Below are 56,546 nucleotides of genomic sequence, written 5' to 3'. Positions count from 1 at the left end.
GGTCGAGCCGGCCCAGCACCTTTGGATCATGGGTGTATTCGGTGCCGCGCAGCTCGATCTGCGGGTTCAGGTGCGCCAGCCGGCGCAGGGCGGGGCCGCCCATCAGCACGCCGCCCACGGTGACGCCGGGGTCTATCGGCTTGCGGCTGTTGGTGATCACGCCCGCCTGCTGCAGGGCGGCCACGCCGTCGCCCAGGCTGCCGCTGTGGATGCCCAGGTCGCGGCGGTCGCCCAGTTGCGCCAGCGCCGCGTCGGGGATCGCGCCGATGCCGGTTTGCAGGGTGGCGCCGTCCTCGACCAGCGTGGCGACATGGCGGCCGATGGCGGTCTCGACCGGGCCGATGCGGGCGGGGGCGTCGGGCAGGGGCGCGTCGCTGTCCACCAGCAGCGCGAAATCGTCGCGGGTCAGGTAGGGGCCGCCGAAGGTCCAGGGCACGTCCGGGTTGACCTCGGCGATGATGGCGCGGGCGCGGGACAGGGGCGCGGTCAGGTATTCCCGCGCCATGCCCAGGCTGTAGCGGCCGCGCGCGTCGGGGGGCGAGACCTGCAGCATCGCCACGTCGGCCCGCAGCAGCTGCGGCAGGCGCGAGTAATGCACCGGCAGGATGTCCAGCACCCCGGCCTGCATCAGCGCGCGGTTGGTGCCGCTGGCGCAATAGGCCAGGAAGTCGATATGGTCGGCATGTTCGGGCCCGAGCAGGCCGGACAGGCCGATGCCCAGAAAGACCCGCACCCCGCCCAGCCGGCCGCGCTGCTCGGCCAGCATGCGGATCAGGCGGCGCGGCTCGGCATGGGACTGGCCCCAGATCAGGCAATCGCCCGGACGGATGATGCGGGACAGGTCGGGATCGGTGGGCATGGCTTTCTCCATGACGGCGCCCCGGCATGCCGGGGCGCCCGCGGTTTCGGTTTCGGGCCCTCGTCACATGTGGTTCGGCAGCCACATGACCATGGCGGGGAAGGCCAGCATGATGGCGATGGCGATGAGATGGGCCCAGACATGCGGCAGCACGCCCCAGAACACGTCGCCGGTCGGGATGCGGGCGTATTTCGACACCACGAAGCAGTTGAGCCCCAAGGGCGGCGTGACCAGCCCGACCTCGGCGGTGACGATCAGCACCACGCCGAACCACACCAGGTCGAAGCCCATCGAGGTCAGCAGCGGCGCCAGCACCGGCACGGTCAGCACCAGGATCGCCATCTGGTCCATGAAGCAGCCCAGGATCAGGATGACCACGATCAGCAGCACCATGATGACCCAGCGGTTGACCTCGAGCGCGCCGACCCAGTCGATGATCATGGCGGTGGTCTGGGTCAGCGCGAAGAAGGTGGTGAAGACATGCGCGCCCAGGATGATGATCGCCAGCATGCAGGAGGTGCGGGTGGCGCGGGCGATGATGGCGTAGATCTCGGCGAGCGAGGTGTCCTTGTGGCGGCGGCTGAGATAGAGCAGGCCCGCGGCGAAGGCGCCGACGGCCGAGGCCTCGGTCGGCGTGGTGATGCCGGTGTAGATGGCGCCGGTGACGACCAGCATCAGCAGCACCATGGGCAGGATCAGCCGCAGCAGCGCCAGCTTTTCGCGCAGCGGGAAGGCCTGGCTCAGCGGCGCGTGCTCGGGGTTGCGCGCGGCCAGGACATAGACGGTCAGCGCGATGGTGAGGGTGACGAGGATGCCGGGCACGACGCCGGCGATGAGCATCTTGGCGACGCTGACATCGGCCAGCAGCGCATAGACCACCATGGCGATCGAGGGCGGGATCAGCATGGCGAGCGTGCCCGAGATGGCGACGACGCCCGATGCCATGCGCTTGTCGTAGCCGTATTTCAGCATGGCCGGCAGCGAGGTCGAGGCGAGCGTGGCGGCGGATGCGGTCGAGGATCCGCAGATGGCGCCGAAGCCTGCGCCGGCGAGCGCGGTTGCGATGCCGAGCCCGCCGCGGACGCGGCCGAACCACGCGGCCGCGGCCTGGAACAGGTCGTCGGCGACGCCCGAGCGCAGCACGAATTCGGCCATCAAGAGGAACATCGGGATGGCGAGGAATTCATAGGACGAGGCGCTGTCCTTGGGCATGCTGGAGAGGATGCCGAGCAGCGCCGATCCGCCGCCGATCCAGTAGATGCCAAGCGCGCCCGAGGCGATCAGGGTAAAGCCCACCGGCATGCCCGCCGCCAGCAGCACGAACATGAGAAGGACGATGATGGTGGCGATCATTCGTGATGTTCCTTGATTTCGACGCCGGTGGTGTGATCGACGACATCGGGATCGGATCCGCGCAGCAGCAGGGTCAGGGCATGGGCGCAAAGGCGCACCACCAGCAGGGCGAAGCCCAGCACGATGGGCAGCTGCGACACCCAGGCCGGCCAGGTGATGTAGCCGGGCAGGAATTCGTTGCGGGTATAGGCATGGGCCATCTCGCCCCAGGCGCCATGGGCGACGACGGCGAAGATCGCAGCGCCCAGCAGCGACCACAGGATGTCCAGCAGGCGGCGAAGCCGCGGTGCCATGATGCTGCGGAACAGGTCGATATTGATGTGGTCGCCCTGTTGGAACGTGGCCGAGATCGCGAAATAGGTCGCGGCGATCATCAGGTAATAGCTGATCAGTTCGAAGGCCCAGGGCAGCGGCGCGTGAAAGGCATAGCGCGAGAACGCGTCATAGGACACGATGAACATGATCAGCGTGACGCATATGACGGCAAGCGCAAGCCCCAGCCGTTCCAGTGATATGATAACCTTTCCCATTTCTCCTCCCATGTGCCGCCAGCCGGGACGGCGCCGATTTTTCAGATGACCCGGCCTTGCGGCCCGCGCGCGCAAGCGAAGCCCGATCGGCCCCTTTTCTCCTGGTCCGATGATTTCCGGCTTGTGTCCGATAGGGTTGCCCGCGATCGGCGGGCATCGGATCCGGGGTAGATGCGGCCGATTTTACATCCGCAGCCGCGTTTCCCGCAAACCTTCCCAAAGGCATCATCGCCGAAGCGGGACGTCCCATAGGGAAAGGCTATGGTTTTGGCAGACGCATAGCCAATCCCATGGCCGGCCCCTCAGGCATAGGGGTTCGCTGCCTGTCCGGTGGTGCTGATGACGGTGGTGCGGGTTTCCAGGTAGGGGTCGAGCGCGTCGATGCCGTTCTCGCGCCCCCAGCCGCTTTGCTTGAAGCCGCCATAGGGCAGCGACCAGCGCACGTAGCGATAGGTATTGACCCAGACGCTGCCGGCCTCGATCCGGTTCGAGACCCGATGCGCCCGGCCCAGGTCGTTGGTCCAGAGCCCCGCGGTCAGGCCGAAGGGCGTGTCGTTGGCGATCTCGATCGCCTCTTCCTCGCCGTCGAAGGGGATCAGCGCGGCGACCGGGCCGAAGATTTCCTCGCGGGCGATGCGCATCTGGTTGGTCACGCCGGCATAGACCGTGGGCTCCACGAAATAGCCGCCGGCCAGGTCCGGCCGGTCGATCCGGCGGCCCCCGGCCAGGAGTTCGGCGCCCTCCGCGCGGCCGATCTCGAAATAGGACAGGGTCTTGTCCAGCTGCTGCTGGCTGTTCTGCGGCCCCATCCGGGTCGCCTCGTCCATCGGCATGCCGACGCGCACGGTGGCGGCACGCTGGCGGAACATCTCGGCCACGCGGTCGTAGACCGGGCGCTCGACCAGAACGCGCGACCCCAGCGCGCAGCTTTGCCCGCAATTCGTCCAGGCCGAGGAGGTGGCCGAGTTCAGCGCCTGCTCCAGGTCGGCATCGGCAAAGATGATATGCGGTGCCTTGCCGCCCAGCTCGAAGGTAAAGCGCTTCAGGCTGTCGGCGCCGGTCTTCAGCATGCGCTTTGCGGTCGCCCCCGAACCGGTGAAGGACACCTTGTCCACGCCCGGATGGCCGACCAGGTGGTCGCCGATCTCGTGCCCGTGGCCGGGGACGATGTTCAGGACGCCCGGCGGCAGGCCCGCACGCTCGGCGATGCGGCCCAAGAGCAGGGTCGAGACCGGCGTGGTTTCGGCCGGCTTCACCACCAGGGTGCAGCCGGCGGCCAGCGCCGCGCCCAGCTTCAGGCAGATGGTCATCAGGGGCGCGTTCCAGGGCGTGATCGCGGCGACCACGCCGACCGGGACGCGGGTGGTGAAGCAATGCACGCTGTCGTCCATCGGCACCGTGGTGCCCAGCGTCTTGTCGGCCAGCGAGGCGAACCAGTGATACCAGGCCACCTCGGCGCCCAGGTCGGCGCGGGCATCGACGATCAGCCGGCCGCTGTCGCGGACCTCATGCTCGATGATCTCGGGGATCGCCTCGCGGAAGGCCTCGGCAAAGCGGCGCAGCATGGCCGCGCGCTCATGCGCCGGCATCCGCCGCCAGGGGCCGCGAAAGGCGGCGCGGGCGGCCTCGACGGCGCGGTCGACTTCCTGCTTGCCGGCAAAGGCGACCAGCGCCCAGGGCCTGCCGGTGGCGGGGTCGATGCTGTCCACCAGCGCGCCGTCGATCGGCTTCACCCATTCGCCGTTTATATAGAGATGCTCGAAACGCTCTGGTTCCGTCGCCTTGGCCATGTCTTTCCTCCCCGATGCCGGGCGCGAATCCTGCCGGACGAACCGCAGGTGAATCTGCGCGGGATTTTAGGGACGGGGTTTTGCCCTAGGCAAGCATCCTGCCGAAAGGCTGCGGAAGTCATAGGGATATTCATGACGAGATATAGAAAAACCCAATAACCAGGCAGCGCTGGGAAAGGAGCCTCAGAAAATTTCCCATGAATAACAGCTGGTTGGATTTTCGATGTTCCGCCGGCCAGCCAATTCGATTTTCTCGAATTGCCGTTTCAGGAAACGCAAGTTGGTTCCTGGGCCGCGTCTGCCTAGCTTGCCCTCAACGCGGCCTGGCGGATCGCCCGGTCGCCTTACTATGGATTTCAGGAGGACGGAATGGACAAGAATTTTCTGGACGAGGGGCAGGCGCTTTGGCTTGAGACGGTGAACCGTTTCATGGATGACGAGGTGACTGTCGAATATATCCGCAAATGCGACATGAACCGCGACTATCCCTATGAAGCCTATGACAAGATCGCCAGGCAGGGCTGGCTGGGGCTGCTGTTCAAGGAAGAGGACGGCGGCGCCGGCGGCGACATCTTCGACTACACGCTGATGGCCGAGGGCCTGGGCAAATACGGCTTCGACTTCGCCGCCGCCATCCTGGTGCCGACCTTCACCGCGATGAACATCCAGAAATACGGCAGCGAAGAACAGAAGGCGCAATACATCAAGCCCTTCATCGACGGCAAGATCCGCTTCTCGGTCTCGATCTCGGAACCGGGCGCGGGGTCGGACGCCTCGAACACCGCCACGCGGGCGCGGCGCGACGAGAACGGCGACTGGATCGTCACCGGCTCGAAGCTGTGGTGCTCGGGCGCGGCGGCGAACAACACCGTCATCGCCATGCTGGTGCGCACCGATGCCGACGACAAGCATGGCGGGCTGTCGATCCTGCTGATCCCGAACGACACGCCGGGCATGGTCATCAACAAGCTGCCGACGCTGTCGCGCCACGCCACCGGCACCACCGAGATCTTCCTCGACGAGGTCAAGGTGCCCGGCAACGCCCTCCTGGGCAAGGAAGGCCAGGGCTGGGAAATCATCCTGGCGCATCTGGAGCTGGAACGCTGCTCGGTCGCCGCCGCCTATGTCGGCAACGCCCAGACCGCGGTCAACAAGGCCACGCAATACGCCCATGAACGCATCCAGTTCGGCCGCCCGATCTGGGACTTCCAGGTGCTGCGCCACATGCTGGCCGAGCGCCAGACCGAAGTCGATGCCGCCCGCCTGCTGTGCTATCGCGCCGCCCGCATGGCGGCCGCCAAGATCCCCTGCTCGCGCGAGGTGTCGATGGCCAAGCTTTATGGCTCCGAGACGCTGAAGCAATGCGCGCTGACCGGGATGCAGGTGCTGGGCGGCCACGCCAACCTGCCCGAGGCCGACATGGAGCGCTACCTGCGCGAAAGCGTGCAGTCCACGATCGGCGGCGGCACCTCGCAGATCCAGAAGACGATCATCTCGAAGTCGATGCGGCTCTGACCCGCGTCGCGCGGCGCCGCCGGTCGCCTCCCCGCCGCGGCGCCGCCTCCCCCAAGGAGGATGCAACCCATTGAAAGGATGAAGCCATGATTGCGGACAATCGCGTCAACACCCCGCTGGACGAGCTGGAAATCGGCCATGTCTTCCGCTCGCCTGGCCGCACCGTGACCGAAACGGATGTGGTCAATTTCTGCATGCTGACCGGCAACTGGATCGAGATCCACTCGAACACCGAATATTCGTCCAAGACCCGCTGGGGCGAACGCATCGTGCAGGGCCAGCTGACCTTCTCGCTGATCTCGGGGCTCCTGCAGTTCGGCCCGGCGATCCAGGCCAATTACGGCGTCGACAAGCTGCGTTTCCTGCACCCGGTCAAGATCGGCGACACGGTCTATGCCACCGGCGAGGTCATCGCCAAGAAGGACAAGGACGACAAGTTCGGTGTCGGCACCTTCCTGATCAAGGCCTATAATCAGAACGGCGACGTGCTTCAGCGCAGCGAATGGTCGATCCTGATGCTGCGCAAGCGTGCCGACCTGGAAGAGCTGATGGCCCAGGCCACGCCGATCTTCAAGGACTGACGCCATGAGCCCCAGCCCCGCCACCGGCCCTGTCGCCGCCATCGTCGGCATGGGCGATGCCTATGCCAGCCGCGACAACCGCAAGGATCCGATGCGGCTGGCGGTCGAGGCCGCCCGCGCCGCGCTGAAGGACGCCGGCATCGGCCGGCAGCAGGTCGATGCGGTCTTCACCGGCCGCTCGCCCTGGGCCGACAAGCGCTCGCAATGGTCCAACATCTTCATCTCGCACATGCAGATGCCGGTGACGATCAACAGCGAGCTGACGATGCACGGCGCGGGCCTGACCGCCAGCCTGGGCATGGCCGCGCAGATGATCGCCGCCGGCAAGGCCGAATACGTGCTCTGCCTGCAAAGCGACGCCACCGAGCTTTTCGTCGACGCGGTGGCCATGGGCGCCGAGGCCGATGCCGACCCGCAGTTCGAGATCCCCTACGGCCCCACCATCCCCTCGCTCTATGCCCAGGCGGCCTGCCGCTACATGCACGAGTTCGGCGTGACCGAGGAGGATTTCGCCCAGGTCGCCATCGCCAACCAGGCATGGGGCGTGAAGCACCCCCATGCCGCCAAGGCCCGCTTCGGCGAGATCGACGCGCAGAAGGTGCTGGCCTCGCCCTATGTCTCGAGCCCGCTGCGGCGCTGGATGTGCTCGACCTGGGGCGGCGGCACCGGCGGGGCGCTGGTGGTGACCTCGGCCGGGAACGCCCGCAACTTCGCGGCGCCGGTCTACCTGCTGGGCTACGGCTCGGCCTCGACCCATGAATACCTGGGCGACCGGATGAACATGCGCCGGGCGCGCTTCGACACGCTGGGCCCGCTGCCCAACATCACCCATACCGCGACGGCCGAGGCGGCGCGCCAGGCCTTCGCCCAGGCCGGCATCGGCCGCGACGACATCGACATGGCGCAGATCTCGGTCAATTTCGCGCATATGGGGCCGATCCTCCTCGAGGACCTGGGCTTTGCCGAAAAGGGCAAGGGCGCGCGGCTCTACCGCGAGGGGCGCACCGGCATCGACGGCGACCTGCCGCTGGACACCAACGGCGGCTGGCTGTCCTTTGGCCAGCCGGGGATTTCGTGCAACATGGACAGCTATGTCGAGGCCATCCGCCAGCTGCGCGGCACCGCGCTGGGGGCGGCGCCGTCGAAGCGGCCGCAGACGGTGCTGGTGCAGGGCTCGGGCGGCATGCTGGCGGCCGGCGCCGTCGCCATCCTCGGCAACCGGACCTAAGGGGAGACGCCATGGAAATCGAATATGTCGACGGCTTTCCGCAGCCTTATGCGCAGATGGACGCCGCGCCCTACTGGCAGGCCTGCGCGCGGGGCGAGCTGACCTACCAGCATTGCACCGGCTGCGGCGCGGTGGTGTGGCCGGCGCGGTCCTTCTGCCCGGAATGCGACGGCGAGGCCCTGGAATGGCGGCGCTCCTCGGGCAAGGGGCGGATCTATTCCCACAGCACGGTGGGCCGCGGCCCGACCCCGGCCTGGCAGGCGATCGCGCCCTACACCGTCGGCTTCGTGGTGCTGGAGGAGGGCTATCACCTCTTCACCCAGATCGAGGGCAAGCCCGAGGACATGCGCATCGGCCGCCCCGTCGAGGTCGCCTTCATCAAGCGCGGCAGACACACCCTGCCCGTCTTCCGATGCGCAGAATGAAAATGAGCGTTTCCGGCAGGTTGGCCGGGGACGCAGGAATGGGAGGAGGAAGAAGATGCCGGGACCGCTTGCGGATGTGAAGGTCATCGACCTGACCTCGAATTTCATGGGGCCTTACGGCTCGCTGCTGCTGGCCGACCTGGGCGCCGACATCTGCAAGGTCGAGGCGCCCGGCGGCGACACCACCCGCGGCGTCGGCCCCGCCCGCAATCCGGGCATGAGCGTCATCTTTCTGCACCTGAACCGCAACAAGCGCAGCATCGTGCTGGACCTCAAGAACCCGGCGGGGCTTGCGGCGCTGAAGAAGATGCTGCAATCGGCGGACGTGCTGCTGCACAGTTTCCGGCCCAGGACGCTGGCCAGGCTGGGCCTGTCCTTCGACGAGGTTCACAAGCTCAACCCGCGGCTGGTCTATTGCGGCTGCTTCGGTTTCGGCCAGGACGGTCCCTATGCCGACCGTCCGGCCTATGACGACCTGATCCAGGCCGGCGTCGGCATGCCGGTGGTGCAGGGGCGGCGCAACAATGGCGAGCCGGTCTATGTCGCCTCGGCCATCGCGGACCGCATCGTCGGCATGGCCACGGCCAATGCGGTCACGGCGGCGCTTTACTATCGCGAGCGCAGCGGGCACGGCCAATGCGTCGAGGTGCCGATGTTCGAGACCTTCAGCCATTTCGTCATGGGCGACCACATGTATGGGCTGACCTTCGATCCGCCCATCGGCGACTGGGGCTATGTGCGCATGACCAGCCCCGACCGCCGGCCCTACAGGACCAAGGACGGCTATCTGGGCGTCAACGTCTACAACGACAAGCACTGGCACCGCTTCTTCCATCTGTCGGGCCATCCCGAGATGGCCGAGGATCCGCGCTATGCCACGATCTACGGCCGCACCCAGCATATCGACGAGCTTTACCGCTTCCTCGGCAAGGTTTTCGAGACCAGGACCAGCGACGAATGGGAAAGGCTGCTGACCGAGGCCGATATCCCGGTCATCAGGATGAACACGCCCGAAACCCTGCTCAGCGATCCGCATATGCAGGCGGTGGGCTTTTTCGGAATGCAGGACCATCCGAGCGAGGGGCGCCTGCGCACCATCGGCCTGCCGCAAAGCTGGAGCGAGAGCAAGCCCGAGCTGCGCCACCACAGCCCGCGGCTGGGCGAAAACACCCTGGAACTGCTCGGCGAATACGGGTTCTCGGAGGATGAGGCCGCCGGCCTCGTTGCCAGCGGCGGCGCCCGGACGGCCGATTGAGCGAGACGGAGGAGACGGAAATGAGCGACGAGCTACCCCTGAAAGGCATCGTGGTGGTGGAACTGGGCGACAGCGCCTCGGCGCCCTTCGGCGGGCAGGTGCTGGCGGCGCTTGGCGCCGAGGTCTGGAAGATCGAGCGTCCCGGCCCCGGCGATTCCTCGCGCAGCTGGGGGCCGAGCCAATGGAAGGGCAGCGGGGCCGCCTATCATTCGCTGAACCGCGGCAAGCGCTCGATCTGCCTGGACCTGAAGGATGCGGCGCAGCTCGATACGCTGCATGTGCTGATCCGCGACCATGCCGACGTGTTCCTGCACAACCTTCGGCCCGGCTCGGCCGGGCAATACCGGCTGGACCCGGAAAGCCTGCGCGCGCTGAAGCCCGATCTGGTCTGCTGCGAGGTCGGCGCCTTCGGCCATGTCGGGCCGATGAACCGCCTGCCGGGCTATGACCCGCTGATGCAGGCCTTCGCCGGCATCATGAGCCTGACCGGCGAGGAGGGGCAGGCCCCGGTCCGCGCCGGCGTCTCGATCGTGGATTTCGGCACCGGCATGTGGGCGGTGATCGGCATTCTGGCGGCGCTGTTCCGCCGGGCGCGGACCAGGCAGGGCGCGACGGTGAACAGCTCGCTTCTGGAAACCGCCATCGCCTGGATGACCGTGGGCATCGCCAATTACGCCGCGGATGGCGAGCCGGGCGGCCGCTTCGGCTCGGGCGTGGCGTTCATCGTGCCGCATCGCGCCTATCGGGCGGCGGATGGCTATCAGATCGTCAGCTGTGCCAACGACCGGCTGTTCGCCCGGCTTTGCGAGGCGCTGGACCGGCCGGAATGGGCCAGCGATCCGAAATTCGCCACCAATGCCGGCCGGCTGGCCCATCGCGACGAGATCGACCGCCTGATCGGCGAGCGGCTGGCGACGCAGAACCGTGCCCATTGGGACGACCACCTGGGCCGCTTCGGCATCGCCACCGCCCCGGTGCAGACCACCGCCGAGCTGTTCCACCACCAGCAGACCCGCGCGCTTGGCATGATCGCCAAGCCGCAGGAGGACGAGATCGAGACCGTCCAGCTGCCGCTGTCCTTCGACGGCCGGCGCCCGCCGCCGCTGCATGCCGCGCCCGAGATCGGCGACGACGACGATGCCCTGAAGCGGTTGCTGGCCGGAAAGCCGGCCTGAGCCACAGGAGGAGACCCATGCCGGACCTGCCGGAAGACGACGGCATCACCCGCGAAGAGATGCACCACCGCCGCCTGGATTTTCGCGGCTACCGGCGCAGCGACGGCCGGTTCGAGCTGCGGGCGCATCTGACCGACCGCAAGCCGGTGGACTTTACCCCGCCGGGCGATTCCCGGCCGGTGCCGGCCGGCGCGCCGGTGCATGACCTGGGCGTCACCGTGGTTTTCGACAAGGACATGGTGATCACCGAAATCGGCACCTTCATCGCCTCGCATCCCTATCGCCAATGTCCCGGCGGCGGCGATACGCTGCAGGCCATGGTCGGGGTCAGCATCGGGCGCGGCTGGAACCGGGCGATCCGCGAGCGCCTGCCCAATTGCGACACCTGCACGCATCTCAAGGAAATCCTGACGCCGCTGGCCAGTGCCGCCTATCAGACCATGACGGTCGAGCGGCTGCATCTGCTGGATGCGCGGGACCGGGACGGCAATCCTGTCAAGATCGACAGCTGCTATGCCTATGGCCGCAACCGCGACCTGGTGGCCAGCCTGTGGCCCGAACATGCGGACAAGGCCGGCAAGGAATGAGCCCGCCCGCGGGTCAGAGGTGTTTCCGATGGATGGCATCGTATTCTGCTGTGCAAAAGACGGATTCGGGCCATCCGCGGCCGGTTTCGCCCTAGAAATGGCAATCAGCCCGAACGCGCGGCGGGAAGGGAAACCGCCGCCATACCAACAGATCGGAGGAGTTGATGTTGGACCTTGCCAGAAAGGCCGCGCTTGCGGCCGCGATCCTTGCCTCGGGGGCGGTGCAGCCGGCCCTGGCGCAGGACCAGGTGACGCTGAAATTCACCCATATGTTCCCGCCGACGCATTTCGGCTGGAAAGAGGGCGGCCAGCCCTTTACCGAGATGATCACCGAGGCGACGGGCGGCGAGGTGCAGTTCCAGAACTTTCCCGCCGGCCAGCTGGGCAAGGACTATATCGGCCTGCTCGGCAGCGGATTGGCGGATATGGCGGTGCTGGTCGGCTCCTACATGCCCGACAAGCTGCCGCTGACCTCGGTTTCGGAACTGCCGGTCAAATACGGCAGCGCCTGCGAGGCGACCGGCAAGCTCTGGGCGATCGCGCAGCCCGGCGGCCCGCTCTACGAGGCGGAATACAAGCCCCAGGGCCTGCGCCCGCTGTTCGTGGCGGTTCTGCCCACCTACAAGGCCATGACCACCTCCAGGGAACTCAGGACGCTTGACGACCTCAAGGGGCTGAAGCTGCGCGCCTCGGGCGCGGCGATGGAGCAGACGGCGCGTGCGCTTGGCGCGGTGCCGGTGCAGATCCAGGCGCCCGAGGTCAATGATTCGCTGCGGCGCGGCACCATGGACGGGGCGTTCTGGCCCTATCACTCGGCCCCGCCCTATGAACTGGACACGCTGTTCAAATACGGGCTGGAAGGGCCGAGCCTCGGCTCGACCTCGGTGATCTTCGCCATCAGCGAGAAGAAATGGGAAGGGCTGTCCGACAAGGCCAAGGCCGCCTTCGAGGAGGCCGCCGCCCAGATGCAGCCGCGCTTCTGCAAATGGCTGGACCAGGACGAGGCCCGCGTCCGGCAGGAAATGATCGACCAGCACGGCTATGTCCCGGTCACGGTCACGGCCGAGGAAGAGCCGCGCTGGCAGGAAAAGCTGGCGCCGGTCATCGACGCCTGGGCGCAGCGCATGGACGGCCAGGGCCTGTCCGGCACCGCCATCCTTCAGGCATTCCACGACGCGCAGCCCCTGGGCGTGGACTGACCGCGCCCGGCCTGCCGCCCCGCACATGAAAACCCCGGCCGATGGGCCGGGGTTTTTCCGTTCGCGCTTGGCGGGCCGGTCAGTCCCAGAAGGTGCCCTGCGTCGGCAGCTGCGCGAAATCGGCCTGCTCGTGGCACAGGAACAGCGGCACCCCGCCCCGCTCGATGGCGGCGACGCGGCGGCGCGAGGCGGTGGTGTCGGACAGGCAATGGTCCCAGGGCATCGGGATGTGGTTCCGGTATTGGTCGCGCTGATGCGCCACGTCGCCGCCCAGCAGGATGCGGCCCCGGTGCGGCAGGTCCAGCAGCAGGCTCTGGTGCCCCGGCGCGTGGCCCGGCGTGCGCAGCAGCCTGACCGAGCCGTCGCCGAAAAGGTCGGCATCGCCCTCCAGCGGCAGCAGCTCGACCCGGCGCAGGCGGTCGATGTCCTTGTCGCAATAGACCGGCCGCGTCCAGGGATCGGGGCAGAAGGCATAGTTCAGCTCGGCCCGCTGCGCGACATGGACGGCATCGGGGAAATATTCCGCGCCGCCCGAGTGGTCCAGGTGCAGGTGCGAATAGACGACATGGCGCACGTCGCCCCGGCCGATGCCCAGCCGTTCTAGCTGGCGGTCGACGATATGGTCGCGGCTGATGCCCTGGGTGCCGAAAGCCTCGGCCAGTCCCGGCGCCCAATAGCCCGCCTCGGGGTCCAGCACCGCGCCGTTGATGCCGGTGTCCCACAGCAGGATGCCGTGGCGTTCATGCTCGATCACGGCTACCGTTGTCACCAGATCGACATGTCCGGGCTGGAATGTCGCGATCTTTGCCTTTTCCAGCGACAGGGGCGCCACGTCCAGCGCCGTCATCCTGATCCTTGCCATGTTCCTCCTCCCTCGCTTGATTTCAGGCGATGCCTTCGGCGCGTAGGGCGTCGATTTCCGCGGCGCCCAGCCCCAGCCCCTCCAGCAGCGCCTGTGTATCGGCCCCAAGGGCGGGTGCGAGGCTGCGCGGCGCGCGGCCGGCCTCGGTCAGGATCGCGCGCGTGACCAGCGGCAGCTCCGGCGCCTCGCCCGCGCGGATCGGGTCGGTATAATCGGCCAGGCCGGGCAGGCGCAGCGTCTCGGCCGGGGTCAGGCAGGGGCAGGAGGGCAGGGAATGCGCCGTGAGCTCCGCCTGGCACTCGGCGACGGTGCGGCCGGCGCACCATTCCTGCTGGATGGCGCTCAGCGCCTCGCCATTCTCGCCCCGCAGCGAATCCGAGGCGAAGCGCGGGTCGGAAAGCAGGTCTTCGCGCCCCATCATCCGCGCCCAGCGGGCGAACATCGGGTCGCCGATGACCTGGATCATCACCCAGCCGTCCTGGGCGCGGAACAGGTCGGAAGGCCCGGCGATCGGGCTGCGGTTGCCGATCGGGCGGCGCGAGCGATAGCCCGAGGCCTCTTCCATCAGCATCGGGTTCATCATGGTCAGCGCCGTGCCCATCAGCGAGCATTGCACATGCTGGCCCTTGCCCGTCCGCGCCCGCTCCAGCAGGGCCGAGGTGGTGGCGAAGGCGGCCGCCATGGCGGTGGCGTAATCGACATAGGACACCGCCTCGCGCGTGGGGGTGTCGCCGAAGCCGGTCAGATACATTGCCCCGCTCAGCGCCTGGCCGGTGCCGTCGAAGCCCACGCGGTCGCGGTCCTCGCCATCGGGCGCGAAGGCCGAGATCGTGGTCAGGATCAGGTCGGGCTTGATCGCGCTCAGCGTGGCATGGTCCAGCCGCAGTTTCAGCAGCGCCTTTTGCGGCAGGTTGACGATCACGACATCGGCCGTCGCGACCAGCCGCTCCAGCACGGCGCGGCCCGCGGGCCTGGCATAGTCCAGCGTCAGCGACTTCTTGTTGGCGTTGACCTGCATGTAAAGCCCGCCGGCACCGGGGATGCCGATGGGCATGACCTCGCGGTCGGTGGCGCCCTCGGGCGGCTCGATGCGGATGACCTCGGCGCCCTCGTTCGACAGAAGCTGGGCGCAGAAGGGTGCGGCGATATAGCGGCCAAGGTCGAGGACGCGGATGCCGGCAAGCGCGGGCTGGCGGGTCTGGGTCACGGGTTTCTCCTTTCAGCGCCGGGCCAGCGTCAGGGCCGAGGATGCCGCCATGCCAAGCGCAAGCGCCCAGGTCATCGCGCCCGATCCCAGCCCCGAGGCCAGAAAGCCCAGCAGCAACGGTGTGGCGGTTTGCAGGAAATTGGTGATGGCCATGCACAGGCCGATGGCCTCGTTCACCCGGCGTTCGGGGGCGGCGCCATAGATCAGCGCCAGCGCGATGGGCACGCCGATGCCGATGATGACGCCCAGCACCAGGCTCAGCACGGAAAGCGCGGCGAAGTCCCGTGCCAGCGGCAGCAGCGCATAGCCCAGGGCACCCCCGATCAGCGCCAGCCGCGAGATGGCATTGCCGCTGAAGCGGCGGGTGATCATGCCGACGCTGAGGCGCGAAATCGCGGTGCCGATGGCAAAGGCGCCCAGCATCAGCCCCGCCGCCGCCGGCGACAGCCCGACCTCCAGCGCGTGCAGCGAGATGATGAAGGGATAGATGGTCTGGGCCGAGCTGAACACGGCGCTGATGATCAGCCATTGCCGCAGGGCGGGAATGCGCAGCAGCTCGGTCGTGGGGCCGGGCCGGTCCGTGCGGCCGGCGCTGGGGCTGCGGTCGAAGTTGTGGGGCAGGACAAAGACCAGCAGCGCCGCCAGCAGCGCCGAGGCGCCGATGCTGAACAGCGCGGCGGCCGCGCCCCAGAACTGATAGGCCAGCCCGGCGACCATGGGGCCGAGGAACTGGAAGACGGAATAGGCGACGACCAGATAGCCCAGGTTGCGCGGCCGGTCGGCGATGGCGCCGATCTCGCCCACGGCGCGGGCGGCGGCGACATGGCTGAAGACCGCGCCCGCCCCGATCAGCCCGGCCACCGCGTAAAGCACGGGGGCGGCCGGAAAGACCTCGAAAAGCAGGCTGGCCAGCAGGATCAGCCCCGATGCGCTGAGTATCGGCACCAGCGTCCCCGTCCGGTCCACCCAGCGGCCGAAGCCGACGCTGAAGATCATCGGCACCAGCGTGAACAGCGCCGCCATGATGCCCACCTGGGCGGTGCCGACATGCAGCCCCAGCGCGATCATCGGCAGCACCAGCCGGGCCGAGGCCAGGGTCGCGTTGTTCAGCCCCGAGATCAGGATGGTATCGACCAGCAGCAGGCCGTCGCCGTGCCTTGCCTTGCCGTCCTGTTCGGGGGTCTGTGCTGTCACCTTGCTCTCGTCGCGGGGGTTGTTTCGGTGGATCGGCGGTGCCTTGGCGGTCGCGGCCGCCCTGGGAAAGCCCGGCGCTGTCGCCGGCAGCGCTGCCATACGACTATGCATCTAGCGCGGGCCTGCGTCTGCATCAGCACGAAACCACAAAGGTTTTCCCTATGGAGGTTGCAGGCTGCGGGAATGGCTCGGCGCCGGGCATCGACAGCCGTGCCGTGCTGGCCGATCCTTTGGCGATGGAGGGATCAAGATGACAAGCCAAAACCACGACCGGCCCGAACGGCCGGCCTTTGTGCAGGGTGCCAAGAAGCTGCTGATCGGCGGCCGCTGGGTCGATCCGGCGGGCGGAGAGCAGATCGCCGCCATCAACCCCGCGACCGGGCAGGAGATCTGCCGGATCGCCCGCGGCGACGCGCGCGACGTCGACCTGGCCGTCGCCGCCGCCCGCCGCGCCTTCGAGGGTGACTGGAGCCGTTGGACCCCGCACCAGCGCCGCAAGCTGCTGCTCAAGGTGCATGACCTGGTCCTTGATCATTTCGAGGAACTGGCGCTGATCGAGACGCTGGACATGGGCGCGCCGCTGTCGCGGACCCGCAACCTGCGGGAATGGACCTCGCAGGTGCTGCAATTCTATGCCTCGCAATGCGATGCCGGCACGGTGGCTGCGCCCAGGAACTCGCTGCCGGGGCATTTCCTGACGCTGAAGCAGATGATGCCGGTGGGGGTCGTCGGCGGCATCATCCCCTGGAACGGGCCGCTGATCGGGCTGTGGTGGATCTTTGGCCCGGCGCTGGCCACCGGCTGCACGGCGGTGCTGAAGCCGGCCGAGGACGCCTCGCTTTCCGTGCTGCGCGTGTCCGAGCTGATGCTCGAGGCCGGCGTGCCCGAGGGCGTCATCAACGTCGTCACCGGCTATGGTCACGAGGCCGGGCAGGCCCTGGCCGAGCATATGGGCGTCGACCGGCTGGCCTTCACCGGCTCGGTCGGCACCGCGCAGGCGATCACCCGCGCCTCGGCCGGCAATCTCAAGCGGCTGCAGATGGAGCTGGGCGGCAAGTCGCCCGACATCGTCTTTGCCGATGCCGACCTGGACAAGGCGGTGCCGGGCGCGGCGATGGGCGTGTTCACCAATACCGGGCAGGTCTGCGTGGCCGGCACGCGGATCTTCGTGCAGCGCAGGGTTCATGACGAATTCGTGGCGCGGCTGAAGGAGTTCACCGCGACGATCCGCGTCGGCGACGGTTGCGATCCGCAGACGCAGGTGGGGCCGCTGGTCTCGCAACGCCAGCTCGAGCGGGTGCAGCATTACATCGGCATCGGCGGCAGCGAGGCCGAGCTGGTCGCCGGCGGCCGTCGTCCGGGCGGCGAGCTGGCGGCGGGCTTCTATGTCGAGCCGACGGTCTTTGCCAATGTCCGCAACGACATGACCATCGCGCGCGAAGAGATCTTCGGCCCCGTGGCCTCGGTCATTCCCTTCGACGACATGGACGAGGCCTTGCGGCTGGCCAACGACACGCCCTACGGGCTTGCCGGCGGGGTCTGGACGCAGAACCTGGGCACGGCGCACAAGGTCGCTCAGGGCATCCGCGCCGGCACGGTCTGGGTCAATTGCTACGGCGTGCTGGACCCGGCCATCGGCTTTGGCGGCACCAAGATGAGCGGCTATGGCTGGAAGGGCGCCCGCGAGCATGTCGAGAGCTTCCTTTACCCGAAAGCCACCTACATCAACCTGGACTGACCGCGAGGGACAGGGCCATGCGAAAGGGGCGAGGCTGCGAGCCTCGCCCCTTTTCATTTCCTGCCCTTCGATCAGGCGCGTTCGAACACGGCCGCCATGCCCTGGCCGCCGCCGATGCACATGGTCTCCAGCCCATAGCGGGTGCCGCGGCGGGCCATTTCATGGACCAGCGTGGTCATGATCCGCACCCCGGTCGCGCCGATGGGATGGCCCAGCGAGATGCCCGAGCCGTTCACGTTCAGCTTGTCGCGCTCGTCCCAGTCCATGTCCTTCAGGCAGGCCAGGACTTGCGCGGCGAAGGCTTCGTTGATCTCGACCAGGCCCATGTCGGACATCTTCAGCCCGGTCTTTTGCAGCACCTTGGCGGTTGCCGGCACCGGGCCGATGCCCATGCGCGACGGGTCGCAGCCCACGGCCGACCAGCCGTTGAGAAAGGCGATGGGGGTCAGGCCCAGTTCCTCCAGCTTGTCCTCGGCCACGACCAGGCAGGCGGCGGCGGCATCGTTCTGCTGCGCGGCATTGCCGGCGGTGACGGTGCCGTCCTTCTGGATCACCCGCAGCCTGGCCAGCGATTGCGGGGTGGTGTCCGGCCGGATGCCCTCGTCGCGGTCGAAGACCAGCGGATCGCCCTTGCGCTGCGGCACCGCGACCGGCACGACCTCCTGGGCAAAGCGCCCGTCCGCCCAGGCGGCGGCGGCGCGGCGGTGGCTTTCGGCGGCAAAGGCGTCGGCCTCTTCTCGGGTGATGCCGTAGTCGCGGGCCAGGTTCTCGGCCGTCTCGATCATGCCCGAGATATAGCCGAAGCGATGCACGGGCTGCGAGCGTTCGCGGCCCCGGTCCAGCCGGTCGTAGAACTGCGTCGTGCCCGAGCGCCGGCCCCAGCGCATGTCGGTCGTGTAGAACTCGATGTTCGACATCGACTCGACGCCGCCGGCCAGCACCACGTCGCAGGCGCCAGTCTGCACCATCATCGCCGCCGTCACCAGCGCCTGCAAGCCGCCGCCGCAGCGCCGGTCGGTCTGAAGGCCCGGCACCTCGATCGGCAGGCCGGCGTCCAGCGCGATCCAGCGCCCGACGCAAGGGGTTTCCGAATTGGCATAGGACTGGGCAAAGACCACGTCCTCGATCAGCGCGGGATCGAGGCCGGTCTTTTCCAGCACCGCCTTGGTGACGGTGCCGCCCAGAACCTCGACGGGAACGGGGCGCAGCGCGCCTCCGAAACCGCCGACGGCGGTGCGAAGCGGGCTGACGATGGCGGCGCGGCGCATGGGGTTTCTCCTTGGTGGTCGGGGTTTCGGCGGACGGGCCGCGGCCCGTCCCGGCAGGGCCCTAGCAGGGATCCCAGGTAAAGACGTCCTGGCTGCGCTCCAGCGGGTAGAACGAGGAACGCAGGGCGGGGATGGCGTGGTCGCGGACGGTCTCGGCCGTCCAGTCCCCGTCGCGGTGGACCGAGCGGATCGGGCGGTTCTGGCTGAGCAGGAAGATCTCGTTCCGGCGCACCGAGAAGATCTGCCCGGTCACGTCCCCGGCATCATCCGAGCCCAGGAACACCGCGAGCGGCGCGTTCTTTTCCGGCGTCATCTTCTTGAGGTTCTCGACCCGCGCGATCTGGTCCGGGGTCTCGGTCGGGATATTGCTGGTCATCCGGCCCCAGGCGAAGGGCGCGATGCAGTTCGAGCGCACGTTGTAGCGCTTCATGTCCAGCGCGATGGTCTTCGACAGCCCGACCATGCCCAGCTTGGCGGCGGAATAGTTCGCCTGGCCCAGGTTGCCGATCAGGCCGGAGGTCGAGACCATGTGGATGAAGCTGCCGCTTTCCTGTTCGCGAAAGATCTCGGCCGCGGCGCGGCTGACGAAGAAGCTGCCGTTCAGATGCACGCCGATCACCGCCAGCCATTGCTCGGGCGTCATCTTGTGGAACATGGCGTCGCGCAGGATGCCGGCGTTGTTCACCACGATGTCGAGCCGGCCGAAACTGTCCCTGGCCTGCGCCACCATGCGCTGCGCCGCGTCCCATTCCGAGACGCTGTCGGTGTTGATGACGGCCTTGCCGCCGAAGGCCTCGATCTCTGCCTTGACCTCTTCGGCCGGGCTGGCCGAGCCGCCTTCGCCCGACAGCGACACGCCGATGTCGTTGATCACCACCGAGGCGCCGGCGCGGGCCATGGCGATGACGATGGCGCGGCCGATGCCGCCGCCGGCGCCTGTGACCAGCGCAACCTTGCCGTCCAGTATCTGGGTCATTTCCGTTGTCCTTTCGTGTCAGGGCAGGTCGAGCACGGCCTTGGCCAGGATGTTCTTCTGCACCTGGGTCGTGCCGCCATAGATCGTGGCCGCGCGGGCGTTCAGGAACTGCGTCGGCATGGCCAGGTCGTTCGACCCCATGAGCGGCGCCAGCAGCCCGCCATCCTCGGCCATCAGTTCCAGCCCGTATTCGGTGATGCGCTGGTAAAGCGCCGTCTGGTTCAGCTTGAGGAAGCTGACCTCGGGCCCCAGCCTCTCGCCCCGGCGCAGCTTGTCGGCGACGCGGCTGAAGATGGCCTGGTGGTCCTCCAGCTCCATCTGGAAGCCGGCGTAGCGGTCGACGAAGGCCGGATCGTCCAGAAGGCCGTAATGCTGGCCCAGCCGGCGCAGCTTGGCCAGCGCGCTGGCCGACTGCCGCGGGCCGCCCAGGAAGATCCGCTCGAAGCCCAGCAGGTTCTTGGCCATGGTCCAGCCCTGGTTGACCTCGCCCACGATATTGCCCTTGGGCACGCGGACGTTGTCGAAGAACACTTCCGAGAATTCGTCGTCCAGCTCCAGGTTGATGATCGGCCGGATGGTGATGCCGGGCGTGTCCAGCGGGATCAGCAGGAAGCTGATGCCCTCCTGCTTCTTGCCGGTCTTGTCGGTCCTGACCAGGCAAAAGATCCAGTCGGCATCGCCGGCCAGCGTGGTCCAGATCTTCTGCCCGTTCACCACCCATTCGTCGCCGTCCAGCACCGCCTCGGTGCGCAGGTTGGCCAGGTCAGAGCCGGCGTTGGGTTCGGAATAGCCCTGGCACCAGATATGCTCGCCCGACAGGATCCTGGGCAGGAAATGCGCCTTCTGCTCTTCCGAGCCGTAGTTGATCAGCAGGGGCCCCAGCAGCATCATGCCGTGGTCGGGGGTGCGGGCGGCGCCGAATTTCTCGAATTCCTCGACATAGATCAGCTGCTTGCCGGGGTTCAGCCCCATGCCGCCATGGTCGCGCGGCCAGTTCGGCGCCAGCCAGCCGGCGGCGGACAGGATCATGTACCAGGGCTCGGCATCGTCCCAATGCAGCCGCTTGGCCGGGTGGCGCAGATGGGGCGGGTGGTTCTGGGCCAGGAAGCGGCGGACCAGGGCGCGGAAATCCTCGTCCGGGAGTGCGTTGTAGTCGTCCAGCTTGAACGCATCATGGGCCATGGCTCATGCCTCCTGCGTGACGGGTTTCAGACGGGCGAAGCGGGCGCGGTGCTGGGACGGCCCGCCAAAGCGCGCCGCCTCGACCATGGCCTTGCGCAGATACAGGCCGATGTCGTGTTCGTCGGTAAAGCCGATGCCGCCATGCAGCTGGATGCAGTCGCGCGTCACCTTCATCGCCGAGGCCGAGGCCCGCGCCTTGGCGCGCGAGATCGCCGCCTGGGTGGCGGGCGTCGGCCCTTCGCGGTCCCATTGCAGCGCCGCCTGCTCGATGCTGGCGCGGCTGACCTCGATCTCCAGCCGGGCGTCCACGGCCATGTGCTGCAGGATCTGGAACTGGCCGATGGTCTTGCCGAACTGCACCCGCTGCTTGAGATAGGCCACGGTCATGTCCAGCGCGCCCTCCATCAGCCCCAGCAGATAGGCGGCGGTCGCCAGCGCCGCCTCGGCCAGCGCCGGGCGGGGGTCGGCGGCGATCACGGCGCAGGGCGCATCCTCGAGGCGGATGGCGGCGACATGGCCGCCGTCCTGCGTCTCGTCGGTGGTGACGGTCACGCCGGGCGCATCGGCGGCGACCAGCGCCGATTGCGTGGCGCCGACGACCAGGAAGGCATCCGCCCCCGCCGCCATCGGCACATGGATCCGGCTCGCCGTGACCTTGCCGTCGCGGATCGCGGGATCGCCCGCGGGCTCCAGCGTGCCGCGCGCCTCGGTCCAGGCCGGGATCACCAGCCGTGCGCCGTCCAGATGCGCCTCCAACGCCGCGCCGTCGAGCAGGGCCGAGGCCAGCACCGCCGGGATCAGCGGCTCGGGCAGCAGGGCGCGGCCGGTCTCTTCGGCCAGCGCGGCATAGGGCAGCAGGCCCAGGCCGACGCCGCCCCTGTCCTCGGGCAGGCGCAGGGTGGGCCAGCCGAGGGCGCAGATTTCCGACCAGACCGCGCGGTCGAAGCCGGGAGAACTGTAGCGCAGCTTGCGGATGCGGGTCAGGTCCTGGCCGGTGATGCCGCGCGCGCTGTCGCGGATCATTTCCATCGACGAAAGAACGTCCTCGGGGATCATGTTCGGCTCCGGGTTCATGGTTCGGGGGCGGGATCGAAGCGGGCAAGGCCGCCGTCGATCACCACGGCGTCGCGGGCGGGGACCAGGGCGCGGAAGCGGCCGTCGGCCCAGATCTCGCTGCGGATCGTCTCGCCCGGATAGACCGGCTTGGCAAAGCGCAGCCGCACCGCGCGCATGGTCTCGGCGCGATAGCCGCCAAGCGCCCGCAGCAGCGCGTGGCAGACCACGCCCATGGTGCAAAGCCCATGCAGGATCGGCCGCTCGAACCCCAGCTTGCGGGCCAGTTCTGGGTCGCTGTGCAGCGGGTTCAGGTCGCCGTTCAGCCGATAGATCAGCGCCTGCGCGTCGGCGGTTTCCAGGTCGACGACATGATCCGGCGCGGTCTGGGGCTCGGGCAGGCGCGGCACGGGGTTTCGCGGCTCAGAGGGCCCGCCGAAGCCGCCGCCGCCACGGATGAAGGTGGTGCGGTTCAGCCGGGCGAAGCGGCGGCCCTCGCCGTCGGAAAGCTCGGTCTCGGCCAGGATCAGCGCCGGCTTGCCCGCGCCCTTGTCGATGACCTCGGTGATGCGGGTGCGGCTTTCCACCGTGCCCTTGCCTGGGATCGGGCCGAGGATCTCGATGGCTTGGTCGGCATGCAGCACGCCCTTGGGGTCGACGCCCGAATCCGGGTGGCCGAGATAGAAGCCGGGATGCGCCATCACCAGCACCATGGCCGGCATCACCTGCGGCCCTTGCAGCGGATCGACGTAAGGCAGCTGCCGCGCGTCCAGCGCATCGCGCCCCATGCCGATCGACAGCGCATAAAGCGCGATGTCGCGCGGCGTCAGCTCCTGCCGCACCACGGGGATCTCCAGCCGCATCAGCTTGTCCAGGTCGATGCTCATGCCGTCACCCTGGCGCTCATGCCGGTATAGCCGCCGGGGCCCTCGGCCCAGAGATCGTGGCCCTCGGCCGTGACGCGGCCGCAGACCTGCATCCGGCCGCCGGCGAACAGCGGCGCCTGGCCGCGAAAGCTGAAGCTGCGGGGTGGCTTGCCGATGTGGCGGACAAAGCCCTCCATCAGCAGGGTGGCGGTCAGGGGGCCGTGGACCACCAGGCCGGGATAGCCTTCCTCGCCCGTGGCATAGGGCAGGTCGTAATGGATGCGATGCGCGTTGAAGGTCAGCGCCGAATAGCGAAACAGCAGCACCGGGTCGGGGTCCAGCGGGTCGCGCCAGTCGGCGGGCGCGACCTCCGCCACCGCCGCCGGCTGGGCGCTGGTCGAGGGTTCGCGATAGACGATGTCCTGTTCCTCCTCGATGGCAAGGCCGGCGCCGGTGGCCAGGCTGTGCCTGACCGTCAGGAAGACCAGCGCGCCCTGGCGGCCGGATTTCTCGGTCACGGACAGGATCTCGCTGGTGCGGCTCACCTCCTCGCCGACATGAAGCGGTGCGTGAAAGGTCAGCCGGCCCCCCGCCCACATCCGCCGCGGCAGCGGCACCGGCGGCAGGAAGCCGCCGCGCCGGGGGTGCCCGTCCGGGCCGATCTGCGATTGCGGCGCCTCGGGGGTGAAGAACGTCCAGTGCCAGAGCGGCGGCAGCGCCTCGCCCCTGGCCGGGGCGGGGCGGTCCAGCAGCGCCGCCATGCGCCGGACATGGGCGGGCGCGATCACGTCGCGGCTTTCCTCGGTCCGGCCGATCCAGGTTTGCAGATGGGCGATGTCGATGCCGGTCATGCCGTGCCCTCCGAAAGCGCGGCCATCTGCACATAGCGATGCGCCAGCCGCAGATGGGCGATGTCCACCATCTTGCCGTCCACCACGGCGACGCCGTTCGCGGCGCCTTCCAGCGCCGCGATCACCGCGCGGCCCCATTCCACCCGCTCGGGCGCCGGGCGCAGCGTGGCGTGGACGGTGGCGATCTGCGCCGGATGGATGCAGAGCTTGCCGGCGAAACCCAGCGCCAGCGCCTCGCGCGTCTCCAGCTCCAACCCCGAGGCCGCGCGCGGATCGGGAAAGGGCGTGTCGATGGCGCGTACGCCCGCGGCCGCCGCCGCGATGGCGACCTGCCGGCGGGCATGGGCCAGCAGCGGGTTCATCTGCCCGCTCGCCCGCGCCATCACCCCCAGGTCCGAGGCCAGATCCTCGCCCGCAAAGCACAGCGCGGCCAGCCGCGGCGTCGCCGCGCGGTAATCCATGTCGAGCAGCGCCAGCGCCGATTCCGTGACCAGCGGCAGGATGGTGATGCGGCCGGCGGGGCGGTCGAAACCGGCCTCCAGCGCGTCGATGCGGTCGGAAAGCTGCGCCAGATCCGGCCGGCCGCCGCATTTGGGCAGCATGATCGCATCGGCGCCGCCGCGCACCGCCATGGCCAGATCGGCCAGGTGCCAGGCGGTGTCGGCCGCGTTCACCCGCACCGCGACCGGCAGAGCGCGCGGCGCCGCCAGCGCCTCGGCCACCAGCGCCCGCGCCTCGGCCTTGGCCGCGGGATCGACCGAATCCTCGAGGTCCAGGATCACCGCATCCGCGCCCGAAGCCATCGCCTTGCCCATCCGGTCGGCGTTCGAGCCGGGGCAGAACAGCAGGCTGCGAAGCGGCAGGGTATGAATGTCAGCCATAAGATTTTCCGTTGGGTCGCTGGTCGGCAAGCAGGTTGTTTCCGTTGGCGCCGGCGGGACGGAGAGCAACCGCCAGGCCGGGCTTTTCCCATGTGTTCTCATGGAGAGCGGGGAAATTCCATAGAATCAAACAAGGCAAAACCTGTTGGTATATATAGGCAAAGCCTATATCTGCGCGGGTGGTGAACCTGCCCTTTCCCCGTGGCGGGGCAGGCCATCCGCGACCGCTCAGGCGAAGCGGAACAGCGCCTCGGGCTCGATCCGGGTCGAGCGGAAGCGGTTCGCCGCATCTTCGGGCAGCGCGTATCCGAACGAGATGCCGCAGACGAAATCGCGGTCCTCGGGCAGGTCGACGACCGCGCGGATCACCCGCGCGTGCTGGGCCAGCGCCGCCTGCGCCACGGTCGCCACCCCTTCGGCCTGCGCGGCAAGCAGGAAGGACGAGACGAAGGCGCCGATGTCCAGCACGCCATAGGGGCCAAGCGCGCGGGGCACCGAAAGCAGCGCCACATGCGGCGCGCCGAAGAAGCGGAAATTCTTCAGGTGATGCGCGTGGCGGGCGGCGCGATCCTCGCGCGCGATGCCGAGCGCGGCGTAAAGCCCGAAGCCGACCTCGCGGCGGCGGGCCATGTTCGGCGCGGGATAGCTTTCGGGATAGGGGATGTCCGAGGCGATCTCGGGATGCGCCTCGGCCTCGGCCAGCAGCGCCGCGGAAAGCCGCGCCGTCGTCTCGGGCCGGGTGACGATCAGCTCGTCCCAAGGCTGCACGTTCGACCACGAGGCCGCCCAGCGGGCGGTATCGACGATGCGCCGGATGGTTTCCTCGGGCACCGGATCGGGGCGAAAGGCGCGGCAGCTGTATCGCGCCCGCATCAGGCGTCGCAGCACATCGGCATCGCTTTCCTCGCCCGCGGGGATGTCTTCGATCTGTCTCATGCCAGGCCCTCCGGCGCCTTGGGGTCGAGGTAATCCGCCAGTCCCAGGGCGCGTTCTGCGAAATATTGCGTCTCGATCATCAGGCAGCCGGTGGCCGAGCGGATCGGCCCGTGCGGCGTGCCCGGCGGGCGGATGACATAGGCGGGCGCCTTCAGCGTCACGCCGGTTTCCTTTTGCGTCACCTCGCCCTCGACCAGCAGCGCTTCCTCCCAATAGGGGTGGGTGAAGGCGGCGAAGGTTTCGCCGCCGGGCAGGATGCGGACATAGCGGGTGCGAAAGCCCTGGCCTGCGGCCTCGTCCAGCGCGCCGCTGAGCGGTTTCACTGCGATGCCCGCGGTTTCGGGGACAGGTTGCCAGCCGGTGGTCAGGTCGACGGGGAACATCGCAGCCTCCGTTCAGCGGATCAGCAGCGCGACCAGCTTGGCCGCCGGCAGCGCCGGATCGCCGGCCTTGATCGTCGCCAGCAGCCGCGCCGACTGCTCGGCACCCAGGGCCAAGCGGGTCAGGTCGTCGAACTTGGCATCCAGGTCGGCCTGCGAGACCGGGTTTTCCGTCGTGCCCAGCGGGTCGAGGATGAACAGCCTTTCCTCGGCCCCGTCGGCCATGCGCGCGGTGATGTCGCCGACCCATTTGCCGGGATGGGCGCGGTCGAGTTCCGGCTTGACGGTGATCTTCACCCGCTGCGCCATCCGGGCGACCTCGCTGCCTTCGGAAAGGTCCAGCGCGCCCTGCATATAGGCGGAATGCGTCTCGTAGCCGTTGCCCTGGCCCAGAAGCGACAGGGCGAACTGGAAGGGCAGGGAGTATTGCAGATGCTCGATGGTCTTGGGCGCATAGGCATTGGCGTTGGCGTTGCCGACGATGATGTTGCCGCCGGTCTGGATGCCCAGCTCGATCGCCTCGATCCGGTCGGCGCGGTTGGCCAGCTGGCGGGCGCCGTCGATATAGGCGTGGTTGATGCCGCAGCAGCAATAGGGCTTGATCCAGACTTTCGCGATCTCGAAGCCCTGGTCCTTGCCGAAGAGGGCGGCCTGGTCGGCGGGGATGTCCTTTTGCACGAAGGTGCGGAAGAACCCCTTGGCGCCCGACAGGAAGGTGGTCGGCCCGGTCAGCCCGGCCTCGGCCATTTCCGCGGCGCGGATGCCGTTGCGGGTGCCGATGCCGGCATGGACGCGCTTGATCGACCCGCCCGAGGAGGTGTATTCCGTCGTCCCCGAGGCATGCGACAGCGCGATTGACAGCGCATGGGCGGTGCGCTCCAGGTCGAATCCGCGCATCCGGGCGACCACGGCGGCGGCGCCGAAATTCGACAGGATCGCATGCGGGTGCCAGCCCCGTTCCAGCAGCTGCGGCGCGGCAAGGTTGCCGATGCGGGTATAGACCTCGTAGCCGGCGACGATGCCCTCGATCACCTGCGCCATGGTCGCGCCGATTTCCTCGCCCACCGCCAGCGCGGCGGGGACCACGCAGCTGCCGGGATGGCTGGAGCTGGCGCGATGCGCGTCGTCATATTCGAAGCCGTGGCCATAGCTGCCATTGACGAAGGCGGCGTCGCCCGCGCTCATCCGCTCGCCCGAGGCGGCGACGCGGGCCTTGCCGGGCACGTGGCTGCGCTTGGCCAGCGCCAGCAGCGCCTGGCTCCATGGCAGGCTGGCGCTGCCGACCTGCAGGGCCAGCTGGTCCTGCATCAGCCGGCGCGCGCCTTCCAGCGCCTCGGGCGGCAGCGCATCGTGGCGCAGGTCGGTGACAAGGCGGGCGACGGCTTCTTCCAGCGGGGGCAGGGTCATGGCTTCCTCACTTGTTGCCGAAATCCGGCATGCGTTTTTCCAGATGCGAGGCCAGCCCTTCCCTGGCCTCCGGCCCGCCGAAGCCCAGCAGTTCCAGCGCCAGCGAGGCGTCGAAGGCGGGGCCGGCGGCGCGCATCCAGTTGTTGAGCGAATGCTTGGTCCAGCGGATTGCGGTCGGCGCGCCCTCGGCCAGCCGGATCGCGGCATTCATCGCCCGCTCGGCCAGTTCCTCGGGCTCGACGGCCAGCGAGACGAGGCCGATGCGCTCGGCCTCTTCGCCCGTCATCGGCTCGCACAGCATCAGGTAGTATTTCGCCTTGGCGATGCCGCAAAGCAGCGGCCAGATGATCGCGGCATGATCGCCCGCCGCCACGCCCAGCCGGGTGTGGCCGTCGACGATCTTGGCCTTTTTCGAGGCGATGGAAATGTCGGCCAGCAGCGCCGCCACCAGCCCGGCGCCCACCGCCGGGCCCTGGATGGCCGAGACGATGGGCTTTTCGCAATCCAGGATATTGTGGACCAGCTCCCGCGCCTCGTGCCACATGCGCACGCGGGCGCCGAAATCGTCGATCAACTCCTGCACCAGGCTGAAGTCGCCGCCGGCGGAAAACGCCCGCCCCTCGGCGCAAAGCAGGACCGAGCGGACGGCATCGTCCTTGTGGATCTGCTTCCAGACATCGGCGATCTCCTGGTGGCCGGCCTTGTCCAGCGTGTTCAGGCTGTCGGGCCGGTTCAGCGTCAGCCGCAGCACGCCGGGATGCGGCATGTCGGCGCGAAAGGCGGTGTAATGCGAATAGGCGTCCATCATTTCCTCACTTGCCAAGTGCCGCGATCTCGTCCAGCGCCGCCGGGTTGTCGAGCGAGGACAGGTCGCCCAGCTTTTCCCCCGCATAGGCCTGCCGGATCAGCCGGCGCATGATCTTGCCCGAGCGCGTCTTGGGCAGTTGCGTCACCAGGTGAACCTTGCCCGGCTTGAAGGGTTTGCCAAGCCGGTCGCCCACCGCATTCGCCACGCGCTTGGCCAGGTCGTCGCGATCCCCGGCAAAGCCCGGCATCGGCAGGACGAAGACCACCAGCTTCTGGCCCTTGACCGGGTCGCTGACGCCGACCGCCGCCGCCTCGCTGATCTCCTCCATCTCCAGCACGACCTCCTCGACCTCGGCCGGGCCCAGGCGCTTGCCCGCGACCTTCAGCGTGTCGTCCGAGCGGCCCATGACCACGAAGCTGCCGTCGGGCGATTTCACCGCCAGGTCGCCATGCACCCATGATCCGGGGATCGTGGACCAGTAGCTGTCGATATAGCGCGCGTCGTCCTGCCAGAAGCTGGCCGTCATGCCGATGAAGGGGGCGCGGATCACCACCTCGCCGACCTCGCCCAGGACAGGGTTGCCCTGCGGGTCGGTCACGGTCACGTCGATGCCCGGCGACGCGGTGTTGAAGCCGCCCGCCGCGATGGGCTTGACCTGCACCGAGGACAGCAGCGCGCCCGAAACCTCGGTGCCGCCGGTATAGTTGATGACCGGGCTGCCGTTCGCCCCGAAGCGGTTCTGGTACCAGGCGAAATGTTCGGCGTCGATGACCTCGCCCGCGGTGATCAGCAGTTGCAGGCTGGAGCGGTCGTGCTTCAGCGCCAGCGCCTCGTTGGCGGCAAAGCCGCGGATCAGCGTGGGGGCCGAGCCGTAATGGGTGATCTTGTGATCCTCGATCAGCTTGCCCATGCGCGACCAGTCGGGAAAGTCCGGCGCGCCGGCGTAAAGCACCAGCGTCGCCCCGCGCAGAAGCGCCGTGGACAGCACCAGCGTGCCGGCGATCCAGCCCATGTCGGCCGGCCAGCAGAACACGTCGCCCGGCCCGACGTTGAAATGCACCGCCGAGTCATGCGCGATGCGCAGCGGAAAGCCGCCATGGGTATGCACCGGCCCCTTGGGCTTGCCGGTGGTGCCCGAGGTATAGATCACCATGAACGGGTCCATCGGCCCCATGCTTTCGGCGGGGCGGTGGTCGTCGTCGGCTTCCGCCACCTGGTTCCAGGTCAGGTCGCCTAGGGGAATCGCCACGCCAGGCGCGTCCTTCCAGATGATCGTCTCGACCGAGGGCAGGTGCTTGCGCGCCTCCTGCATCACCGCCTGCATGTCGACATATCTGCCCCGGCGCGCAAAGCCGGTGGTGGCGATCACCGCCCTGGCCGCGCTGGGTTCCAGCCGCGAGATCACCGCCTCATGCCCGAAACCGGAGAACAGCGGCACCATGATCGCGCCGATATAGGGGATGGCCAGCGCGGAAACCGTCGCCTCGATGCCGTTGTCCAGCAGCAGCCCGACCCGGTCGCCGCGCCCGATGCCCAGCCGGCGCAGGCCATGGGCAAAGCGGCGCACCATGACGGCCAGTTCGGCAAAGGTGATCCGGCGCACCGTCCCGTCCTCGGCCTCGTCGATGACGGCGATGCGGTCGGGCGCGGTCCCGGCATGGGCCAGCACGGTATTGACCCAGTTCAGCCGCGCCCCCGGCCACCATTGCGGGAACTCCTTGCCGCGCGAGAGGTCCACATAGCCCTCGGGCGCCCTGTCCCATTCGATGCCCAGGAAATCCGCGGCCGCCTGCCAGTAGGCCTCGGGCTTTTCGACGGACAGGGCCAGCAGCGCATCGTAATCCCGGACGCCCAGCCTTTCGGCCAGCTTCAGCACATGGGCGCTGTCGAGATGCTTCTGCTGCGGAGTCCAGGCTTCTGGGGCTGTCATCTTGATTTCCTCCGGGTTCGCGGCGATCCGGGCGCCGGCTGTGGTTCAGTTGCGAGGGGCCGGGCCCTGCGCGTCGGGCGCGGTCAGCCGCATGACCCGGCCAAGGTCGTCCAGCCGGGGCAGGTCCATGACCAGTTCCACGATGGCCTCGGCATTGCCGCGCGGCAGGATGCCGTCCACGTTGCTCAGGAACTTGGCGATCAGCTCGTCATTGGTCATGTGGCTGGCCGGGTCGGGCGATTTCGTGCCCTTGGGATAGCGCCGCTCGCCGGCATAGGTCCGGCCGCGCGCCCGGATCTCCAGCTTGGCGGGGCGGCTCGCGGCATTGCCGGTCAAGAGCTTGACGTAATCGGGATGCACCTCATGCGTCACCTTGTCCATCAGCCCCATGACCGAGTCGCCGAAGACCAGCTCCGGGTCCATCCAGGCCCGGCCCGGCGGCACGCGATGGGCGCCGACGGCGATGCCATGGGCGATGGAAAACTGCGCGTCATGCGGCAGCAGGATCTCGCGGTTCAGCCAGACCGGCTGCTCGACCATGCCCTCGACATAGACCTTGATGCCCTCGATCTCCTCGACGGCGATCTGGTGCCGGTCCAGCAGATCCTGCATCTCGTCGATCAGCGCGTGCAGGATGCGGCAATGCGGATAGGGCTTGAAGGCCGACAGGTCCACGAACCGCCATTCCCGGCCCAGGTCCGCCACCATCCGGTCGGCAAACCAGCGCCGCGTGCCGATGAAGCGGCGATAGCCGAATTCCTCGTCGTCGAGGATCTGGATGTCGCCGCGATGGCCCAGCTCGGCGGCATAGGCGGCGGTAAAGGCCGATTGCGTCAGGACGCCGGCATGCAGGTATTTGATGGTCGAGCTGGGCGCGTGCTGGAACCAGGCCGTCTGCGCATTGACCGGAGAGACCGAGCCCGCGATCCCCAGCCCGTTCGCCGTCACCTCGGCCGAATGGCCGCGCAGCATCGAGATGGCGGCCGCGGCGCCGAAGATGGTCTCGGCATAGCCGAAGACCGGCGGCGGGTCGACCTTGCCGTCCCTGGTGTCGCGCAGGTAGTCCATGCCCATGCCGATGCGGCAGGAGATCTCGTGGCCGACGGCGATGGCCAGAGCGACCGCCTTGCCGTCCCTGGCCATGGTTTCGCCAAGCGCCATGATGCCGGGCAGCACATAGGGGGTGACATGGCCGGGCGGCATGATCGCGTCCATGTCCAGCGTGTTGATCAGCTCGCCATTGGCGAAGGCGGCGCCGAAGGCCGAGACCTTGTCGCCGGTGCCCATGATCGTCGCATCGCCCTGGCCGCCGCCGATCAGCTTGCCGTAGGCGATCCCGGCGCGGCCCTTCAGCTCGCCGATGCCGGCGACGGCGACGCCGATGGAATCGAGCAGGATGCGCGCCGTTTCCCCGATGGCCTCGGCCGGCAGATCCTCGATCCGGGTGCCGGACGCCAGGTCGGCGAATTTCTGGATCATCGTGGTCATCTTGCAGCGTCCTCCCTGGCGGCCGGTTCTCCTGCCGGCGACTATCGCCCGATCATCTAACAGGCGCTAGAATTTCGTTCATCGTGTGCTTCTGTCCCGGCCAAAGGAAAAACCGATAGCTCGCCTTGTCACATATTCGGGTAGTTCGGCCCGTCTCCGCCTTGAGGCGTTGTCCAGTCGATGTTCTGGGCGGGGTCCTTGATGTCGCAGGTCTTGCAGTGGACGCAGTTCTGGAAGTTGATCTGGAAGCGCGGGCCGCCCTCGCCCTCCAGCACCTCGTAGACCCCGGCCGGGCAATAGCGCTGCGCCGGCTCGGCATAGAGCGGCAGGTTCACCGCGATCGGGATCGCGGGGTCCTTCAGCTTCAGGTGGCAGGGCTGGCTTTCCTCGTGGTTGGTGAAGGAAAACGCCACGTTGGTGAGGCGGTCGAACGACAGCTTGCCGTCCGGCCTGGGATAGTCGATGGGCTGGAAATCGGCGGCCTTGCCGGTGGCCTCGGCATCCGTCTTGCCGTGCTTCCAGGTGCCCAAGGGGTTCCAGCCGGTCAGGTTCGCCACCCACATGTCGAAGCCGCCAAGCGCCAGCGACGGCCACAGCCCCAGCTTCGACCACAGCGGCTTGACGTTGCGGACCGGCTTGAGGTCGCGGGCGATGGGGCCGGAGCGCAGGTCGGCCTCGTAGTCCGTGAGCTCGTCGCCCGCGCGGCCGGCGGCGATGGCGGCCGCCGCCGCCTCGGCCGCGGCGATGCCCGAGAGCATGGCGTTGTGGTTGCCCTTGATCCGCGGCACGTTCACCAGCCCGGCCGAGCAGCCCAAGAGCGCCGCGCCGGGCACCGCCAGCTTCGGGATCGACTGCCAGCCGCCCTCGGAGATGGCGCGGGCGCCGTAAGCCACGCGCTTGCCGCCCTCCAGCAGCTCCGCCACCATCGGGTGGTGCTTGAAGCGCTGGAACTCCATGTAGGGATAGAGATAGGGGTTGGCATAGTTCAGGTGCACGACGAAGCCGACCAGGACCTGGTTGCCCTCGAGGTGATAGATGAAGCTGCCGCCGCCGGCGTTCTTGCCCAAGGGCCAGCCCATGGTGTGGGTGACGGTGCCGGGGCGGGCCTTGGAGGGGTCGATCTCCCAGATCTCCTTCATGCCGAGGCCGAATTTCTGCGGCTCATGGCCGGCGGAGAGGTCGTATTTCTGGATGAGTTCCTTCGCCAGCGAGCCCCTCACGCCCTCGGCGATCAGCACGTATTTGCCGCGCAGTTCCATGCCGGGCTCGTAGGCCGGGCCGGGGGTGCCGTCGGCATTCAGCCCCATCTCGCCGGCGACGACGCCCGCGACGCGTTGGCCCTCGTAGACCAGCTGCGAGCAGGCCATGCCGGGGAAGATCTCGACCTCCAGCGCCTCGGCCTGCTCGGCGAGCCAGCGGCAGACATTGCCCATCGAGACGATGTATTTGCCGTGGTTCGACATCAGGGGCGGCATCGGCCAGTTCGGGACGCGGACCTGACCCTGCGGGCCGAGGATGTAGAAATTGTCCTGGGTGACTTCGGTGCTGACCGGGGCGCCCTTGTCCTTCCAGTCCGGGATCAGCTTGTCGAGGCCGGCGGTGTCGAGCACGGCGCCCGAGAGGATATGCGCGCCGATCTCCGAGCCCTTCTCCAGCAGCACGACGCTGAGGTCGGGGTTCACCTGCTTGAGCCGGATCGCCGCCGACAGCCCCGCCGGGCCGCCGCCGACGATCACAACGTCGTATTCCATCGACTCGCGTTCAATTTCGGACATGGCTCGGCCCCCTTGGCTGGCTGGTGGCGGTTGCGGGGTGGGGCGGGGGGCTCTGCCCCCCGCGCCCCTGCGGCCCCTCGATGGGGCCGCTGGGGCGCTCCCCCCGGAGTATTTGCGGAACAGAGAAGTTCAGAGCTTCCCGGTCAATTCCGGGACGACGCTGAACAGGTCGCCCACCAACCCGTAGTCGGCGACCTGGAAGATCGGCGCCTCCTCGTCCTTGTTGATCGCAACGATCACCTTCGAATCCTTCATCCCCGCAAGGTGCTGGATCGCCCCCGAGATGCCCACCGCCACGTAGAGCTCAGGGGCGACGACCTTGCCGGTCTGGCCCACCTGCCAGTCGTTCGGCGCATAGCCCGAGTCCACCGCCGCGCGCGAGGCGCCCACCGCGGCGCCGAGCTTGTCGGCAAGCGCCTCGATGATCGCGAAGCTCTCCTTCGAGCCCAGGCCGCGGCCGCCCGAGACCACCCGCTTGGCCGAGGTCAGCTCGGGGCGGTCGCTCTCGGCAACCTCGTCGGCAACCCAGGCCGACAGGCCGGGATCGGCGGCGGCGGCGGTCTCCGCCACGCTGGCCGAACCGCCGATCCCCGCCGCCTCGAAGCTCGCGGTGCGGATGGTGAAGACCTTCCTGGCGTCCTTCGACTTCACGGTCTGGATGGCGTTGCCGGCGTAGATCGGCCGCTCGAACGTATCCGCGTCGATCACCGCCGAGACGTCCGACAGCACCATCACGTCCAGAAGCGCCGCGACGCGCGGCATCACGTTCTTGGCGTCCGTCGTCGCAGGCGCCGCGATGTGGTCGTAATCGCCCGCGAGCGACACGATCAGCGCCGCGGTCGGCTCGGCCAGCCGGTGGCCGTAGAGCGCGTCTTCCGCGACCAGTACCTTGGCGACGCCGGCGATCTTCGCCGCCTCCTCGGCGGCCGCTTTCGCCGAGGCGCCGGCGCAGAGCACCGTGACATCACCCAGGCCCTTGACCGCGCCCACCGCCTTCGCCGTCGCGTCGCGGTTCAGCACCCCGTTCGTCACTTCCCCAAGCAGCAGAACAGCCATCAGATCACCCCCGCTTCCTTCAGCTTGCCGACCAGCTCGTCCACCGAGCCGACCTTGATGCCGGCCTTGCGGCCCTCGGGCTCGCGCACCGAGACCACCTCCAGCCGCGGCGAGACGTCGACGCCGTAATCGGCTGCGGTCTTTTCCTCGAGCGGCTTCTTCTTCGCCTTCATGATGTTCGGAAGGCTGGCGTAGCGCGGCTCGTTCAGCCGCAGGTCGGCGGTGACCACCGCCGGCAGCGCGACCGCGATGGTCTGCAGCCCGCCGTCGACCTCGCGGGTGACTTTCGCTTTGCCCCCGTCGATCTCGAGCTTCGAGGCGAAGGTCGCCTGCGCCCAGCCCAGCAGCGCCGCCAGCATCTGCCCGGTCGCGTTCATGTCGTTGTCGATCGCCTGCTTGCCGGCGATGACCAGCTCGGTGCCTTCCGCCTTGGCCACCGCGGCGAGGATCTTCGCCACCGCCAAGGGCTCGATGTCCTGCTGCACGTCGTCCGTAGCGGTGACGAGAATGGCCCGGTCGGCGCCCATCGCCAAGGCCGTGCGCAGCGTCTCGGCCGCCTGCTTGACGCCGATCGAGACGGCGATGACCTCGGAGGCCACGCCCTTTTCCTTCAGCCGGATCGCCTCCTCGACCGCGATCTCGTCGAACGGGTTCATCGACATCTTCACATTCGCAAGATCGACGCCAGACCCGTCAGCCTTCACACGGGCCTTCACGTTGTAGTCGATCACCCGCTTCACGGGGACGAGGATTCTCATGCAATTGCTCCTGTTGCTTCTTCGGCCAGCCGCGGGGCGGCCGCATCGAGGGGGTTCAGCGCCGGCACCGCGCCGTAGGGGCGGGCCTCGCCCGCGAAGATCGCGGCCGGGGCGGGATAGCGGACCGGGCCGTTCGGCGTGTCCACGGTAATGCGGCGCAGATGCGGGTGGTTCGACAGCCTTTCCATGTCGCTGACCGAGGCCAGCGCCACCTCGGCCTGAAGCAGCGCCGCGATGGCACCCTCGGCCGTCATGCGGGCAAAGCCCTCGGCCACCACGGCATCGGTCTGGGCGCGGTTCGCCACGCGGGCGACATTGGTGGCAAAGCGCGGGTCGCCCGCCAGTTCCGGCCGGCCCAGGAACAGCTCGGCCAGCTTGCGCCATTCCCGGTCGCTTTGCACCGAGATCAGCACCTGCCCGCCGTCCCGCGCCGTGAAGACGCCGTAGGGCGCGATCGAAGGATGCGCCATGCCGAGCCGCTTCGGCGACTTGCCGCCCTCGTGGTTCAGAAGCGGCACGGTCAGCCAGTCGGCCATCACGTCGAACATCGAGACCGAGATATTCGCCCCCTTGCCGGTCACGCCGCGGGCGATCAGCGCCTCGAGGATGGCGGCATGGGCGGTGGCGCCGGTGGCGATGTCGACGATGGAGATGCCGACGCGGGCCGGCTCGTCGGGACCGCCGGTGATCGAGCAGAGGCCCGATTCCGCCTGGATCAGCAGGTCGTAGGCCTTGCGGTCGGCCATCGGGCCGTCCTCGCCATAGCCGGTGATCGAGCAGGTGATCAGGCGGGGCCAGTCGCGCGCCAGCCGCTCGAAGGAAAAGCCCAGCTTGGCCAGCGCGCCGCGCTTGAGGTTCTGGACCAGCACGTCGGCGCCCTCCAGCAGCCGCGCCAGTTCCGCCTTGCCGGCGTACGAGCCAAGGTCCAGCGTGACCGATTCCTTGCCGCGGTTCAGCCAGACGAAATAGCTGGACTGGCCCTGCGCCACGTCGTCATAGCCGCGGGCGAAATCGCCCTCGGGCCGTTCGATCTTGATCACCCGCGCGCCCGCATCGGCCAGGCGCGAGCTGGTGAAGGGGGCGGCGACGGCCTGCTCGATGGCGACGACCGTGAGCCCCGAAAGGGGAAGCGCGCCCATCAGTAGCTCTTGGGCATGCCGAGGACATGCTGGCCGACATAGCCCAGGATCATGTTGGTCGAGATCGGTGCCACCTGGTAGAGCCGGGTCTCGCGGAACTTGCGTTCCACGTCGTATTCGTTGGCGAAGCCGAAGCCGCCGTGGAACTGGATGCAGGCGTTCGCCGCCTCCCAGCTGGATTTCGCGGCCAGGTATTTCGCCATGTTCGCCTCGGCGCCGCAGGGCTGGTCGGCGTCGTAGAGCGCGGCGGCCTTGAAGCGCATCAGGTTCGCCGCCTCGACCTCGATGAAGGCCTCGGCGATGGGGAATTGCACGCCCTGGTTCTGGCCGATGGGGCGGCCGAAGACCACGCGCTCGTTGACGTATTTCACCACCCGGTCGGTGAACCAGTAGCCGTCGCCGATGCATTCGGCGGCGATCAGCACCCGCTCGGCATTCAGGCCCGAGAGCAGGTGCTTGAAGCCCTGGCCTTCGGTGCCGATCAGGTTTTCCTCGGGCACTTCCAGGTTGTCGAAGAACAGCTCGTTGGTTTCGTGGTTGACCATGTTCGGGATCGGCTTGACGACCAACTGGCCGTTCGCCTGTGCCGCTTTCGCATCGACGATGAAGATCGACATGCCTTCCGAGGGCTTCCTGCATTGCTCGACCGGCGTGGTGCGGGCCAGCACGATGATCAGGTCGGAATGCAGCACCCGGCTGATCCAGACCTTCTGGCCGTTGATGACCCAGCGGTCGCCCTTCTTCACCGCGACTGTCTTGATCTTGGTGGTGTCCGAGCCGGTGGTCGGCTCGGTCACGGCCATGGATTGCAGCCGCCATTCGCCGGTGGCGATGCGGGGCAGGTAATGCTGCTTCTGCGCCTCGGAGCCGTGCTTGATCAGCGTGTTGATGACATACATCTGGCCGTGACAGGCGCCGGAATTGCCGCCCGAGCGGTTGATTTCCTCCATGATCACCGAGGCTTCGGTCAGGCCCAGGCCCGAGCCGCCATAGGCTTCGGGGATCAGCGCGGCCATCCAGCCGGCGCGGGTCAGCGCATCGACGAATTCCGCAGGATAGGCGCGGGCCTCGTCGATCTTGCGGTGGTATTCGTCGGGAAACTCGGCGCAAAGCGCGCGGACCGCATCGCGGATGTCCTGATATTCGTCGGTGCGTTGGTCAAACATGGTGATGATCCGTGCCAGCTGTGTCCGCATCGGGCGAACTGTCGCCAGCAGTCATGGCATCGCGGCGCCGCATAATGCAAATATATGTTGTGGATTGCTGATATAACATTTCCATATGGCAAGCGCCCGATGTGCCGGGGTGGAGGCAATTACAAGGCAATATCATCCCGCTGCGCCGCATCGGTGCGGGTCTGGCCATAGCATGAACCTATGGAACGGCTCGGGGCAGCCTTTCGCGCCGGGCGAGGGCGCCGAGATTCGTTGACCCATGGACGGCAAGGTGCCTAATGAGTGTTAGAAAATTGATCGGACCCTGATCGAGCCACGCCGAGGAGAGAGGGCAATGGGCTATCTACTGACCGACGACCAGCAGGCGATCGTCGATGCCGCAGAGAAGATCTGCGAGAACTTCCCGCTGGAATACTGGCTGAAGAAGGAACGCGACCACGCCTTCCCGCACGAGTTCTTCCAGGCGGTGGCCGATGGCGGCTGGCTGGGCATCTGCATGCCCGAGGAATTCGGCGGCGCCAACCTGGGCGTGACCGAGGCGGCGCTGTTCCTGCGCACCGTCGCGGAATGCGGCGGGCAGGCGGCGGCCTCGACCATCCACATGAACATCTTCGGCCTGCAGCCGGTGGTGCATTTCGGCACCGAGGAGCAGAAGCAGCGCTGGCTGCCGCCCTTTGCACGGGGCGAGGTCAAGGCCTGTTTCACTGTGACGGAACCCGACACCGGCCTCGACACCACCAAGCTGAAGGTGGCGGCCCGGAAGCAGGCGAATGGCGATTACCTGATCTCGGGCAAGAAGGTCTTCATCTCGACCGCGCAGCAGGCCGATCACATGCTGATCCTGGCCCGCACCACGCCGATCGAGGAGGTCAGGAAGCATTCCGAGGGGTTGAGCCTGTTCTATACCAAGCTCGATCGCGACTATGTCGACATCCGCGAGATCGACAAGCTGGGCCGCGCCGCCGTCGATACGAACGAACTGTTCATCGACAACCTGCCGGTGTCCAGGGACAGCCTGATCGGCGAGGAAGGCAAGGGGCTGAAATACATCTTCCACGGCATGAACGCCGAGCGCGTCTTCGTCGCCGCCGAGCAGGTCGGCATCGGCCGGGCGGTGCTGAAGCTGGCGACGCAATATGCCAAGGACCGCGTGGTCTTCGGCCGCCCCATCGGCCAGAATCAGGGCGTGCAGCATCCGCTGGCCCGCAACTGGGCGGAACTCGAGGCGGCGAACCTGATGCTGCTGGCCGCGGCCGAGCTTTACGACAAGGGCCTGTCCTGCGGCTCGGAAGCGAACGCGGCCAAGCTGGTGGCCTCCGAGGCCTGCATGAAGGCCTGCAACACCGCGATCCTGACCCATGGCGGCTTCGGCTATGCCAAGGAATACCATGTCGAGCGGTTCATGCGCGAGGCCTGGATCGGCTATATCGCCCCGGTCACGCCGCAGCTGATCCTGTCCAATATCGCCGAGCGCAAGCTGGGCCTGCCGAAATCCTATTGAGGTGCCGCGATGAAACCGATCCGTTCCTTCCTGTTCGTGCCCGGCAACAAGGAATCCATGCTGGACAAGGGCGCCAATGCCGGCGCCGATGCGCTGATCCTGGACCTGGAGGACAGCGTGCCCCCGGCCGAAAAGCTGGCCGCGCGCGAGCTGGTCGCCCGCAAGATCCCCGCGCTGATCGCCGCAGGCCAGCGCATCTGGGTGCGGGTGAACCGGACCGCGCATATCTATGATCTGGACGACATCCTTGCCGTGGTGCAGCCGGGCGTCGAGGGCATCTATATCTCGAAGCCCTGGGGTCCCGAGGACGTGCATATGGCGTCCTGCATGATCGCCGAAGCCGAGGCGCGGGCGAACCTGCCCATCGGCTCGGTCGGGCTGATCCCGCTGTTGGAGACGGCGCGCTCGATGCAGCTCTGCTACGAGATCGCGCAGATCCCGCGCGTGACCGGGATCGTCGGCGCGACGGCCAAGAACGCCGATGTCGGCCGGGCGCTGAAATATGTCTGGACGCCCGAGGGGCGCGAGTCGGAATACATGAAGTCCCGCGTCGTCATGGCCGCCCGCGCCGCCGGCAAGATGCCCATCGGCGGCATCTGGCAGCAGATCAAGGATCTGGAGGGGCTGGCCAAGGCCTCGGCCTTCGACCGGCAGCTGGGCATGTCGGGCGAGCTGGCGCTGCACCCGATGCAGGTCGAGACCATCAACCGCACCTATACGCCGACGGCCGATGAGGTGGCTTTCTACCAGGGCATGATCGACGCGCTGGAGGCGGCGCAGGCGCAAGGCCGGGCCTCGGTCATGTATGATGGCGAGCATATCGACATCGCCCATGCGAAGACCGCGCGCGACATCATCGCGCTGGCCCGCGAATACGCGGCCTGAACGCCAGGAAGGGGAGGGGGAGAAGATGACGAACCGACCGCTGGAGGGCATCCGCGTCCTCGACCTGACCGTGGCGCTGGCCGGGCCCTATTGCACCTTGCTTCTGGCCGGGCTGGGGGCCGAGGTCATCAAGATCGAGGCGCCTCAGGGCGGCGACATCGCCCGCTTCAACCCGCCCTTCTATGGCAAGGACGGCATCCACCTGGGCGCGCTGGAGGAAGGCGACGTGTCGCTGTCGATCCTGGCGCGGGCGCGGGCCAAGAAAAGCCTGTCGCTGGACCTGAAATCCGCCGAAGGCTTGCGGCTCTTCAAGGAACTGGCCAAGCAGTCCGACATCGTGGTCGAGAACCTCAGCGACGGCACGGTCGAGCGGCTGGGCGTGGATTACGACAGCCTCAAGGGGGTCAATCCGCGGCTGATCTATTGCTCGATCACCGGCATGGGGCGGCCCAGCCCCTATCCGGGGCTGAAGGTCATGGACATCGTGGTGCAGGCGCTGTCGGGGGTGATGGACACCACCGGCGACAAGGACGGCCCGCCGACCCGCTTCGGCCTACCCATCGCCGACCTGCTGGCGCCGCTTTACGGGGTGATCGGCATCCAGGCGGCGCTGCGCCAGCGCGAGGCCACGGGCCAGGGCCAGCATGTCATGACCTCGATGCTGGACTGCCTGTCCTCGCTCTTGCCGTTCGAGCATTTCGACGTGTTCCAGCGCATGGGCTTTCCGGCGCGCAGCGGCAACCACCAGACCCGGTTGGCGCCCTTTGGCATCTTCAGGACCAGCGACGGCCATGTCTCGATCGCGGCGGCGAACGACAAATGGGCCGGGCTGATCTTTGAGGCCATGGGCCAGCCGCAGCTGATCGAGGATCCGCGCTATGCCACGCGTGGGCCGCGGGCGGTGAATGCCGATGCGCTGAACGGGATGATCGAGGCCTGGACCCGCAACCTGACCACCGAACAGGTGATCCATGCCCTGGCCACCAGCCGCGGCGTGCCCTGCGTCAAGGTCCGCACCGCGCGCGAGGCGATGGCCGACCCCGCCTTGCGCGAAAGCGGCGCCATCGTGCCGCTGGTCCACCCGGAAGCGGGCGAGATCGACGCGGTGGGCAGCGGCATCCCGATCCGCATGTCCGGCTCGACGGTGGGGCTGGACAGGCCTGCGCCGACGCTGGGCGCGAACAATGCCGAGGTGCTGGGCCTTTTGGGCCTGGGCGCCGACGAGATCGAAAACCTGAAATCCCAGGGCGTTATCTGACCCCCGGCCAAGCGGAGAAAACCCATGAGCGTGAACTATACCGAACTGGCGACCGGCAAGTATTACGAAGAGCTTGAGGTGGGCAACATCTATCGCCACGCCATCACCCGCACCGTCTGCGAGGCGGACAACCTGCTGTTCTCGGCACTGACCTACAACTCGGCCTGGCTGCACATGGACGAGGTCTATTCCAAGGAACAGGGCCATCCCGGCCGGCTGGTGAACAGCCTGTTCACCCTGTCGCTGGCCTGCGGCGTCACCGTGGCCGACACCACGCTGGGCACCACCCAGGGCAACCTGGGCTTCTATGACGTCAAGTTCACCAACCCGGTCTATATCGGCGACACGCTGCGCAGCGAGACCGAGATCGTCTCCAAGCGCGAGTCGAAGTCGCGCCCCCATGCCGGCATCGTCGAGTTCGAGACCCGCAGCTTCAACCAGGACGACAAGATGGTGCTGACCTTCCGCCGCACCGGCATGATGCTGAAGAAAAATCCGGGCTGAGGACGCGCCATGGGACCGCTTGCCGGACTGAAGGTCATCGAACTGGCCGGGCTGGGCCCGACGCCGTTCTGCGGCATGCTGCTGGGCGATCTGGGCGCCGACGTGCTGCGCATCGACCGGCTGGCCGAGGTCGACCTGGGGCTGGACCTGCCCGACAAATACGACCTGCGCAACCGCAACAAGCGCTCGGTCGCGCTGGACCTGAAAAGCCCCGAGGGCCACGCCACGCTGATGGAACTTGTCGGCAAGGCCGACATCCTGATCGAGGGCTATCGCCCCGGCGTGGCCGAGCGGCTGGGCATCGGTCCCGAGGATTGCCGGAAGGTCAATCCCAGGCTGGTCTATGGCCGCGCCACCGGCTGGGGTCAGGAAGGCCCGATGGCGCAGATGGCGGGCCATGACATCAACTATATCGCACTGACCGGGGCGCTGGACCGCATCGGCCCGGCGGGCGGGCCGCCGGTGCCGCCGCTGAACCTGCTGGGCGATTACGGCGGCGGCGGGGTCTACCTGGCCTTCGGCCTGCTGGCGGCGGTGCATGAAGCCAGAGGCTCGGGCCAGGGGCAGGTGGTCGATTGCGCCATGGTCGACGGGGTCTCCAGCCTGCTGACCGTGTTCCACGCCTTCCGCCAGCTGGGCCAGCTCGACCCGCGGCGCGGCGCGAACGTGCTGGACGGCGGTGCGCCCTATTATGGCTGCTACGCCACCCGCGACGGCAAATATGTCGCCGTGGGCGCCATCGAGGCGCGGTTCTACGACCAGATGCTGTCGGTGCTTGACCTCGACCCCGCCACGCTGCCCGATCGCAACGACCGCGCCCATTGGCCCGGCCTGCGCGCGCGCTTCGAGGCGATCTTCGCCACCCGGACCCGCGACGAATGGGCGGCGGCGTTCGGGGGCACGGACGCCTGCTTCTCGCCGGTGCTGACGCTGGACGAGGCGGGGGGCCATCCGCAGAACCGCGCCCGGTCCCTGCTGGTCGAGGTCGAGGGCGTCGAGCAGCCGCAGCCCGCCCCGCGCTTTTCGCGCACGCCGGGCGGGATCGCACGCCTGGCCCCCGCGCGCGGCGCCCATACCGCCGAAGTGCTGCGCGACTGGGGCGTGGCGCAGGGGGGCTGAGGCCCGCAGGGCCTGCCTTTCCGTGCCATAGCTTCCTGCTATAGCACGGAAATAAAACCGTTTTTCTGCTCCCTGCTTGCTAATCTGGCGCCATCAAGCACAAGACAACGGGAGGTAAGACATGCCGAATTATCGCGGCCCGGCCTGGGCCGGGCTTTTCGCGCTGGCGCTGGCCGGAGGGGCGGCCGCGCAGGACACCACCATCAAGTTCTCGAACCTCTGGCCCGAGAACCATTACCTTTGGCAGGAAGGCGGCAAGGTCTTTGCCGATGCGGTGAACGAGGCGACCGGCGGCAAGGTCGCCTTCGCCGATTTCCACGCCAGCCAGCTGGGCAAGGACCAGCTCAGCCTGCTGAACAGCAACCTTGCGCAGATGGCGACGGTGGCCGCGCCCTATGCGCCCGACAAGCTGGGTCTGACCGGCGTCACCGAACTGCCGGGCTATTTCGGCAGCTCCTGCGAGGCGGTCGGCAAGCTCTGGCCCCTGGCGCAAGAGGGTGGCCTGCTGGACCAGAAGGAATACGAGGCGCTTGGCCTGCATGTGCTTTTCGTGGCGGTGCCGCCGCCCTACAAGCTGATGACCGCCAGGAAGCCGGTGCGCAGCCTCGAGGATCTGCGCGGACTCAAGATCCGCTCGGTCGGCGGCGCGCAGGCGGATTCGGTGCGGGCGCTGGGGGCCGCGCCGGTGCAGGTGCAGGCGGGCGAGTTCTACGATTCCGTGTCGCGCGGCACGGTGGACGGCGCGATCTATATCTGGGTCGGCGTGCCGCCCTTCAGCCTGCAAGAGGTGCTGCACCAGACCACCGAGGGCTTCCATGCCGGCTCGGCCGCGGTGCTTTACGCGATCCGGCAGCAGACCTGGGACGGGTTGCCCGACGAGGTGAAGGCGGCAATGACCGAGGCCGGCCAGAAGGCGCAGCAGAACCTTTGCGCCTATCAGGACCGCGAGGAGGACAAGATCCGCGACGGCTATGTCCAGGCGGGCACGCTTGCGGTCAATGCGCTGACCCCCGAGGAGGCGGCGCGCTGGAACGCGCTGACCGCGGGCGTGGCGGCGGATTGGGCGGCGCGGCTGGACCAGAGCGGCCGCCCCGGCACCGAGGTGCTGAAGGCGTTCGAGGCCGCGGGCGCCGGCAACTGACCGCGGATCGCATGAGGAAATGGCCCCTTCCGGGGCCATTTTTCATTGCGCCCCGGACTTGAAGGCATCCAGGATCGCCTGGCCGGGCCGGCCCTGCTTTTCCATCCCCTGCGCCCAATCGGCCGCGTTCTTGTCGAAATGCTGCTGCCACTCGGCCAGGTCCGCCTCGGACGCGGACGAGATCGTCACCTTGTCCCCGGCGGCGAATTCGTCGCGGACGGATTTTTCCAGCTCGTCCTGGTAGGAGCAAAGCTTGTCCTGCGCCTCGGCCGCGGCCTCGGTGAAGTGGGTCTTCATGTCGTCGGGCAGCGCCTGCCAGGCCTTGTCGCTCATGGCGAAGACGACCGAGCCGCCGCCCAGCTCCGCGCCTTCATAGGCATAGTCCACCACGTCCTCGAGCCCATAGATCGGCAGGGTGTAATAGGGCAGGAGCGTGCCGTCGACGGTGCCGCGCATCATGGCGTCGAAGACCTCGCCCGAACTCATGCTGACCGGCACGGCGCCGGCGCCGCGCACCAGGCTGCCGATCGCCGCGCCGTTGGCGCGCAGCTTCAGCCCGGCAAGGTCGCCGATCGCGCGGACCTGCTTTTTCGAGGTCAGCACCTTGTAGGTCGGCTGATGCGCGACGAACAGCGGATGCAGGCCCTGCGGCGCATATTCCGCCTGGTCCAGCGGCGCGCCGTCCTGGATGATGTGCCACAGCTTCGCCACCCCCTCGCAGGTGGTGTCGTGAAAGCCGGGCAATTCGGAAACCGAGGTCAGCGGCAGCTTGTCGGGGCTGTAGGACGGCACCAGCGTCACGATGTCGGCCAGGCCCGATTGCAGCACCGCCAGCGAGTCCTTGCCGAGCTGCGCCGCCGGGAAGACGCTGGTCTCGACCTTGCCGTCGGTCTTGGCCTCCAGGGCTTCGACGAAGACCTTGCCGCCATGTTCCCAGAAATAATGGGATTGCGGGAAAAGATGGGCAAAGCGCAATGTGATCTGCTCTTGGGCGGTTGCGCCGCCCGCGGCCAATATCAGCGCCAGGGCGGTGGTTGCCAGCTTGTCGAACATTTCCGTGGTTCTCCTCCAATTCGGATAGGCGCAGAATATACCAAACCACCGTTCGATTTCATGCTTCCGTCCATAGGGGAAAACGATGGCCCCGGCGCATGAACCTATGCGCCGGGGCCTTTTTCTTTTCCGGTCGCAAGCCGCGATCCCCGGCTTTCCCGGCCCGCCTGGACGGGTTGGCCGCTGGTATCCTTTCGGACGCCAGCGGCCTTTTTCCACGAGAGAGAGAGATTGATCGGGCCTATTTTCAGAAGCTGTATTGCGCGGCGAACTGGATCCTGTCGTTGTCGAACCTGGCGCCGTCGAACTGGCGGCGCTCGGCCCTGATGTATTCCAGGCCCAGCGTCACCGGCTTGACCGGCTTGTACTTGACGTTCAGATGCACCGCGCTCAGCTTGTCGGTGCCGTCCGCGGCCGCGCCGGCATGATCGTCGTAGTCGTTGACGCCATAGCCCGCGCCGATCTCGAATTGCGGGGTGATCGCATGGCTCAGCGCGATGCCGTAGCCCTTGGCGCCGATGGCCTGGCCATTCGCGTCCAGCTCGGGGGCATAGGTCGCGCTCCAGGCCGGCAGCAGCGAGGAAATGCCGTCGCCCTGGGTGTAGGAGGCCTGGATCAGCCCGCCCTGCCACAGCTTGGCATTGGCGCTGATCGTCGCGCCCCAGCTGGATTCGACGCCGTTGACCGGATGCTCCAGGCTGCGCGAGATCGCGGCCAGCTTCACGCTGCCCTGCGCGAATTTCTGCGTCACCGCGGCGGCGATGGCGACGCGGTCCTTGAGCGCCGAGTTGTCCTCTTCGAGCGAGAGCGCGGCCGAGGTGTCGCCGAACTCGGCGGTATAGCGGACCTGGCCGACGCGATAGGCCGGGGCGCCGGTCTGGCCGTTGGCGTCGATGAAGGCCGGCAGCTCGCCCACCGGGGTGAACAGGCTCCAGGTCTGGCCGGCGAGCAGGCCGTTCAGCTCGCCGAAGGCGTGGCGCAGGCGGAAGGTGCCGCCGCCGCCGCCCAGGAAGTCGCCCTCGAGGTTGAACTTCAGCTCGCCCATGTCGGTGGATTGGGCGCCGCGGATGCCGATGCGGCTTTGGTAGGCATGGGCGCGGCTGGCGGAATCCTCGGTGCTGGCGGCGGTGATGCCGGCGATGCCGCCCGAATGGATGCCGAGGTCGTGGCTGTTGTCGTAGATCAGGTCGCCCTTGACGTAGCCGTAGAAGTTCAGCGTGAAGCCGGTGGGCGTGGTCAGGCCGGCCGGCTGGGCCTGGCGCGCCTCGAGCGCGGCGACGCGGTCCTCCAGCGTCTGCGCGGCGGCGGGCAGGGCGGCAAGCCCGGCCGCCAGCGCGGCGAGGCCAAGCCCGCCGATATGGGTCTTCTTCATGGTGCTCCTCCCTGAGCCTGGTGATGCATCGCGCCGCACCGCAGGTGCGGCGGCATCGAGGACGCAGGCATGGAAAACCCGCGCGCCAATTGCCGGCGGCGCCATTGTCTTTTTGCAGCGTGGTGATTTATCCGGCGATGCCGGCGGTCATCGCATTCAAGGATTATAATGTTGATGCGTGGCCATGTTTCCCCCGTTGGCGGCTGTCGCCGTTGTTATTCTTCGCGAATCTGACGGACGCGTTCTTTCCTGATAGGCGGGCGGGGGAATTGGCGTCAAACCAAACCTGCCTTTTACCGGGCGGGTCAAAGCCGTCCCCTATTCGACCCATAGGGCGCGGCTATCCGCAAGCCGGCGGATTCGGGAATAGCCAATGCCTATGCGCCCGCCGCGCTTTCCGATGCATGAAAAAACCCGCTGTAACCTTGGGGCGGGGCGGAAAAGACTGGGGCGACGAACCTTGGATATGCGGGCGAAAGATGGACGGCAGCACCTCCAGCACGAACCCTGTCGCTGCCGGCGCGCCGATGCGCCCGGCAGCGGATCCGCCGCCTGCCGCGCATCTTCACGCGACCTTCCTGATTGCCGGATTGTGCTGTTCGACGCTGATGACGGCCCGGCTGGTATTGCCCAGCATGGCGCTGGAGCAGGGCGCGGGGGCTGCGCTGACGGGATTGCTGGCGGCGCTGTTCACGCTGGCGCCGATGCTGCTGAACCTGCGCTTCGGCCGCTGGGCCGATCGCGTCGGCACCCTGCGGCCGGCCATGGTCTCGGCGGGGCTGATCGCGGGGGCAAGCATTCCCGGACTGCTTCGGCCCGGACTGGCGCAGCTGCTGCTGGCGGCGGGGCTGATCGGGGCGGGCACCATGTTCGCCCATGCGGTCGCCACCCGCGCCGTGGCCCAGTCCAGCCCGACCGAGGCGGCCAGGGCGCGCAACCTGGGCACCATGCTGCTGTTCTATGCGCTGTTCCAGTTCCTGGGCCCCATCGCCGGGGCCGTCGCCCTTGAGCAGGGCGGCGCAAGGCCGGCCCTGGCCGTCACCTGCCTGCCCGGCGCGCTGGCGCTGCTGCTGCTTGGCCGGGGGCGGCATGTCTTTCGCGGCCCGGCGGGGGCGACGCGCGCCATGCCGCGGCGGCGGGGCGACCTGGTGATGCTGCCGGACTTGCGGCGCTGGCTTGTGACCGGCAGCATGTTCGGGGCGGTGCTGACCGTCTATCCCTTCGTCGTCTCGGTCCATGCCGCCATGATCGGCCTGTCCACGACGCAGGCCAGCCTGGTGCTGGGCGCCTGTTCGGCGGGCACCATCGTCGCGCGGCTTTGCGTGGCGCCCGTCGTGCGGCTGGTCCGGTTGCCGCTGGCGCTGGCGGCGGCGCTGATGCTGGGCGCGCTGGTCTATGCGCTGCTGCCCGCCATGACGGGCCTTGGCCTGTTCCTGGCGGGCAGCGCGGTGCTGGGGCTGTCGCTGGGCATGGGAGTGCCCATCGCGCTGAGCCTGCTGATGGGCACCACGCCCGAAGGGCGGGCCAACGAGACCATGGGCCTGTCCATGACCCTGACCAATTTCATCCAGACGCTGTTGCCGCTGCTGCTGGGCACCACGGGCGAGCATCTGGGCGTGGCGGGCATGGTCTGGGCCATGGCCGCGGGCATGGCGGCATGCGCGGTGCTGGCCGCGCGCGGGCGCTAGGGCGGGCCGCGCGTGTTGACAGCCGGCGGGTGCGGCGCGATACCCGGACGCAGAAAATCCCCGGTTCCGCGCGGTATTCCATGGCCTTCAATCGCCTGCACCTGATCCGACAGGTCGATCTGTTCTCGCTGAAGCTGTTTCTGTCGGCGGTCGAGGAGCGACAGATCGGCCGCGCGGCCATGCGCGAGAACATCTCGGCCTCGACCGCGACGAAACGGATCCAGGATCTCGAGGAGATCGCCGACGTCAAGCTGTTCGAGCGGACTCCCTCGGGGGTGGTGCCGACCCCGGCGGGGCGCGTGCTGGAACGCTACCTGCGCGCGATCTTCGGCCAGCTGGACGATCTGCGCAACGAGATCTCGGCTTTCTCGGAAGGCGTGCGGGGCGATCTGGTGGTCGCCTCGGCGCGTTCGATCATCGCGCCCTTCCTCGCCAAGGAACTGGGCGATTTCAGCCGCGAGTTTCCCATGGTCGACCTGGTCGTGCAGGAGGTCGAGAACGCCCGCATCGTGCAGGCCGTGCTGGGGGGCGAGGCCGAGATCGGCGTCTTTGCCGCCGCGGCCGGGCTGGATCTTTCGGGCGCCGACGTGGTGCCCTATCGCGAGGACCGCATCGTCGCCGTGGTGCCGCGCGACCATGCGCTGGCCGGGCGCGAGTCGGTGCGGTTCAAGGACCTGATCGCGGAACGCTTCATCCCGGTGGCCGGCCTGCGCGAGGCGCTGGAGGCGGCGGCGGCCCGCAACCATGTCGAGTTCGCGCCGAAATACATGGTGCGCAGCGGCGGGGTGGCGACCAGCCTGGTGCAGGCCGGGCTGGGCGTGACCATCCAGCCCGAATGCCTGATCTATCGCGACATGCTCGACCAGGTCGCGGTCGTGCGGCTGGACGAGCCCTGGGCCAAGCGCCAGATCCTGATCGCCACCGCCCAGGGCAGGGTGCCGGGGCGCGCGGCCTCGGTGCTGATGGCGCAGCTTCTGGATCGCCCGCCCGCCTCGGCCTGATCGCGGCCTGGTCGGGGCCACAGGTTTTTCCGATAGCCTGCATCGCTTCGGCCTGCCGAGATTGTTCTGGCCTGCCGCCCGGCATTTGCATGAAAATCGGTGGCGATACCAGACGCAGGGACGGGATCGGCCCCTGCGCGTGAAAATCGCGATGATCCGCGAAATGGGAGGAAACGACATGAAACCGATCAGCCTGGCGCTGGCCGCCGCTTTCGGCCTAGCCACGATGGCGCAACCCGGCGCGGCGCAGGATGCCGTGCATCTGAAGCTCGCCCATGGTTATCCGGCGACGCATTTCCTGTGGGAACACGGGGTGGCGCGCTTCGTGGACCGCGTGGCCGAGCAGACCGGCGGCAAGGTGACGTTCGAGGTCTTTCCCAACAGTCAGCTGGGCAAGGACCAGCTTGCGCTGCTGTCCAGCGGGCTGGCCGATGTCGCGCTGCTGACCCCGGCGATCGCGGGCGGAAAGCTGCCCCTGACCTCGGTGACCGAGCTTCCCGGCCTGTTCGGCACCTCTTGCGAGGCGACCCGGAAGTTCTCGGAAATCGCCAAGGAGGGCGGGCCGCTCAACGAAGCCGAATACAAGCCGCTCAAGCTGCATGTGCTCTATGTGCTGACCGTCCCGCCCTATACGGTCATCACCACGAAAAAGCCGGTCGCCTCGCTTGCCGACATGTCGGGGCTCAAGATCCGGGTGGCGGGCAACGCCATGACCAAGACCGTCGGCGCGCTTGGCGGCGTGCCGGTGCAGATCCCCGGCCCCGAGATGTTCGACGCCCTGACCCGCGGCACGGTCGATGGCGCGCTTTATTCGCACATGGCGCTGCCCTCGCTGAAGCTCGATCAGCTGTTCAAGTATTCGGTCGGCGGCATGTCGCTGGGCGGCGGCAGCGTCGTGCTGGCCATGTCGGACCGGGCCTGGGAAGCGCTGCCCGAGGATGTGAAGGCCGCGATGAACGAGGCCGGCCCGATCACCGAGATCGAAAGCTGCAGCTGGCAGGACGAGCAGGAGGCGAGCTTCAGCAAGGAGCTGGCCGAAGAGCGCGACTGGCAGATCGCCACGCTTTCCCCCGAGGAAAAGGCGCAATGGGAGGCGCGGATCACCGAGGTCGCCAAGGACTGGGCGGCCGAGATGGAATCCACCGGCAAGCCCGGCGACGCCATCCTCGAGGCGTTCCGCAACGCCAAGGGGACCGAGTAGGCCGTGGCGCCGCCCGTGCTTTCCGTCGGCCGCGCCGGCGCCGTGGGCGTCCTTGAACTGGCCCGCCCGGACAAGTTCAACGCCATCACCCACGAGGTGTTTCGCCTGATGGCCGAGGCGCTGGACGCCTTCGAGGCGGAAGGCTCGGGCATCCGCGCGGTGCTGGTCTGCGCGCAGGGCCGGCATTTCTGCACCGGCGGCGACCTGGCCGAAGCGCAGTCGATGGAGGGCGACCCGGCGGCGCTCGCGCGCTACCTGGAGGACATGAACCGGGGGCTGTGCCGGCTCGAGGCCAGCCTGCTGCCGGTCGTGGTGGCCTGTCAGGGGCTGGCGCTGGCGGGCGGGCTGGAGCTGGCGCTTTGCTGCGACGTGGTCTTTGCCGCCGGCGATGCCCGTTTCGGCGACCAGCATGCGCAATACGGGCTGGTGCCGGCCTGGGGCGCGACCCAGCGCCTGCCGCGGCTGGTCGGCATGAAGCGGGCGCTGGACCTGATGTATTCCGGCCGCTGGATCGACGCGGCGACCGCCGAAGGCTGGGGCGTGGTGAACCATGTCGTCGCGGCAGAGGGGCTGCGCCAGGCGGCGCTGGACTATTGCGCGGATCTGGCGGGGAAAAGCCGGCCCGGACTGCGCGCCATGAAGGAGCTGGCGCGGGCCTCGGAAAGCCTGCCGCTGGAGCAGGGCTTGCGCTCCGAACAGGCCAGGGTGGTCGCCGTCATGCAGGGCCCGGACCCGCAAGAGGGGATCGCGGCCTTCCTGGAAAAGCGCGCGCCGCGCTTTAGCGGCTGACCAGCGCGCCGGGGTGTTCCGCCCTGGCGCCGCCCTGCCCCTGCCGCCCCAGCCCGCCGTCCAGGCAGGTCGTTATGATGAGATGGCAGACATCGTCGATGCTCATGCGGCTGGGGCGATACCATTCGATGCTGCGGCTCATCGTGCCGATCAGGAAGGGCACCACCAGGCGAATGTCCATGTCGTTGCGAATCTCGCCCTCGCGCATGCCTTCGGCGACAAGGTCGTGCCAGATCCGGGCATAGGCGCGGCGCTCCTCGCGCTTGCGGCGCTTGAGCGTCGGCGGCAGATGCTCCCACACGCGCATGAACGAGGCCGAGTTGTTGTCGCCGGACAGGAAGGCGGTGATATGCGCCCGCATCGCTGCTGCGATCCGGTCCCGCACCGGCGCCGAGGCGCCCAGTTCCGCCACCGCCTGCGTCACCGCATCCGAGACCATGGCGATGCTGGCGCTGAGCAATTCGTCGAGGATCTGTTCCTTGGACTTGAAGTGGTAGTAGAAGCTTCCCGCCTTCATGCCCACGCGGTCGGCCAGTTCCCGCAGGTTGCATTCGCCATAGCCCTTTTCGGCGAAAAGCCGGGCGGCGGCGGCCAGGATCTCGCCCCGAGTGGTCTCGGCCTTGCGGGGCTTCGGACGGCGCTTTGGTTCGGGGGGCGTTTCCGGCATGGTCCTGGCTTTGCTTGTCCTGTTCGGCCCTATTGATCAGCCGCGCGGAAACGGGTTTGTCAACCGCGGTCGTTGCGCCTTGGCATAGGCGTATCCTATGGCCGCGGCGGATCGCGCCGCCGTCGCGGGCCCAACCCGGCCGCCTGCCCCGATCAGCTCATCCCTGGCGGCTTCTTGCGGCGGGGTCGGGTCGCCGCTGGGCATCCACGCCGCGCGCGCCGACCCACACGCCGGTCGCGATCAGCTGCTCGACCTCGGCGCGCAGCAGATCCTGCACCGATTGCGCGGCCCGGCCCAGCGGCCGGGCGGCGTTCCAGGCCAGGTTGGCGCGCCGCCACAGCCGGGGTCGCGCAAAGCGGCGCACGGACACCAGGCCCTTCGCCGCCTCTTCGGCCACCGCATGCCAGGGCAGGACCGAACAGCCATAGCCATCCGCCACCAGCCGCTTGATGCAGGGATAGGAGTCGATCTCGATGGCGGGATCGACCTGCAGGCTCTCGGCGCGCAGGCTGTGCTCGACCATGCGGCGCAGGCCGTGGGCCTCGCTGGGCAGGATCAGCGGGCTGTCCGCCAGGATCGCCAGCCCCGCCTCGTCCGCCGGCGCGCCCGGCGGGGCAAGCAGGACCAGTTCTTCCTCGAGCAGGGGGGACGAGCGCAGGCCGGCTTCCCCGATCTCGCCGTAAAGCACGCCCAGTTCGATCCTGCCCTCGCGCAGCCAGTCGCGGACAAAGCCGCTCATCGCCTCGGCGACGACGATCTTGATGCGCGGATATTGCGCGCGCGCCCTGGCGATCAGCGGCACCGACAGGATCACGCTGATCGTGCCCGGCAGGCCGATGCGCACCACCCCCGAAGGCTGGTCGCCCAGGCCCCGCAACTCTTCCTCCAGGCTGTGCATCTCGGCCAGCAGGCCCCTGGCCCGCGCGGCCAGATGCAGCCCCGCCTCGGTCGGGGTCACGCCGCCTGCGCTGCGCAGCAGAAGCGTGGTGCCCAGTTCCTCTTCCATCTTGCGCACATGCAGCGACAGGGCCGGCTGGGCGACGCCCAGGCTGGCCGCGGCGCGCGAAAACGCGCCCTCGTCCACGATGGCAACGAAATAGCGCATTTGTCGCAGATCCACGTCGGCCTCATCGGTTGGCGGCTGGCGGGCATAGAAGCATGTCTTGCGCCGGATGGCGAGGCGGGGGCGGCCGCCTCAGCGCGGCATCCCGGCGGCGGCCGGGGCTGCCGCCTGCCGCCGATACTGCGTGGGCGAGCAGGCCATGATCCGCTTGAACGCCGTGCTGAACGAGCTTTCGGATTCGTAGCCCAGCGAAAAGGCGATGGCGGCGACGTTCTCGTTGCCGCTGCGCAGCCGGTCCGCCGCCATCAGCATCCGCCAGCGCGCCAGGTAGTCCATGGCCGTGCTGCCCACCAGCGCCTTGAAGCGCTGCGCAAAGACGGTGCGCGAGATCCCGGCGACGCGCGCCAGGTCCTCCAGCGTCCAGCGGCGGGCGGGCTGGGCATGGATGGCGGCGATGGCGGGGCTGATCTGCGGATCGGTCAGCGCCAGCAACCATCCCGGCGGCAGTTCGGTGGCGCTGTCCAGGAACAGCCGCAGCACCTGGACCAGCATCAGATGCGCCAGGTGGGTGGACATCAGCGCGCTGCCCGGCTGCCGGCCGCGCAGCTCGGCGGCCCATTGATCCAGCAGCCAGCGCAGCACCTCGGCCTGGGCCGAGGCCCTGGGAATGTTGACGATGGGCGGCAGCGCGTCGAACAGCACGGCGGCATGGCTGCCGGAAAAGGAAAAGCGGCCGCTGATCAGGAACACCTCGCCACCGCCGTCATGGACGGCGATCCCGTCGCGGGCGGCCGCCTCGAGGATGGCCTTGCCGCTTGCCGCCGGCAGGGCGAGGTCGGAGGACAGCACGAAGCCGTGGCCGCTGTTCAGCAGGAAGCAATCGCCCTCGTTCAGGCGGATCGGCTGTTGCTGCCCCTCGACCACGCCCCAGCAGCCGCCGCGCATGACGGCGGTGAACTTGATCCCCGCGTGCGGGGGGAAGGCGAAGGACCAGTCCCCTGCGGCATCGAAGCCGGCATAGAACTGACCTTGCGGCCGCAGCAGCGACAGCACGTCCGAAAGCGGGTCCATCCTGAAATCCGTACGATCGAATAAGAATAGCGGACTTTCTAGCATGGGTCGTTCGCAGATCAATCCCTATCTATGCCCTCGACCGAACGCCTTGCGCGTTCAGCCGCCCGTGGATGGGCGGTCCGGTCCCGTCATTCAAAGGAAAACCGACATGAAACGCTTGCAGGACAAGGTCGCCATCGTCACCGGCGCGGGCAGCGGCACCGGCATGGGCGCGGTGATCGCCCGCGTCTTCGCCGAGGAAGGCGCGACCGTCGTCGTGACCGCCAATGCCAACCGGCAGGAGAACATGGACCGGCTGGTCGCCGAGATCACGGCCAAGGGGCAGCGCGCCTCTGCGGCGGTGCTGGACGTGACGCGGCAGGACCAATGGGCCGCGGTCGTGGCCGATACCATCGACCGCCATGGCCGCATCGACATCCTGATCAACAACGCCGGCACGCCGGGGCCGCGCGACGGCAGCTGGGACAAGGCCACGGCCGAGGATTTCCACCATGTCATCGACGTGAACCTGAACAGCCAGTTCTACGGCATCAAGGCCGTCGCGCCGCAGATGGAGCGGCAGGGCGGCGGCGCCATCGTCAACATCTCCTCGGCCGCGGGCATCATCGTGTTCCCGGACGTGCCACCGGGCTACAGCGCCTCGAAAGGGGCAAGCCGCCACCTGACCAAGGCCGCGGCGGTGGATTTCGCCCGCCGCGGCATCCGCGTCAACGGCATCTATCCCGGCCTGATCGACACGCCCATGGCCACCCATTTCACCGAAGACCCCGAGATGCTGGAGGGCCTGCTGAGGGGCATTCCCATCGGCCGCGTCGGCACCTCCGAGGAAATCGCCAGGGCGGCGCTGTTCCTGGCCAGCGACGAAGCCTCCTACGTCATCGGCGCCGAGCTGGTGGTCGATGGCGGCCTGACCATCATCTGAGCGAAAGAAAGAACATGAGCTACCAACCGAAAACCTGGCTGATCACCGGCGCCTCGTCCGGCTTCGGCAAGGCGCTGGCCGAGGCGGTCGTCGCCCATGGCGACAATGCGGTGATCACCGCCCGCCGCCTCGACCGGCTGCAAGAGATCGCGCGCGGCCACGAGGATCGCGTGCTGCCGCTGGCCCTGGACGTGACCGATGCGGCTGCGCGCGACAGGGCGGTGGCCAAGACGCTGGCGCGCTTTGGCCGCATCGACGTTCTGGCCAATGTCGCCGGGCGCGGCGTGGCGGGCGCTTGCGAGGAGTTCAGCCTTGACCAGCTGCGCGAGCAGATGGAGCTGAACTTCTTCGCCGCGGCCGAGATGACCCGCGCCGTGCTGCCGCAGATGCGGGCGCAGGGCGCGGGCAACATCCTGACCGTCAGCTCCATCGCCGGGCTGGTGGCGATGAACGCGGCCGGCCCCTATTGCGCGGCGAAATTCGCCATCGAGGGCTGGACGGAATCGCTGGCCATCGAGGCCAAGCCCCTGGGCATCCACGTCACCCTGGTCGAGCCCGGCGCCTTCCGCACCGAATTCGCCGGCGACGCGAACATGCGCCCGGTCCATCGCATCGACGCCTGGCGCCCGATGGTCGAGACCTTCGAGGGCTATCTGGAAAGCTCGGCCGGCAAGCAGATGGGCGACCCGGCGAAGGCCGCGCAGCGGATGCTGGAGGTGGTGGCCAGCGACGCCCCGCCCACGCGCCTGATGCTGGGCCGCGACGCCTGGTCGATCTGGGACGCCACCATCGCCGGGCGCCTGGAAGACATGAACGCCTGGCGCGTGCGCGGCGAGGACACGGCTTTCGACGGTGCCGACGTCGTCGAGATCGCGCTTTAGGCAACTGCGCAACCCGCCGCCCATCGCGGCACTGACAATCTTTTCGTAAAGGACAATGACATGAGCAAGATCTGGTTCATCACCGGCGCCTCCTCGGGCTTCGGCAAGGCGCTGGCCGAGGCGGTTCTGGCGCGCGGCGACAGCGCCGTGCTGACCGCCCGCCGCGCCGCCCCGCTGCAAGAGATCGCGGCCGGCCACGGCGACCGCGCCCTTGCGCTGCAACTGGACGTGACCGACGCCGCCGCCCGCGGCCGGGCGCTGGCGCAGGCGACCGGGCAATTCGGCCGCATCGATGTGCTGGCCAATATCGCCGGCGCAGGCTCCTATGGCGCGCTCGAGGAATTCACCCCCGAGCAGATCCGCGCCCAGATGGAGCTGAACTTCTTTGCCGCCGCGGAACTGTCGCGCGCGGTGCTGCCGCAGATGCGTGCGCGGAAGTCGGGCCATATCCTGAACCTGACCAGCATCGCGGGCCTCGTGGCTTTCCCCGGCAGCGGCCTCTACAACGCGTCCAAGTTCGCGCTGGAAGGCTTTACCGAGGCGCTGCATCACGAGGTCAAGCCGCTGGGCATCCGGGTGACGCTGATCGAGCCGGGTGCCTTCCGCACCGGCTTCGCCGGCAGCGCGGCGATGAAGGCCGAGGGCCGGATCCAGGATTACGCGGCGCTGAATGCGGGGATGGAGGACTATTACGCCACCCAGGACGGCCAGCAGATGGGCGATCCGGTCAAGGCCGCGCAGGTCATCATCGACATGGTGGACGGCGACACGGCCCCGGTGCGGCTGATGCTGGGCGAGGACGCATACCAGCTGTGGGAAGGCGCCGTCGCCTCGCGCGCCCGCGACCTGGCGACCTGGCGCCAGCGCGGCGAGGATACGGCCATTCCCGGCGCGCTGAAGAACACCGCCCAGGCGCTGTAGGATCGGCCCCTGCGCCCAGGGCCCGGCGGATGGCATGACGGACGCCGCCTCCCGCGCGGGGGCGGCGTTCTTGCTGTCC

Annotated in this window: 52 protein-coding genes (1 of these 52 cut by a window edge); 22 read left to right on the top strand and 30 right to left on the bottom strand. The window is 68.1% G+C overall.

Annotated elements, in window-relative coordinates:
- From E3U25_RS08840 to E3U25_RS08825, 4 genes are all read right to left on the bottom strand, one after another.
- Positions 1-871: the 5' portion of an acetyl-CoA hydrolase/transferase family protein gene (locus E3U25_RS08840; protein WP_114536034.1), read on the bottom strand. The gene continues 374 nt to the left of window position 1, outside the view; only the first 871 of its 1,245 coding nucleotides appear in the window; the start codon lies at positions 869-871; the stop codon falls past the left edge of the window.
- Between the two features lie 51 nt (positions 872-922).
- Entirely contained in the window at positions 923-2,212 is a 1,290-nt protein-coding gene (locus E3U25_RS08835; RefSeq protein ID WP_116220605.1) for a TRAP transporter large permease, read from the bottom strand.
- Positions 2,209-2,742: a TRAP transporter small permease gene (locus E3U25_RS08830; RefSeq protein WP_072464433.1), complete on the bottom strand. Its 534-nt coding sequence runs from the start codon at positions 2,740-2,742 to the stop codon at positions 2,209-2,211. The genes E3U25_RS08835 and E3U25_RS08830 overlap by 4 nt, the downstream gene beginning before the upstream one ends.
- Before the next feature lie 302 nt (positions 2,743-3,044).
- Positions 3,045-4,532, bottom strand: a complete 1,488-nt coding sequence (locus tag E3U25_RS08825; RefSeq protein ID WP_116220606.1) for an aldehyde dehydrogenase — start codon at positions 4,530-4,532, stop codon at positions 3,045-3,047.
- 369 nt (positions 4,533-4,901) lie between these two features.
- Between E3U25_RS08825 and E3U25_RS08820 the strand changes: the two genes are divergently transcribed.
- From E3U25_RS08820 to E3U25_RS08785, 8 genes are all read left to right on the top strand, one after another.
- On the top strand, positions 4,902-6,047 hold the full coding sequence (locus tag E3U25_RS08820) for an acyl-CoA dehydrogenase family protein (RefSeq protein ID WP_116220607.1): 1,146 nt from the start codon (positions 4,902-4,904) through the stop codon (positions 6,045-6,047).
- Between the two features lie 86 nt (positions 6,048-6,133).
- On the top strand, positions 6,134-6,628 hold the full coding sequence (locus E3U25_RS08815; RefSeq protein ID WP_036761367.1) for a MaoC family dehydratase: 495 nt from the start codon (positions 6,134-6,136) through the stop codon (positions 6,626-6,628).
- Positions 6,629-6,632: 4 nt separating this feature from the next.
- Positions 6,633-7,856, top strand: coding sequence for a thiolase family protein (locus E3U25_RS08810; protein WP_116220608.1), 1,224 nt, complete (start codon positions 6,633-6,635; stop codon positions 7,854-7,856).
- Positions 7,857-7,867: 11 nt separating this feature from the next.
- On the top strand, positions 7,868-8,281 hold the full coding sequence (locus E3U25_RS08805; RefSeq protein ID WP_116220609.1) for a Zn-ribbon domain-containing OB-fold protein: 414 nt from the start codon (positions 7,868-7,870) through the stop codon (positions 8,279-8,281).
- Between the two features lie 55 nt (positions 8,282-8,336).
- The gene (locus E3U25_RS08800; RefSeq protein WP_116220610.1) at positions 8,337-9,536 is read left to right on the top strand and encodes a CaiB/BaiF CoA transferase family protein; all 1,200 of its coding nucleotides are present in this window, start codon (positions 8,337-8,339) and stop codon (positions 9,534-9,536) included.
- 20 nt (positions 9,537-9,556) lie between these two features.
- On the top strand, positions 9,557-10,711 hold the full coding sequence (locus E3U25_RS08795) for a CaiB/BaiF CoA transferase family protein (protein WP_116220611.1): 1,155 nt from the start codon (positions 9,557-9,559) through the stop codon (positions 10,709-10,711).
- Positions 10,712-10,728: 17 nt separating this feature from the next.
- Positions 10,729-11,298 (top strand): DUF2889 domain-containing protein, encoded by a 570-nt coding sequence (locus E3U25_RS08790; RefSeq protein WP_116220612.1) that lies wholly within the window; start codon positions 10,729-10,731, stop codon positions 11,296-11,298.
- Positions 11,299-11,462: 164 nt separating this feature from the next.
- A complete protein-coding gene (locus tag E3U25_RS08785; RefSeq protein WP_116220613.1) occupies positions 11,463-12,497 on the top strand; it encodes a TRAP transporter substrate-binding protein in 1,035 nt (344 codons plus the stop codon).
- Between the two features lie 79 nt (positions 12,498-12,576).
- Here the strand turns inward: E3U25_RS08785 and E3U25_RS08780 are convergent, their stop codons facing one another.
- Genes E3U25_RS08780 through E3U25_RS08770 form a run of 3 tightly spaced genes read right to left on the bottom strand, consistent with a single transcriptional unit; the run spans position 12,577 to position 15,760 of the window.
- The gene (locus tag E3U25_RS08780; RefSeq protein ID WP_083539318.1) at positions 12,577-13,359 is read right to left on the bottom strand and encodes an N-acyl homoserine lactonase family protein; all 783 of its coding nucleotides are present in this window, start codon (positions 13,357-13,359) and stop codon (positions 12,577-12,579) included.
- A gap of 22 nt (positions 13,360-13,381) precedes the next feature.
- The gene (locus E3U25_RS08775; protein ID WP_036760017.1) at positions 13,382-14,566 is read right to left on the bottom strand and encodes a CaiB/BaiF CoA transferase family protein; all 1,185 of its coding nucleotides are present in this window, start codon (positions 14,564-14,566) and stop codon (positions 13,382-13,384) included.
- 12 nt (positions 14,567-14,578) lie between these two features.
- Positions 14,579-15,760, bottom strand: coding sequence for an MFS transporter (locus tag E3U25_RS08770; protein WP_166443852.1), 1,182 nt, complete (start codon positions 15,758-15,760; stop codon positions 14,579-14,581).
- Between the two features lie 250 nt (positions 15,761-16,010).
- On the opposite strand from E3U25_RS08770, the gene E3U25_RS08765 reads away from it, so the two are divergent.
- Positions 16,011-17,498: an aldehyde dehydrogenase family protein gene (locus tag E3U25_RS08765; protein WP_116220615.1), complete on the top strand. Its 1,488-nt coding sequence runs from the start codon at positions 16,011-16,013 to the stop codon at positions 17,496-17,498.
- 71 nt (positions 17,499-17,569) lie between these two features.
- Here E3U25_RS08765 and E3U25_RS08760 read toward each other — a convergent pair whose 3' ends face one another.
- The 18 genes from E3U25_RS08760 to E3U25_RS08675 form a co-directional block, all read right to left on the bottom strand.
- The gene (locus tag E3U25_RS08760; RefSeq protein WP_116220616.1) at positions 17,570-18,766 is read right to left on the bottom strand and encodes an acetyl-CoA C-acetyltransferase; all 1,197 of its coding nucleotides are present in this window, start codon (positions 18,764-18,766) and stop codon (positions 17,570-17,572) included.
- Positions 18,767-18,827: 61 nt separating this feature from the next.
- Complete coding sequence (locus tag E3U25_RS08755; protein ID WP_036760006.1) at positions 18,828-19,742, bottom strand: SDR family NAD(P)-dependent oxidoreductase; 915 nt, start codon at positions 19,740-19,742, stop codon at positions 18,828-18,830.
- Positions 19,743-19,760: 18 nt separating this feature from the next.
- Positions 19,761-20,903, bottom strand: coding sequence for an acyl-CoA dehydrogenase family protein (locus E3U25_RS08750; protein ID WP_036760030.1), 1,143 nt, complete (start codon positions 20,901-20,903; stop codon positions 19,761-19,763).
- A gap of 24 nt (positions 20,904-20,927) precedes the next feature.
- A complete protein-coding gene (locus E3U25_RS08745; protein ID WP_116221658.1) occupies positions 20,928-21,980 on the bottom strand; it encodes an acyl-CoA dehydrogenase family protein in 1,053 nt (350 codons plus the stop codon).
- A gap of 14 nt (positions 21,981-21,994) precedes the next feature.
- Positions 21,995-22,864 (bottom strand): MaoC/PaaZ C-terminal domain-containing protein, encoded by an 870-nt coding sequence (locus E3U25_RS08740; RefSeq protein ID WP_036760004.1) that lies wholly within the window; start codon positions 22,862-22,864, stop codon positions 21,995-21,997.
- Entirely contained in the window at positions 22,861-23,694 is an 834-nt protein-coding gene (locus E3U25_RS08735) for an HTD2 family dehydratase (protein WP_116220617.1), read from the bottom strand. The genes E3U25_RS08740 and E3U25_RS08735 overlap by 4 nt, the downstream gene beginning before the upstream one ends.
- On the bottom strand, positions 23,691-24,575 hold the full coding sequence (locus E3U25_RS08730) for an HpcH/HpaI aldolase/citrate lyase family protein (RefSeq protein ID WP_208861509.1): 885 nt from the start codon (positions 24,573-24,575) through the stop codon (positions 23,691-23,693). Before E3U25_RS08730 ends, E3U25_RS08735 begins: the two co-directional genes overlap by 4 nt.
- A 228-nt stretch (positions 24,576-24,803) precedes the next feature.
- Complete coding sequence (locus E3U25_RS08725; protein ID WP_116220618.1) at positions 24,804-25,511, bottom strand: nitroreductase; 708 nt, start codon at positions 25,509-25,511, stop codon at positions 24,804-24,806.
- Positions 25,508-25,894, bottom strand: coding sequence for a cupin domain-containing protein (locus E3U25_RS08720; RefSeq protein WP_072464147.1), 387 nt, complete (start codon positions 25,892-25,894; stop codon positions 25,508-25,510). The genes E3U25_RS08725 and E3U25_RS08720 overlap by 4 nt, the downstream gene beginning before the upstream one ends.
- Before the next feature lie 12 nt (positions 25,895-25,906).
- Entirely contained in the window at positions 25,907-27,298 is a 1,392-nt protein-coding gene (locus tag E3U25_RS08715; protein ID WP_116220619.1) for an MmgE/PrpD family protein, read from the bottom strand.
- A gap of 7 nt (positions 27,299-27,305) precedes the next feature.
- Entirely contained in the window at positions 27,306-28,106 is an 801-nt protein-coding gene (locus E3U25_RS08710; protein ID WP_116220620.1) for an enoyl-CoA hydratase/isomerase family protein, read from the bottom strand.
- 4 nt (positions 28,107-28,110) lie between these two features.
- Positions 28,111-30,036, bottom strand: coding sequence for an AMP-binding protein (locus E3U25_RS08705; RefSeq protein ID WP_116220621.1), 1,926 nt, complete (start codon positions 30,034-30,036; stop codon positions 28,111-28,113).
- 45 nt (positions 30,037-30,081) lie between these two features.
- Complete coding sequence (locus E3U25_RS08700; protein ID WP_116220622.1) at positions 30,082-31,524, bottom strand: MmgE/PrpD family protein; 1,443 nt, start codon at positions 31,522-31,524, stop codon at positions 30,082-30,084.
- Positions 31,525-31,652: 128 nt separating this feature from the next.
- Positions 31,653-33,299 carry an electron transfer flavoprotein-ubiquinone oxidoreductase gene (locus E3U25_RS08695; protein WP_116220623.1) on the bottom strand — a complete coding sequence of 549 codons (1,647 nt, stop codon included), beginning with the start codon at positions 33,297-33,299 and terminating at the stop codon, positions 31,653-31,655.
- A gap of 129 nt (positions 33,300-33,428) precedes the next feature.
- Positions 33,429-34,355, bottom strand: coding sequence for an electron transfer flavoprotein subunit alpha/FixB family protein (locus tag E3U25_RS08690; protein WP_281029249.1), 927 nt, complete (start codon positions 34,353-34,355; stop codon positions 33,429-33,431).
- The gene (locus E3U25_RS08685; RefSeq protein ID WP_116220625.1) at positions 34,355-35,113 is read right to left on the bottom strand and encodes an electron transfer flavoprotein subunit beta/FixA family protein; all 759 of its coding nucleotides are present in this window, start codon (positions 35,111-35,113) and stop codon (positions 34,355-34,357) included. The genes E3U25_RS08690 and E3U25_RS08685 overlap by 1 nt, the downstream gene beginning before the upstream one ends.
- Entirely contained in the window at positions 35,110-36,252 is a 1,143-nt protein-coding gene (locus E3U25_RS08680) for a CaiB/BaiF CoA transferase family protein (RefSeq protein WP_116220626.1), read from the bottom strand. Before E3U25_RS08680 ends, E3U25_RS08685 begins: the two co-directional genes overlap by 4 nt.
- Complete coding sequence (locus E3U25_RS08675) at positions 36,252-37,418, bottom strand: acyl-CoA dehydrogenase family protein (RefSeq protein WP_036760892.1); 1,167 nt, start codon at positions 37,416-37,418, stop codon at positions 36,252-36,254. Before E3U25_RS08675 ends, E3U25_RS08680 begins: the two co-directional genes overlap by 1 nt.
- A gap of 343 nt (positions 37,419-37,761) precedes the next feature.
- Here E3U25_RS08675 and E3U25_RS08670 point away from each other — a divergent pair, with 343 nt between their 5' ends.
- The 6 genes from E3U25_RS08670 (at position 37,762) to E3U25_RS08645 (ending at position 43,835) form a co-directional block, all read left to right on the top strand.
- Entirely contained in the window at positions 37,762-38,928 is a 1,167-nt protein-coding gene (locus E3U25_RS08670; protein WP_116220627.1) for an acyl-CoA dehydrogenase family protein, read from the top strand.
- Positions 38,929-38,937: 9 nt separating this feature from the next.
- Complete coding sequence (locus E3U25_RS08665; protein WP_116220628.1) at positions 38,938-39,813, top strand: HpcH/HpaI aldolase/citrate lyase family protein; 876 nt, start codon at positions 38,938-38,940, stop codon at positions 39,811-39,813.
- Positions 39,814-39,838: 25 nt separating this feature from the next.
- Entirely contained in the window at positions 39,839-41,071 is a 1,233-nt protein-coding gene (locus tag E3U25_RS08660; protein WP_036760879.1) for a CaiB/BaiF CoA transferase family protein, read from the top strand.
- A gap of 24 nt (positions 41,072-41,095) precedes the next feature.
- On the top strand, positions 41,096-41,575 hold the full coding sequence (locus E3U25_RS08655; RefSeq protein WP_036760877.1) for a MaoC family dehydratase: 480 nt from the start codon (positions 41,096-41,098) through the stop codon (positions 41,573-41,575).
- Between the two features lie 9 nt (positions 41,576-41,584).
- On the top strand, positions 41,585-42,694 hold the full coding sequence (locus tag E3U25_RS08650; RefSeq protein ID WP_116220629.1) for a CaiB/BaiF CoA transferase family protein: 1,110 nt from the start codon (positions 41,585-41,587) through the stop codon (positions 42,692-42,694).
- Positions 42,695-42,815: 121 nt separating this feature from the next.
- Positions 42,816-43,835: a TRAP transporter substrate-binding protein gene (locus E3U25_RS08645; RefSeq protein WP_116220630.1), complete on the top strand. Its 1,020-nt coding sequence runs from the start codon at positions 42,816-42,818 to the stop codon at positions 43,833-43,835.
- 42 nt (positions 43,836-43,877) lie between these two features.
- Here the strand turns inward: E3U25_RS08645 and E3U25_RS08640 are convergent, their stop codons facing one another.
- Positions 43,878-44,888 carry a TRAP transporter substrate-binding protein gene (locus E3U25_RS08640; RefSeq protein WP_116220631.1) on the bottom strand — a complete coding sequence of 337 codons (1,011 nt, stop codon included), beginning with the start codon at positions 44,886-44,888 and terminating at the stop codon, positions 43,878-43,880.
- Positions 44,889-45,135: 247 nt separating this feature from the next.
- The gene (locus tag E3U25_RS08635; RefSeq protein ID WP_072464234.1) at positions 45,136-46,260 is read right to left on the bottom strand and encodes a DcaP family trimeric outer membrane transporter; all 1,125 of its coding nucleotides are present in this window, start codon (positions 46,258-46,260) and stop codon (positions 45,136-45,138) included.
- Positions 46,261-46,739: 479 nt separating this feature from the next.
- Here E3U25_RS08635 and E3U25_RS08630 point away from each other — a divergent pair, with 479 nt between their 5' ends.
- The 4 genes from E3U25_RS08630 to E3U25_RS08615 all read left to right on the top strand — a co-directional run bounded on the left by E3U25_RS08630 (position 46,740) and on the right by E3U25_RS08615 (position 50,939).
- Positions 46,740-47,948, top strand: coding sequence for an MFS transporter (locus E3U25_RS08630; protein WP_166435379.1), 1,209 nt, complete (start codon positions 46,740-46,742; stop codon positions 47,946-47,948).
- Between the two features lie 80 nt (positions 47,949-48,028).
- Positions 48,029-48,949 (top strand): LysR family transcriptional regulator, encoded by a 921-nt coding sequence (locus tag E3U25_RS08625; protein ID WP_036760353.1) that lies wholly within the window; start codon positions 48,029-48,031, stop codon positions 48,947-48,949.
- 178 nt (positions 48,950-49,127) lie between these two features.
- A complete protein-coding gene (locus E3U25_RS08620; RefSeq protein WP_166435380.1) occupies positions 49,128-50,150 on the top strand; it encodes a TRAP transporter substrate-binding protein in 1,023 nt (340 codons plus the stop codon).
- Positions 50,151-50,153: 3 nt separating this feature from the next.
- The gene (locus E3U25_RS08615; RefSeq protein ID WP_116220633.1) at positions 50,154-50,939 is read left to right on the top strand and encodes an enoyl-CoA hydratase/isomerase family protein; all 786 of its coding nucleotides are present in this window, start codon (positions 50,154-50,156) and stop codon (positions 50,937-50,939) included.
- Here the strand turns inward: E3U25_RS08615 and E3U25_RS08610 are convergent.
- The 3 genes from E3U25_RS08610 to E3U25_RS08600 form a co-directional block, all read right to left on the bottom strand.
- Positions 50,929-51,606, bottom strand: coding sequence for a TetR/AcrR family transcriptional regulator (locus E3U25_RS08610; protein ID WP_116220634.1), 678 nt, complete (start codon positions 51,604-51,606; stop codon positions 50,929-50,931). The two genes, E3U25_RS08615 and E3U25_RS08610, sit on opposite strands and share 11 nt — an antisense overlap.
- A 157-nt stretch (positions 51,607-51,763) precedes the next feature.
- Entirely contained in the window at positions 51,764-52,726 is a 963-nt protein-coding gene (locus E3U25_RS08605; RefSeq protein ID WP_140847267.1) for a LysR family transcriptional regulator, read from the bottom strand.
- Between the two features lie 75 nt (positions 52,727-52,801).
- Complete coding sequence (locus tag E3U25_RS08600) at positions 52,802-53,740, bottom strand: AraC family transcriptional regulator (protein ID WP_116220635.1); 939 nt, start codon at positions 53,738-53,740, stop codon at positions 52,802-52,804.
- Positions 53,741-53,891: 151 nt separating this feature from the next.
- On the opposite strand from E3U25_RS08600, the gene E3U25_RS08595 reads away from it, so the two are divergent.
- Genes E3U25_RS08595 through E3U25_RS08585 form a run of 3 tightly spaced genes read left to right on the top strand, consistent with a single transcriptional unit; the run spans position 53,892 to position 56,467 of the window.
- Positions 53,892-54,665: an SDR family NAD(P)-dependent oxidoreductase gene (locus E3U25_RS08595; RefSeq protein WP_114536659.1), complete on the top strand. Its 774-nt coding sequence runs from the start codon at positions 53,892-53,894 to the stop codon at positions 54,663-54,665.
- Between the two features lie 14 nt (positions 54,666-54,679).
- Positions 54,680-55,546, top strand: coding sequence for an oxidoreductase (locus tag E3U25_RS08590; protein ID WP_116220636.1), 867 nt, complete (start codon positions 54,680-54,682; stop codon positions 55,544-55,546).
- A 60-nt stretch (positions 55,547-55,606) separates the two neighbouring features.
- Positions 55,607-56,467 carry an oxidoreductase gene (locus E3U25_RS08585; RefSeq protein ID WP_036760371.1) on the top strand — a complete coding sequence of 287 codons (861 nt, stop codon included), beginning with the start codon at positions 55,607-55,609 and terminating at the stop codon, positions 56,465-56,467.
- Positions 56,468-56,546 lie beyond the last annotated feature (79 nt).

This window comes from Paracoccus versutus, from assembly GCF_029909795.1.
GTDB classification, from domain to species: Bacteria; Pseudomonadota; Alphaproteobacteria; order Rhodobacterales; family Rhodobacteraceae; genus Paracoccus; species Paracoccus versutus.
Note: the sequence above shows the minus strand (reverse complement) of the source record. Positions and strands in the feature narration are given on the sequence as shown.

Coding starts and splice junctions, on each gene's coding strand:
- E3U25_RS08835 (WP_116220605.1), bottom strand. CDS start 2,212: ATGATCGCCACCATCATCGTCCTTCTCATGTTCGTGCTGCTGGCGGCG.
- E3U25_RS08830 (WP_072464433.1), bottom strand. CDS start 2,742: ATGGGAAAGGTTATCATATCACTGGAACGGCTGGGGCTTGCGCTTGCC.
- E3U25_RS08825 (WP_116220606.1), bottom strand. CDS start 4,532: ATGGCCAAGGCGACGGAACCAGAGCGTTTCGAGCATCTCTATATAAAC.
- E3U25_RS08820 (WP_116220607.1), top strand. CDS start 4,902: ATGGACAAGAATTTTCTGGACGAGGGGCAGGCGCTTTGGCTTGAGACG.
- E3U25_RS08815 (WP_036761367.1), top strand. CDS start 6,134: ATGATTGCGGACAATCGCGTCAACACCCCGCTGGACGAGCTGGAAATC.
- E3U25_RS08810 (WP_116220608.1), top strand. CDS start 6,633: ATGAGCCCCAGCCCCGCCACCGGCCCTGTCGCCGCCATCGTCGGCATG.
- E3U25_RS08805 (WP_116220609.1), top strand. CDS start 7,868: ATGGAAATCGAATATGTCGACGGCTTTCCGCAGCCTTATGCGCAGATG.
- E3U25_RS08800 (WP_116220610.1), top strand. CDS start 8,337: ATGCCGGGACCGCTTGCGGATGTGAAGGTCATCGACCTGACCTCGAAT.
- E3U25_RS08795 (WP_116220611.1), top strand. CDS start 9,557: ATGAGCGACGAGCTACCCCTGAAAGGCATCGTGGTGGTGGAACTGGGC.
- E3U25_RS08790 (WP_116220612.1), top strand. CDS start 10,729: ATGCCGGACCTGCCGGAAGACGACGGCATCACCCGCGAAGAGATGCAC.
- E3U25_RS08785 (WP_116220613.1), top strand. CDS start 11,463: ATGTTGGACCTTGCCAGAAAGGCCGCGCTTGCGGCCGCGATCCTTGCC.
- E3U25_RS08780 (WP_083539318.1), bottom strand. CDS start 13,359: ATGGCAAGGATCAGGATGACGGCGCTGGACGTGGCGCCCCTGTCGCTG.
- E3U25_RS08765 (WP_116220615.1), top strand. CDS start 16,011: ATGACAAGCCAAAACCACGACCGGCCCGAACGGCCGGCCTTTGTGCAG.
- E3U25_RS08760 (WP_116220616.1), bottom strand. CDS start 18,766: ATGCGCCGCGCCGCCATCGTCAGCCCGCTTCGCACCGCCGTCGGCGGT.
- E3U25_RS08755 (WP_036760006.1), bottom strand. CDS start 19,742: ATGACCCAGATACTGGACGGCAAGGTTGCGCTGGTCACAGGCGCCGGC.
- E3U25_RS08745 (WP_116221658.1), bottom strand. CDS start 21,980: ATGATCCCCGAGGACGTTCTTTCGTCGATGGAAATGATCCGCGACAGC.
- E3U25_RS08740 (WP_036760004.1), bottom strand. CDS start 22,864: ATGAGCATCGACCTGGACAAGCTGATGCGGCTGGAGATCCCCGTGGTG.
- E3U25_RS08735 (WP_116220617.1), bottom strand. CDS start 23,694: ATGACCGGCATCGACATCGCCCATCTGCAAACCTGGATCGGCCGGACC.
- E3U25_RS08730 (WP_208861509.1), bottom strand. CDS start 24,575: ATGGCTGACATTCATACCCTGCCGCTTCGCAGCCTGCTGTTCTGCCCC.
- E3U25_RS08725 (WP_116220618.1), bottom strand. CDS start 25,511: ATGAGACAGATCGAAGACATCCCCGCGGGCGAGGAAAGCGATGCCGAT.
- E3U25_RS08720 (WP_072464147.1), bottom strand. CDS start 25,894: ATGTTCCCCGTCGACCTGACCACCGGCTGGCAACCTGTCCCCGAAACC.
- E3U25_RS08715 (WP_116220619.1), bottom strand. CDS start 27,298: ATGACCCTGCCCCCGCTGGAAGAAGCCGTCGCCCGCCTTGTCACCGAC.
- E3U25_RS08710 (WP_116220620.1), bottom strand. CDS start 28,106: ATGATGGACGCCTATTCGCATTACACCGCCTTTCGCGCCGACATGCCG.
- E3U25_RS08705 (WP_116220621.1), bottom strand. CDS start 30,036: ATGACAGCCCCAGAAGCCTGGACTCCGCAGCAGAAGCATCTCGACAGC.
- E3U25_RS08700 (WP_116220622.1), bottom strand. CDS start 31,524: ATGACCACGATGATCCAGAAATTCGCCGACCTGGCGTCCGGCACCCGG.
- E3U25_RS08695 (WP_116220623.1), bottom strand. CDS start 33,299: ATGTCCGAAATTGAACGCGAGTCGATGGAATACGACGTTGTGATCGTC.
- E3U25_RS08690 (WP_281029249.1), bottom strand. CDS start 34,355: ATGGCTGTTCTGCTGCTTGGGGAAGTGACGAACGGGGTGCTGAACCGC.
- E3U25_RS08685 (WP_116220625.1), bottom strand. CDS start 35,113: ATGAGAATCCTCGTCCCCGTGAAGCGGGTGATCGACTACAACGTGAAG.
- E3U25_RS08680 (WP_116220626.1), bottom strand. CDS start 36,252: ATGGGCGCGCTTCCCCTTTCGGGGCTCACGGTCGTCGCCATCGAGCAG.
- E3U25_RS08675 (WP_036760892.1), bottom strand. CDS start 37,418: ATGTTTGACCAACGCACCGACGAATATCAGGACATCCGCGATGCGGTC.
- E3U25_RS08670 (WP_116220627.1), top strand. CDS start 37,762: ATGGGCTATCTACTGACCGACGACCAGCAGGCGATCGTCGATGCCGCA.
- E3U25_RS08665 (WP_116220628.1), top strand. CDS start 38,938: ATGAAACCGATCCGTTCCTTCCTGTTCGTGCCCGGCAACAAGGAATCC.
- E3U25_RS08660 (WP_036760879.1), top strand. CDS start 39,839: ATGACGAACCGACCGCTGGAGGGCATCCGCGTCCTCGACCTGACCGTG.
- E3U25_RS08655 (WP_036760877.1), top strand. CDS start 41,096: ATGAGCGTGAACTATACCGAACTGGCGACCGGCAAGTATTACGAAGAG.
- E3U25_RS08650 (WP_116220629.1), top strand. CDS start 41,585: ATGGGACCGCTTGCCGGACTGAAGGTCATCGAACTGGCCGGGCTGGGC.
- E3U25_RS08645 (WP_116220630.1), top strand. CDS start 42,816: ATGCCGAATTATCGCGGCCCGGCCTGGGCCGGGCTTTTCGCGCTGGCG.
- E3U25_RS08640 (WP_116220631.1), bottom strand. CDS start 44,888: ATGTTCGACAAGCTGGCAACCACCGCCCTGGCGCTGATATTGGCCGCG.
- E3U25_RS08635 (WP_072464234.1), bottom strand. CDS start 46,260: ATGAAGAAGACCCATATCGGCGGGCTTGGCCTCGCCGCGCTGGCGGCC.
- E3U25_RS08630 (WP_166435379.1), top strand. CDS start 46,740: ATGGACGGCAGCACCTCCAGCACGAACCCTGTCGCTGCCGGCGCGCCG.
- E3U25_RS08625 (WP_036760353.1), top strand. CDS start 48,029: ATGGCCTTCAATCGCCTGCACCTGATCCGACAGGTCGATCTGTTCTCG.
- E3U25_RS08620 (WP_166435380.1), top strand. CDS start 49,128: ATGAAACCGATCAGCCTGGCGCTGGCCGCCGCTTTCGGCCTAGCCACG.
- E3U25_RS08610 (WP_116220634.1), bottom strand. CDS start 51,606: ATGCCGGAAACGCCCCCCGAACCAAAGCGCCGTCCGAAGCCCCGCAAG.
- E3U25_RS08600 (WP_116220635.1), bottom strand. CDS start 53,740: ATGGACCCGCTTTCGGACGTGCTGTCGCTGCTGCGGCCGCAAGGTCAG.
- E3U25_RS08595 (WP_114536659.1), top strand. CDS start 53,892: ATGAAACGCTTGCAGGACAAGGTCGCCATCGTCACCGGCGCGGGCAGC.
- E3U25_RS08590 (WP_116220636.1), top strand. CDS start 54,680: ATGAGCTACCAACCGAAAACCTGGCTGATCACCGGCGCCTCGTCCGGC.
- E3U25_RS08585 (WP_036760371.1), top strand. CDS start 55,607: ATGAGCAAGATCTGGTTCATCACCGGCGCCTCCTCGGGCTTCGGCAAG.